The sequence below is a fragment of the Chryseobacterium sp. YR221 genome, from assembly GCF_900176315.1.
GTDB lineage: Bacteria > Bacteroidota > Bacteroidia > Flavobacteriales > Weeksellaceae > Chryseobacterium > Chryseobacterium rhizosphaerae.
In genome coordinates this window covers 403,700-461,370 of the sequence record NZ_FWXM01000001.1, presented here as the reverse complement: position 1 = coordinate 461,370, position 57,671 = coordinate 403,700, and the positions used below count along the sequence as shown (strand labels likewise).

The following is a 57,671-nucleotide window of genomic DNA, read 5'->3' as shown; positions in this document are numbered from 1 at the left end:
CATAATGCGACTATGGTACTTTTTCAGTTGGAAGCTTAACATTTTACTTACAGACAGGTTTAACATCGTTTAGTAAGGTAACTAAGGTTTTTCCGGGTTCCTCAATGGGGATCAGATGGGCAGAATTTTCAAACCATATCCCTTTTTTAAACGGAGCTTTTACATTTTGCAACCATTGGGCAGTAGGCTCAGAAGGGGTAGTATAATCATGCCTTCCCATAAACATAAAAACCGGAATAGGGAAGGTTTTAATATTCTTAAAGTCAGTATCCAGAAATTCAGGAAGCACCTTTGCCAGGGTAAATACACTGCCTTTACCAATAGCCTCAGCATCCTGATAAGAATATTCCGGGGATAATAACGGAGCCTGGAAGAAATACCTGGAATTATTCCTGAAAGCTGTAAGCCCGCCATAATACTGGGGCCATTTCCGTGCAATAATGATCCTTTTTCTGGTAATAGGAGTGGTTCCCGGATAGGGTGCTATAGATGCCAATTCTTTCAAAGCCTCTTCATTTTTTAACCGGGTAGCTTCCTTTACGGCAAAATCAACACTCAAACGTTCATTGTCTTTAGTATTGATGACCTGTCCGATTCCTACATAAGCATAAAACAGATCTGGTCTTTTCAACGCCGCCCTCATAGAAATAATCGTTCCCCAGCTGTGACCAATCAGCAATACTTTCTTCTTTTTATACTTTGCTTTGATTAATTCAGCCAGTTCAATAGCATCATCTACATATTGACTGATATGAATGGTGTTTTTTAATGATAGGGTATCATTGGCATGATAAGTTTTGCCGGAAGCCCGCTGATCGTAATTGACAACAGTGAAATACTCCTCAATAGGTCTTTGAAACATCCACATGACTGGTGAAAGAGGTGAAGCCGGACCACCGTGTACAAAGAGTATCACCGGATTATCTTTATGCTGACCACGTACAAAAACCCATTGCTGAACACCCCCGATATTTACTTTATATCTTTCCTGAATTCCATTGGGACTGACAATTGAATCCAGGTCCTTTATAATTTCCCTGGCTTCAGCATACTCATCTCCGGGTTTGCTGTTTTGTCCGAATATCGTAAGAGAAAACAATAATATGATGACGAATATTATCTTATTTTTCATAAGTCGCTGATTTTGTAAGCCAAATTAAAAAAGATAATTTTAATAATCAAATAAAATGCATCCATAGGTCGATCTTATGATCATGCCAATCTCTGTACTCAGATGCTTATTAAAATCTGAATAAATTTCTTCAAAATAACGCTTAAGTAGCATTAAATTTAAAAGACCTACCTTTACAATAACCAAACAAAATTATTAATATGTCATTTGTAACCCCAGAAGGAGCAAGGAAAGCTCAGTTGTCTGTAACAGAAAGAGAGCCCGTTGCCCATGCCGTACTCTCAGGTGCAGAGAATATCTCAAAGTATAATACCGGAGTATGCCACGATGTTGTAGCATATGCTTTGTATATGCGAGGCGCCCGGATAAGCCCCACTCAGCTGGCTGAATCAGCTGGCCAAAAATGGCTCACTGTATTCAGATATCCGGACGGAGAAAAGTGGGATGGCTATGCCCCCATTCCGGCAGGAAAAGCAATTGGTTTCTACAGACTTATCGACAAAACCTGGTTTCATTCAGCCATCACTACAGGAAACGGTAACGAAATCCGATCTGTAAACGGATTTTCATTAGGATCAGCATGGTCTGTTCCCGTAGATATGGACTGGGTTTTCTTAGGTAAAAGAAATTCAGACGGAACCTTTAACTATGACGGCACCAAAATAGAAGTGTACATTTCACCTTTATAGCCGTCATGATAAGACAGAAATAATTCTACTAATAAATTATTTCTGTCTTATTTTATCACAAGCTATTTCTTTTTCTTCCGAAACAACAGGAGTTCACCCATTGATTCCTTTATTTTCTCCAAATACCCTTTCCCTGTTAAGGCTATCGTAAGCAAAAACAAAACCTCCCCCGTAATAAGCAGGATCAGGATGGTGGATGCTTTATTGGGAAAATCCACAAAGAAAAGGACCGGAACTCCCGCTAAACACAATGTTCCCAATCCTAAAAAGATAAATACCAGTTTATTTTTAAAGCTTAGTTTTTCCTTCGCCATCGTATGTGAATCTGATTACAAAAAAACTGATTTTATGTACATCATATTTCTATTTTGTGATCCAAACGTATATTCAGACCTTTGAAATGTCGATTTTTAAATATGAGACCTATTGTTGAATTTCAGGATCATATCTTTTCTTAAAATTATTGGGACAAATGATATTCACATCATTCCGTATAAAGCGTTGAAAAAATAATTTTAATGTAACACATAATTAACCTTAGTCTTGAAATAAAATCACGGGCTTATCAAATACTTCCTATTTACAACATAATTTTAGTGTTAAAAAAATTATAAATTTCTCTGAAATCAGTCCGAATTCAGCCTTAAAAAAAGAATATTAAGATAAAATATCCCTCATATTTTCAATGATTTAAAGCTTTTTCATAATAAAAAACAAATCCCCATGCGGCTGTTTCAATAAAATGGCTATATTTACCACCAAGGAGTTCTTAACACCTTCTTTATCAACCGAAACTGGTTACACTTAGCTGTGTATTAAAAGGGAATCGTGTGCAAATCACGAACTGTCGCGCAACTGTAAGTAACATGAAGGTTTTTATCAATATATGTCCACTGTTTACCTGGGTAAATGGGAAGGATGATAAAAACTGTTACAAGTCAGGAGACCTGCCTATTTCGAATTGACGATGCTTTCGCGATCTGAAGCTTATAGTCAGGTATGATACGATATAGATAACTGTGCGCTGTTTTTTCGTAAGTTATTTTTTTGAGATAGTTGTAATGTGGCCGTGTGCCTTTTCATTATGTCTATAAGCTCATTCGTATTTCCCTTTCCATAGTTTTTATTTCCCATCAGGCATTGTGAAGTTTGGCAAGAGCTTTTTAAAAGGATTTTATCATTTAAAAAGTTGAAGAATGCAAACATATAATCGCTATGTAAGAATCAGTAACTGGCTTATAATGGAAAAGAGCAGTCCATTCCTTGGGATCAATAAGGTTTTGCTAAAAACTTTCAACACAGATTTAATTTCTGTTCATCGTTATCCGTTATCATCAGGTATTCCTATACATCAATAACTCCTATTGCTTTTATCAGCAACCCCATACACCAAAACAAATTTTTAACAAAACAATAGATATTAAATGATTAAGAATGAAAGTATGCAGTCTCCCGGGTTACGATTCCGCGAGGCTATGCAGAAAGAAAAACCTCTCCAGATTGTAGGAGCTATTAATGCCAACCATGCATTATTGGCACAGCAGGCAGGTTTTAATGCAATTTATCTTTCGGGAGGTGGTGTTGCCGCCGGTTCTTTAGGAATTCCCGATCTGGGAATTACTACCCTGGAAGATGTATTAACAGATGTTCAGCGCATCACCAATATCTGTGATCTCCCCCTTATGGTGGATATTGATACGGGATTTGGTCCGTCGGCTTTTAACGTAGCCAGAACAGTAAAATCTCTGATTAAAGCTGGAGCTGCAGCCTTACATATTGAAGATCAGGTAGGAGCCAAACGTTGTGGGCACCGTCCCGGAAAAGAAATTGTAAGTAAAGAAGAAATGACAGACAGGCTGAAAGCTGCCGCAGATGCCCGTACCGACGAAAATTTTGTTATCGGAGCACGAACGGATGCATTTGCTAATGAAGGATTAGAAAAAACACTGGAAAGAGCTATCGCCTATAAGGAGGCTGGTGCCGATTTCATTTTTGCAGAAGCAGTGCCGGACCTGAGCTACTATCAAAAATTTGTAGATGCTACAGGGATCCCTGTATTGGCCAATATTACAGAATTTGGAATGATCAGCATGTATACTGTTGAAGAATTGAAGACCGCGGGAGTAGGATTGATTCTTTATCCGCTTTCTGCTTTCCGCGCAGCTAATAAAGCCGCTCAAAATGTCTATGAACATATCCGTAAAGAGGGTACCCAGGCCAATGTGATAGATACCATGCAAACCAGAGAAGAACTCTACCAAAGTATTGGATACCATGATTATGAACAAAAATTAGATAACCTTTTTAAAAAGAATAATGATGTCAACAAATAATGAACCTACCTTCAAACCTAAAAAAAGTGTCGCGCTTTCGGGAGTAGCAGCCGGCAATACAGCACTTTGCAGTGTCGGAAAAAGTGGAAACGACCTGCACTACAGAGGATATGATATTTTGGACCTTGCAGAAAAAACGCAGTTTGAAGAAGTAGCTTACCTACTGATCTATGGGCATCTGCCTACCGAAGCACAGCTGAAAAATTATAAGGCAAAATTAAAATCATTAAGAGGGCTGCCACATTCTGTAAGAAATATTTTAAAAAGTATCCCTGCTGCAGCACATCCAATGGACGTTATGCGGTCAATGGTATCTGCTATCGGTAGTATTCAGCCGGAAAAAGATGATCATAATATGGCGGGAGCCAGAGATATAGCCGATAAATTACTGGCATCATTCAGCTCAGGCCTTTTGTATTGGTACCACTATACCCACAACGGAAAAGAAATTGATGTAGAGACAGATGATGATACTATCGGAGGTCATTTCCTTCATTTACTGCATGGAAAAAAACCTTCCGATTCCTGGACAAAAGCAATGCAGATCTCTCTGAATCTGTATGCAGAACATGAATTTAATGCTTCTACATTCACAAGCCGTGTTATTGCAGGTACAGGTTCCGATATTTATTCTGCCATTACAGGAGCTATTGGAGCATTAAGAGGACCTAAACACGGGGGTGCCAATGAAGTAGCTTTTGAAATTCAGAGCCGTTATCATTCTCCGGACGAAGCAGAAAGCGACATCAGGCAGCGTATTGCCAACAAAGAAGTGATCATTGGATTCGGACATCCGGTCTATACCATTTCAGACCCAAGAAATGTAGTGATCAAAAAAGTAGCTAAAGAACTTTCCGAAGAAGCGGGGGATATGTTACTTTTTAATATTGCTGAAAGACTGGAAACCATTATGTGGGAAGAAAAGAAAATGTTCCCTAATCTGGATTGGTTCTCTGCGGTATCTTACCACTTAATGGGAGTACCTACGCTGATGTTTACGCCATTATTCGTAATTTCAAGAGTTACAGGATGGAGTGCACATATCATGGAACAGAGACAGGATGGTAAAATCATCCGTCCAAGCGCCAATTATACAGGTCCTGAAAACAAAGCATTTGTATCCATCGATCAACGATAAAAGAATTAAACTATTTTCAACTAATTAAAATTTTCAACTAAAAAAAATGAGTTCACACATTTCAAATGAAAGGCCACAGCCGGATAAAGTACTGGCAGATATTGCAGATTATGTATTAAACTACGAAATAAAAAATGACCTTGCCTGGAAAACAGCCCATTACTGTCTTCTTGATACGATTGGGTGTGGTCTGGAAGCTTTGACCTATCCGGCCTGTACCAAACTTTTAGGACCTGTCGTAAAAGGGACTATCGTTCCGAATGGTGCTAAAGTTCCGGGAACACAGTTTCAACTTGACCCTATTCAGGCTGCATTTAATATTGGGACAATCATCCGTTGGCTGGATTTTAATGATACGTGGCTGGCTGCTGAGTGGGGACATCCATCAGATAACTTAGGCGGTATTTTAGCAACAGCCGATTGGTTATCCAGAACCAATATTGCAGAAGGAAAAGCTCCTCTTAAAATGAAGCAGGTATTGGAGGCCATGATCATGGCTCATGAAATACAAGGGGTAATGGCGTTGGAAAATTCTTTTAACAAAGTAGGTTTAGACCATGTTTTGCTGGTAAAACTGGCTTCTACAGCAGTAGTAGGAAAATTGATAGGGTTAACCCGCGACGAATTGATCAATGCCGTATCATTAGCTTTTGTAGATGGTCAGTCTTTAAGAACGTACCGCCATGCTCCTAATACAGGTTCCAGAAAATCATGGGCAGCAGGAGATGCTACATCAAGAGCCGTTCGTTTAGCATTAATAGCACAAACCGGAGAAATGGGATATCCTTCCGTTCTGACAGCAAAAACCTGGGGATTCTATGATGTATCTTTCAAAGGAAATGAATTCAAATTCCAGAGAGACTACACTTCCTATGTGATGGAAAATGTACTATTCAAAATTTCGTTCCCTGCCGAGTTTCATTCCCAAACAGCCGTTGAAGCTGCAATGACATTACATTACACCTTACAAGACCTTGGAAAAACAACAGATGACATTAAAAAAATTACCATCAGAACTCATGAAGCGGCCATCCGGATTATAGACAAAAAAGGTCCGCTGAACAATCCTGCAGACCGTGATCACTGTATTCAGTACATGGTAGCCGTTCCATTAATTTACGGAAGACTTACCGCTGCCGATTATGAAGACAGCATCGCTTTAGATCCGCGAATTGATATCCTCCGTGATAAAATTGAATGCGTAGAAGATGTACAGTTTACCACAGATTATCATAATCCTGAAAAACGTTCTATTGCCAATGCTTTGACTGTAGAATTGAATGACGGAACCGTTTTAAATGAAATAGAGGTAGAATATCCTATAGGTCACAAACGAAGAAGAGAGGAAGGAATTCCTGAATTAATTAAAAAGTATAAAATCAATTTGGCAAGAATATTCCCTGAAAAACAACAGCGGGTAGTATTAGAAAACTCGTTGGAGTATGATACCCTTGTCAATCTTAATGTCAATGAATTTGTTGATTTATTGGTCATATAATTTTAAATGAAGGGTTGAATCTCAATTATGTTTCAACCCTTCATTTTCACCTTCCACCTTAACAAAAACTATGTCACATACAGTACAAATATTAATCAATGGAAACTTTATAGAAAGTAAAGCTTCTGAACATTTACCTGTTGAAAATCCTGCCACACAGGAAATTCTTGCAGAAGTTCCCCTAACGCTATTGTCCGAAATAGATGAAGCGATTGAAGCTGCCCAACAGGCCTTCAAAACATGGAAAGAAGTAGCCACCCCGGAAAGGGCAAGGTTATTCTTAAAATACCAGCATCTTTTAAAAGAAAATCAGAAAGAAATCGCTGAAATCCTGTCCAGAGAGAATGGAAAAACACTTGCCGATGCTATGGGAGACGTATGGCGGGGTATTGAAGTTGTGGAACATGCCTGTAATATCCCAACGCTGATGATGGGTGAGACCGTAGAAAATGTAGCAAGAGGCGTAGATACCTATAGCTATATTCAACCACTCGGAGTCTGTGCGGGAATTACCCCTTTCAATTTCCCTGCAATGATTCCTTTATGGATGTTCCCTATGGCTATTGCCTGCGGTAATACCTTTATTTTAAAACCTTCCGAGCAGACCCCAATGACCTCCATGAAAATGGCAGAGCTGTTTTTGAAAGCAGGCTTTCCTAAAGGGGTACTGAATATTGTCCATGGTTCCAAAGACCAGGTAAACCATATTCTTAACCATCCTGAAATTAAAGCTATATCCTTCGTAGGCTCTGTCCCTGTAGCGGAACATGTTTACCGTACCGGAACAGATAACCTGAAAAGAGTACAGGCTTTTGGAGGAGCAAAAAACCATATGGTGGTAATGCCTGATGCCAATAAAGAGCAGGTGGTCAATAATTTAGTGGGAGCCTCATGTGGGGCTGCCGGCCAGCGTTGTATGGCAATCAGTGTTGCCGTTTTAGTAGGAGAAGCTCAACATTGGGTGGAGGATATTAAAAACGCTTTAAAAACCATTAAACCGGGAGTTTGGTCAGACGAGTCTGCCGCATTTGGCCCCTTAATCAACAGACAGTCTAAGGAAAAAGTGCTGCGACTGATCAAAAGTGGCTATGAACAGGGAGCTGAAGTCTTATTAGACGGAAGTGACTGTACAGTAGAAGGCTATGAAAACGGATATTTTGTAGGCCCTACTTTATTCAGTAATGTATCTGTGGATATGGACATTTATAAAGAAGAGATCTTTGGACCTGCCTTACTTTTGTTAAAAGCTGACACCTTGGACGAAGCCATCAGTATCATCAATGCCAATCCTTATGGGAACGGAACCTCAATATTTACCAATTCCGGAGCTGCAGCCCGAAAATTCCAACATGAAATTGAAGTAGGTCAGATCGGTATTAATCTTCCTATTCCTGTGCCGCTGCCATTTTTCTCTTTTACAGGATGGAGAAAATCTTTCTTCGGAGATCTGCATTCATACGGAAAACAGGGTATCCGTTTCTATACCGAAACAAAAACAGTTACAGCCCGCTGGTTTGAAGAAGATGTACCGGGAGGAAATCTCAATATGACCATCAGTCTAAAATAATAGAAAGCAAACGGTGGAAAATGTCTATATGTTCTCCACTTTCAACACTCAGCTTTCAACTTAAATTTAAATACAATGGAGTTTAACCTAAATGAAGATCAACTGGCTTTTCAGGATGCGGCAAGAAGATTCGCTGAAAAAGAATTTTTCCCCTACGCTTCAGAATGGGATGCCAAAAAGATATTCCCAAGAGAAGCAATTGCTAAGGCCGGAGAACTTGGATTTTGCGGCATTTATACAAGTGAAACAGCAGGAGGTCTGGGATTGTCAAGATTGGATGCAGCCATCATATTTGAAGAGCTCGCTTCAGCCTGTCCTTCAACTACAGCTTATATTACCATACACAATATGGTTTCCTGGATGATTGACAAATTTGCAAAAGATGATGTCCGGGAAGAATTATGTCCGGCTTTAGCTTCAGGTATATTACTGGGCTCGTATTGTCTTACTGAACCTGGGTCAGGTTCTGATGCTGCAGGATTGAAAACCACAGCTGTAAAAAAGGGCAATACCTATATCATCAATGGAACAAAGGCCTTTATTTCCGGAGCCGGAGAAAGCGATATCCTGATTGTAATGGCCCGTACAGGAGATCCCGGTTCAAAAGGAATCAGTGCTTTTATTGTACCTGCCAATACAAAAGGAATCAGCTTCGGAGAAAAAGAAAAAAAACTGGGCTGGAATACCCAGCCTACACGTTTTGTATTCCTGGATCATGTGGAAGTAGAAGAGAAGTATCTTTTGGGAGAACCTGGAGAAGGTTTTAAAATAGCCCTGAAAGGACTGGATGGGGGCAGGATAAACATTGGAAGCTGCTCAGTAGGAGCCGCACAGGGCGCTATCAATCAGGCTCAGCAGTATATGCATGAAAGGCAGCAGTTTGGAAAATCATTGGCTCAGTTTCAATCGCTTCAGTTTAAAATTGCCGATATGGTAACAGATCTTGTTGCTGCCCGCCAAATGGTTCATCTGGCTGCTTTTAAACTGGATTCCAAAGACCCGAATGCTACAACCTATTGTGCTATGGCCAAAAGATTAGCAACAGATATGTGTTTTAATATCTGTAATGAAGCTATTCAGGTCCTGGGAGGGTATGGCTGCACACAGGATTTCCCTGTAGAAAGACTGATGCGGGATGCCAGAATCCATCAGGTAGTGGAGGGAACCAATGAAATTATGAAACTGGTAATCTCCAGAAAGATTTTAGAAGTAGGAGCGACCCTACAAATCAGATAGTTATAACAGATAAAAACGGAAAGCTGAAACCGGATAATAATCTACATCTGTTTTAACATTTCAGCCCATAAAATTTTTAAAGTTCAATTTTCAATTCAATACAATGAGCTTAGTACTAACAGAAATAAAAAACAAAGTCGGGATCATCACTTTAAATTCCGAAAAAACACTGAATTCCCTGTCATTACCTATGATTGAAGAATTACAGAGCATTCTGACAGATTGGAAAACATCCGATCAGGTAGTCTGTCTTTTTCTTCAGGGTGCCGGTGAAAAAGCTTTATGTGCAGGGGGAGATGTACGGAAGCTCTATGATGCTATTATGGCACAAAGAGCTATTGACCCTACGGAAGTCCCTAAAGACTGCTACGATTTCTTTTCAAAAGAGTATCAGGTAGATTACGACATCCATACCTATCCAAAGCCTGTAATAGTCTGGGGAAGCGGTATTGTAATGGGTGGCGGTATCGGTCTGATGGTAGGAGCTTCCCATCGTATCGTCACCGAAAAAAGTAAACTGGCCATGCCTGAAATTACCATTGGCCTGTATCCGGATGTAGGAGGTACCTGGTTTTTGAATAAAATGCCTTCTGCCTTTGGAATATATTTAGGCTTAACCGGGGCAAGATTAGATGGTGCAGACTGCAAATATTTAGGACTGGCAGATTATTATATGGAATCCTCTTCAAAAGAAGATATTATAAACGCTCTGAAACAGGCAGACTGGACAAATAATCCTTATCAAACAGTTTCCGATATTTTAAATACGATCTCGAAAAATACAGATATTCCTGAATCCCAGGCTGCTTTACATCATGAATTTATCCAGAATTTTGAAGGAGTAGATGCTGTAGAGGAATTCAGTGATCTGATAAGGAATTATCCTGAAAAAGATGACTGGATCAATACAGGATTAAAAAGTTTTACCGCAGGATCTCCAAGTTCGGCACACATTATTTTCAGACAATTGAAACAAGGCAAGCACCTGAGTCTGGAAGAGGTCTTCCAATCTGAATTGAACCTTTCATGTCAATGTTGCATCCACCCGGATTTTGCAGAAGGAGTAAGGGCTTTATTGGTGGATAAAGATCAGTCTCCCCAGTGGCAGCCCGCCACTTTAAATGATATTACCACAGAATGGATAGACAGCTATTTTGCGGAATTAAAAGTGGAGGACTTTCAATCTTTATCCTGATTAGACATAAACATCTGCCTTATCTGCACAATCTGCGAAAGGTAAAAAACATATAGGTTTTGGCTAACGCCATACTATCTCACTTCTATTCAAATAATAATTGATTACACCTTTTCTAATCTCAAATCTCTAACATCTAATTCAAAAAAAATCATGTCAAATATAGCATTCATCGGTTTAGGAAATATGGGGGGCCCTATGGCTGCCAATCTTATCAGGAAAGGTCATACCGTTACAGGTTTTGATCTTTCGGAAACAGCATTAAAGGCATTGGAATCAGCTGGTGGTCAGACGGCCGGATCAGCTTTAGATGCTGCAAAATCCGCAGACGTAATTATCTCGATGTTACCTTCAGGAAAACATGTTGCAGAACTCTATTCTGAGGACTTCATCAGTACTCTGAAACCGAATACATTATTGATTGACAGCAGTACTATTGATGCTGTTACAGCCCGCTCAGTTGCGACATTGGCCATTTCAAAAGGGTGCAAAATGATAGATGCTCCCGTTTCCGGGGGTACCGGCGGGGCACAGGCAGGAACATTGACCTTTATTGTGGGTGGTAAGCAGGAAGATTATGAAAAAGCCCGACCGATCTTGAAATGTATGGGACAAAATATATTTCATGCCGGAGAATCCGGAGCCGGACAGGTCGCTAAAATCTGTAATAATATGCTGCTAGCCATTCATATGATTGGCACCTCAGAAGCGATCAACCTGGGAGTAAAACATGGTCTGGACCCCAAAATATTAAGTGAAATCATGCAGAAAAGTTCCGGTAAAAACTGGTCTTTAGAAGTATACAACCCATATCCCGGTGTGATGGAAAATGCTCCGGCTTCCAGAGCCTATTCAGGAGGCTTTGCCGTAGATCTGATGGCTAAAGATTTAGGCCTTGCCGCAGAAGCCGGATTGGAAACCAAAACCTCTACACCATTAGGGAATACCGCACTGAACTTATACAGAATCTGGAGTGAAACAGGACATGGGAAAACAGATTTCTCCAGTATTCTTCAATTTTTAAATGGAAAAGGGAATATTGAAAATTAAAACAGCCATTCACCCTCTATTTTCATTCCCAATATTTAACCTTTAAATTTCAACGTAAGACAATGAATTTTGAAACATTAATATATCACCAGGAAGGCCATATCGGAACACTAACGATCAACAGACCACAAGCTTTGAATGCTTTGAATGAAACAGTTTTAAAAGAACTTACTTCATTTACGGAACAAATACAATCAGACCGGAATATAAGAGTCTTAATCATTACCGGGTCCGGGGATAAAGCTTTTGTTGCAGGAGCTGATATCAAAGCCATGCAGGGGATGAGTCCCAAAGAAGCGGAAGACTTTTCAATGGTGGCACAGACGGCATTTAATGCTGTTGAAAACCTGCCGTTTGCAGTGATTGCAGCCGTAAATGGATTTGCCCTGGGCGGTGGTTGTGAACTGGCATTATCCTGCGATATTATTTTAGCAAGCGGAAAAGCGAAATTCGGGTTACCGGAAGTTACATTGGGCTTATTACCATGTTTTGGGGGTACCCAACGTCTTCCAAGAGCGATTGGTTTATATAAAGCCAGGGAAATGGTTTTCTCAGGAGACTTTTATTCCGCGGAAGCCTGCAAAGATTTCGGTTTTGTCAACCATGTTTTTGCACCCGAAGAATTACTGAATGAAGCTCTAAAGCTGGCCAAAACCATTGCATCAAGAGGACCTGTGGCTGTTGCAAAAGCAAAACAGTCTTTAAATACAGGATCTGAACTTCATATCTCTGAAGGATTAAAACAAGAAGCGGCTTTATTCGGAGCATTATTTACCACACAGGACCATAGCGAAGGCATAGGGGCATTTATAGAAAAAAGAACCCCTGATTTCCAGGGAAATTAATACGATCGAATATAGAAAAGTTCGACCGCCCTTTTTAATCTGGTCAGGATGAGGATGTCTGAAAATTTTTGTACATCCTCATCTTTTTGTATCAGATCGTTAATCCATGGGTATTTTTCACTTCTGCCATTACAAAGGTACTATGTGTACTTCCGATAGAATCTACAGATCCCAGTGTATTGAATACAAAATCCTGATAATGTTTCATATCCCGGACCTGAACTTTCAGCAGGAAATCAAAATCTCCCGAAATATTATAACATTCTGCCACTTCTTCTATATCCATAATTTCATTAACGAAATCATACCCTACAGAACGGTCATGAATTTTCAGTTTGATCTGGCAGAAAACGGTAAAACCCCGGTTAAGCTTATCAGGATCAAGAACTGCAGCATATTTTTTCACATAGCCTTCCTGTTCCAGACGTTTCACCCTTTCAAAAACAGGAGAAGGAGAAAGGTTAACTTCTTTGGCAAGCTCCTTAACGGTAAGTTTTGCATTTTTCTGAAGCAGTCTCAGCAGCTGTATATCTTTGGTATCGAGATGTTCCACAGGATATTATTCTTTTTAGTATTAATTTTCATCAAAGTTACAGAATTATATTCTTTTAAAATTTAACTATAAGGATATATTTGCTTTATTTTAAATCAATACTTGTTCATTTATTCTGTATGTGTAATTTTACACAAAATTAAAATCTTCTATCAATACAGATAGTCAGTATAATTAATAAAGAATAGTTCTTTACAATACTTCATCAAACAGGGGAGGTTTTACGTAAGGTAAATTAATAGGGAATCGTGTGCAAATCACGAGCTGTCGCGCAACTGTAAGTAACACACCAAAGGTTTCTGTCCTTGTGATCCACTGCCTGAAAGCGGGAAGGACGACAGAAACTGTTACAAGTCAGGAGACCTGCCTTTACTGAATTGACAATGCTTTCGCGGTCTGAAGCTTTGGGTCATACAGATGATATATTTTTTAGTACGTTTTTCTCAGAGTAAAACGGGATTATCAGATATGTCATTATTTTCCCAAAAATAGATACCGGCAAAAGCATTACGAAGCATTCAAAGAGCTTTTAAAAATAAGTTTAATTAAAAGTTTAAAAAATGCAAACGCACATTCTAGGCTATCCGCGAATTGGTAGCAAAAGAGAACTCAAAAAAGCCTGCGAGCAATATTGGTCAGGTAAAATTCTTTTGGAAGAACTTCTTACTACAGGAAGGAATATCTGCAATCACAATTGGAATATTCAGAAGGAAGCAGGGATAGACCTTATCCCATGTAATGATTTTTCCTATTATGATCAGGTACTGGATATGAGCTTAATTGTAGGAGCTATTCCGGTACGTTATCATGAAGTCGCCCTTAAAAAAAATAATTCAGAACTGGATCTGTACTTTGCGATGGCCAGAGGATACCAGAAAGACGGACTGGATATCACGGCCATGGAAATGACCAAATGGTTTGATACCAATTATCATTATATTGTTCCAGAATTTTATAAAAATCAGCAGTTTAAACTGACTTCCGACAAAATATTCAACGAGTTTGCGGGAGCTAAACAAGCTGGAATTAATGCCAAGCCGGTACTCATCGGGCTTGTTTCTTACCTTCTTTTAGGAAAAGAAAAGGAAGAAGGATTTGATAAACTGGATCTTGCAAAAAATCTTCTTCCGGTATACACCGAAATCATAACAAAACTTCAGGATCAGGGTGCCCAATGGATTCAGTTTGATGAACCGTTTTTAACCTTAGATATAACGGAGAAAGCCAAAGAAACCTATCAGTACGTTTATCAGGAACTTAGAAAGCAGTTTCCAAAACTGAAATTCATCATCGCAACCTATTTCGACGGATTGAAAGACAATGCATCTCTTGCTGTGTCACTTCCTGCAGACGTTCTGCATATAGACCTGGTGAGAAATCCTGAGCAGCTGGAAGATATTTTAAATGCTATTCCTGAAAACCTAAGCCTGTCATTAGGAGTGGTAGACGGAAGAAATATCTGGAAAAACAACTATGAAAAGTCTTTGACTTTCATTAAAAAAGCTACTGAAAAACTGGGTACAGAAAGAATTTTTGTGGCTCCGTCATGTTCATTACTTCATTCGCCTTGTGATCTGGATTTTGAAACGGCCCTTCAGCCTGAAATTAAAAACTGGCTGTCTTTTGCAAAACAAAAAGTGAAAGAAGTCGTAAGTCTTAAAGCTCTTGCTTCAGAAACTGAGGATGAAAGTATCCTTGCAGATTTTGAAGACAATAAAAAGGCTGTTGCCAGCAGAAAAACATCTTCTCTTATTCATAATGATAAAGTGAAACAAAGAGTGGCTGCCGTTACTGAAGAAGATGCTCAGCGAAAGAATTCATTTAGAATCCGTAAAGAAAAGCAGCAGGAATCATTACAGCTTCCGCTATTCCCAACCACCACCATAGGCTCATTCCCGCAAACTACTGAAGTAAGAAGCTGGAGGGCCCAGTTTAAGAAAGGAGATCTTAGTGCAGAACAATACGATGCTTTATTGAAAGAGGAAACTCAGAGAACCATCCGTTGGCAAGAAGAAATAGGAATTGATGTCCTTGTTCACGGAGAATTTGAACGTAATGACATGGTAGAATACTTCGGGGAAAAGCTTGAAGGATTTATTTTTACTAAAAATGGCTGGGTACAGAGCTATGGAAGCCGTTGTGTAAAACCACCCGTTATTTTCGGAGATATTTCCCGTCCTGATCCAATGACTGTATACTGGTCTCAATATGCGCAATCCCAAACCAGTAAATGGGTAAAAGGAATGCTGACCGGTCCTGTTACCATATTACAATGGTCTTTTGTACGGGATGATCAGCCCCGTGCCGAGACTTGTAAGCAGATTGCTTTGGCGATCCGTGATGAAGTAGTGGATCTTGAAAAAGCAGGAATCCGGATTATCCAGATTGATGAGCCTGCCATCAGAGAAGGTCTTCCATTGAGAAAAGCAGAATGGCAAAACTACCTGAAATGGGCTGTAGAAGCCTTCAGAATCTCAGCAAGTGGAGTAGAAGATGCTACCCAGATCCATACCCATATGTGCTATTCTGAATTTAATGATATTATTAAAAATATTGCCGATATGGATGCAGATGTCATTACGATAGAATGTTCGAGATCTCAAATGGAACTTTTAAATGCTTTTGCAGATTTTAAATATCCAAACGAAATAGGTCCCGGAGTTTATGACATCCACTCTCCAAGGGTTCCTTCTAAAGAAGAAATGATTGAGCTTTTAAGGAAAGCTCAAAATGTAATTCCAGCCAGCCAGTTATGGGTAAATCCTGACTGTGGCCTGAAAACAAGACATTGGGAAGAAACTGAAAAAGCTTTAATTGCAATGGTAGCTGCTGCTAAAGAAGCTTCAGCAGCCTATGCATAATCATCGCTTGTTCCAATATCATCATGAAAAAGCATCTCCAGGGATGCTTTTTCTTTGTTTAAGCATGCGCGCATCTCGGACAGATTCCGCTGATGATAAAGTTATACTCCTGAGCTATAAAATTCTCAGGTAAACTAATTTCAGGTATAGTATTTTCAATACAGGTAACAGAATGGCATTCTTTACAATTGAAATGAACGTGATTGTGAAAATGCTGTTCGTGAGTACATTTCCCACTACACTTAGCAAAATTCACAACTCCGTCAATATTGACGATCTTATGAATAGCGCCTTCATTTTCAAGTCTTTCCAAAACCCTGTAAATGGTAACTCTGTTACACAAATCCCCTAGTTTCTTCTGAATATCAGAGTGGGTAAGTGCCACCTCAGAATCGTTGATAAGGTTCAAAATCTCAGTTTTGGCATGGGTATTTCTAACTTGTTTCATATTTTTAATGCAACAAAGTTGCGTTATTTAAAATTTTGTATTTACTTTGCAACAAAGTTACAATAACAAAATTAAATCATCCTTTTTATGAAGTCAAAAATTCTTGATGCAGTAGGAATCTCCGCAGCCGTTTTATGTTTGATTCATTGCATAGTCTTTCCTTTACTGATGATCATCCCATTGGGAATATCACATAATCCTTATATTGATCTGGCTTTTCTGATCATTGGAGCCCTCGTAGTTTTCAGAATAATGAGACAAATAACCAACCGACGCCTCAAGTTTCTGTTTTGGGCTTCTATTCTGCTGATCTCCATTTCTGTACTGGCAGATTTTATATTTGAAATTCATATTCCCCTTATTTATGTTGGAGCAGCAGGCTTAATTACAGGTCATATCATCAATTTTAAAAATCATAAACATTAATACATGACAAAGAAACTTCCTGTAACTGTACTCAGTGGCTTTCTGGGAGCCGGGAAAACAACTTTACTGAACCATATTCTGCACAATAAACAGGGACTAAAAGTAGCCGTTATTGTAAACGATATGAGTGAAGTGAATATTGATGCACGCCTTATCGAGAATCAGAATACGCTTTCCAGAACGGAAGAAAAGCTTGTAGAAATGAGTAACGGATGCATTTGCTGTACACTCAGGGAAGATCTGATGATTGAAGTGGAGCGTTTAGCGCATGAAAAACGTTTTGATTACCTGCTGATTGAAAGTACAGGAATCAGTGAGCCTATCCCCGTAGCCCAGACATTTACCTATATTGATGAAGAAAGCGGCATAGACCTTTCCAGATTCAGCTATGTAGACACCATGGTGACCGTAGTGGACAGCTTCAATTTTATGAAAGACTTTTCAACGAATGAATTATTGATGGACAGAGACCTTACGGATATGGAAGGGGATCACAGAACCATTGTTAACCTTCTTACGGATCAGATTGAATTTGCGAATGTCATTATCTTAAATAAAACAGATCTTATCGATTCCGAAACTCTTGGATTTTTAAAAGCAGCTATAACAAAACTTAATCCTGAAGCCCATATCATTCATTCAGAATTCGGGAAGATTGACTCCCGGCTAATTTTAAATACCCAACTCTTTGATTTTGATACGGCACAGTCTTCAGCCGGCTGGCAAAAAGAGCTTCAGTCTGATCACCACAATCCTGAAACAGAGGAGTATGGTATCGGGTCATTGGTTTTCAGAGACCAAAAACCATTTCATCCCGAAAGATTATGGAACTACCTTAATGAAAGATATCCTGAAGGTATTTTAAGGGCTAAAGGGCTTTTCTGGCTGGCTTCCAGACCGGATGACGCATTAAACTTCTCCCAGGCTGGAGGTTCGTTCCGTTTGGAAAAAGCAGGGGTCTGGTGGTGCAGCATGCCCATGAATCAAAGATTAGACTATAATTCATTTGCAGAAAATCAGGAATTTATTGAAAGCAGATGGGATAAAAACTGGGGTGACAGAATCAATGAGCTCGTTTTTATAGGTCAGGATATAAACAAAGACCAAATGGCACAGGATCTCCAAGACTGTCTTATTAATGATAAAGAATTATTAAGCCAACAGCAGAATTTTCAGGATCCGTTTCCTGAGCATATTTAAAATTAACTTTTAATTAATGCAACAAAGTATCAATAATATCATAAATAGAATACCTTTCAGCATTATTTTTACAGCATATGGACAGACGTAAATTTCTAAAAGGATCAGCATTACTATCAGGTCTCTTTACAATATCTCCGCTTGAACTTTGGAGTTCCAAAAGAAGTACTGAGCAACTCCATTCCGGAAGTGCAAAGAACATCATATTTATGGTAAGCGACGGGATGAGTCTTGGAACACTTTCAATGGCCGACCTGTATTCCCGGAATATTTTGGGAAAGGGAAGTAATTGGCTTAATCTGTATCATGATCAAAAAGTTTCACGGGCGCTGATGGATACGGCTTCAGCCAGTTCTATTGTTACAGATTCAGCTGCTGCCAGCTCGGCTTTCGGAGGGGGAATCAGAGTGAAAAACGGGGTATTAAATATGGGAGCCAATGGCGAAAAGCATCTTCCTATATGGCAAAAATTTAAAAAAGCTGGAAAAAAAGCAGGCTGCGTCACCACGGTAACGATTACCCATGCTACACCCGCCGGATTCTGTGTAAATTCTGCCCAAAGAAATGCAGAACCTCAAATCGCTGAAATGTATGCCGAGCTGGAATTAGATGTTCTGATGGGCGGCGGCGATGAGTTTTTTAATCCTGAAAAAAGGGAAGATAAAAAAGACCTTTATGCTGTTTACAGAAAAAAAGGATACCAGGTCCTTAAGGAGCGCAATCACCTGAAAGACATTAAAAAAGGAGAAAAGATAATAGGAGTATTCAGTACAGGAGCGTTGCCTTACAGCATCGACAGAACCACTCTTCCTGATTTCAAAAATACACCTACACTGGCCGAAATGGCAAAAACAGCGATTGATCAGATGAAAGATCATCCGGGAGGTTTTGTACTTCAGGTAGAAGGAGGAAAAGTAGACTGGTCTGCTCATGCCAATGATGTAGCCGCATTAATTCATGATCAGCTTGCATTTGATGAAGCTGTCAAAACAGTAATGGATTTTGCAGAGAAAGACGGAAATACGCTGGTGATTATAACTACGGATCATGGAAATGCCAATCCCGGAACAATTTACGGAGCTGATGCTACCAAAAAATTCAACAGTATTTCAGACTACAAGTACACTAATGAATATATTCTGAATCAGATTCATAAAGATTTTTCTGTGAAAGATATTAAAGACTGGATTTACGAAGGCAACCAACTGGCACTGAATGATGATGAAGCCAAACATCTATTAAGTTTCTATAACGGTCTTGAAAAAGAAGAAGGGCTTTACAATTATAAAAAACTTCCGTTCAAACTCTATTCTGACATTCAGAAAAACCGTAATTCGGTAGGGTGGATCAGCATGGATCACTCCGGAGATTATGTAGAAGTGGCGGTTTACGGTCCGGGAAGTCAGCTTTTGAAGCCTTTCATTAAAAATACAGATCTGCATGACCTAATGCTTAAAGCTTCTCCTTTATAAACTTATTCATATTTTCATATCATATTAATTTTTTGGTGTAACAGGGCGAATCGTATTTCGCCCTGTTTTGGCTATTATACCTGAGAATAAATACAAAGAAAATCAGACCATCTAAATTACAGAGTACACAAGCGGCAAATCTTTTCTGCCTATCGGCCACGATCTACCCGCATACTCTTTATAATACGGCCCAATCTCTTTAAAGCTTCTTCCACTTTAGTATTCCATACATTATTACAGCTGATCCTGATATAGTGGATATAATCACCATTATTGGAAAATAAAGGCCCCGGAGCAATATTTACAAACTGATCAATGGCTTTTTGCTGAAGTTCAAAAGCATTGATATATTCTGGCAATTCTATCCAAAGCACCAGACCTCCTCCGGGACGGCTCATCCGTATATCAGATGGAAAATAATTTTCTACAGCCTGTATAGTCAATAACATAAGCCTGTGCAGTTCGGGTCTCAATTTTCGCAGGTGTCTGTCATAAGCTCCCGTTTTTAAGAGCTGTAGCAAAGAGAGCTGTACAATACTTGCCGTAGCTACATTGGTAACAGCTTTTAACTTTACAACCTGATCAGTAAACCTTCCTGCAGCACACCAGCCGATTCTGTAACCCGGCGCTGCTGATTTAGAAAAAGAAGAACAAAGCATTACCCAGCCCTCTTTATCATAGCTTTTTATATTTGTCGGACGCTGGGCCTGAAAATGAAGATCACCATAAATATCATCATCTATGACCGGTATCTTCATCCTTTCAGCAAAAGCAGCTATAGCCTGCTTTTTTTCATTGCTTAGCATAACACCGTTCGGATTATTAAAGTTTGAAATCAATAAACAGGCTGAAATCTTTTGACTCTTGCAAATCTCTTCCAATTCCTCAATATTGATTCCAGCTAAAGGACTGCCTGATAATTCAATTATTTTTAATCCGAGGCTCTCTATGGTTTGTAATATACCATGGTAGATGGGTGACTGAACAATGACAGTATCACCCATTTTCGATACAGCACGCAGACATAGACTCACCGCTTCCAGCGCACCATTGGTTATGATGACATCATCTGCGGCCAGCTTTCCCTGCCAAAGAAAAGACCTTTTGGCAATTTCTGTCCTTAGGTGAATATTTCCGGCAGCCGATTCATACTGCAAATGTTGTCCGGTTAAATCTCTGGAAGCTTGTTGCAAACTCCTCCGCAGAGCATTAAAAGGCAGAAGGTCAGGACTTAAAACAGCATTAAAAAATGATACATAAGACTTATTTTCAAGGTCAGGAAATGAAGCTTCCTGCAGGACTTTTCCAATAGCAACCTCCTGAGCAAATGTTTTATTTTCTACATACTGAGGAAGATGTATGGAAGAAACAGAGGTACGGAGTACCATAAAACCCGATCTTTCTTTTCCTACAATCAATCCCTTGTCTTCCAGAACCATAAAAGCTTTGAGGATGGTACCTACACTTACTTTTAATTGCTCCCGGATGCTACGCAATGATGGAAGCTTGGATCCCACAGGATAGGTACCGTTATTAATAGAAATCTCAAATTGATCTGCAAGAGCTATGTATTGAAAATCTTTCATCTGTTACATTAATATATTCATTTTTTGTATCTGTTACAACATGGTAAAGATATATACTTTTGTTGAGAACAAAAAAAGAAGAATATGAAAAAATTAGGATTAGTAGGAGGGATAAGTTGGGCTTCTACCTTAGACTATTACCGCTTATTGAACGAAGGGATCAATCAGGAGCTGGGCGGATTGAATTTTGCAGAGTGTATCATTTATTCAGTAAACTTTAATTATTTTCAACAGTTTAACGCCGATTACGATTGGAATGCAACCTTCGACCTGCTTTTTGATGCTGCTCAAAACTTAAAAAAATCCGGAGCAGAAGCCATTGTTCTTTGTGCCAATACAGCTCATATCGTTGCTGATAGAATGGAAGAACTCATAGGGCTGCCACTCATCCATATTACAACTGCTACAGCCAATGCTGTTAACCGGAAAGGATTAAAAAAAGTCGGTTTATTGGGAACCAGTTATACGATGGAGCTGGATTTCTATAAAGATAAATTGATTGAAGGCGGCCTGGAACCTTTAATTCCGGAAAGCAGTGAAGACAGGGATTATATAGAAGATATTTTGAGAAACGAGTTGAGCCGGGGGATTATTAATCCTGAAACCAAAAAGAAATACCTTACCATCATTCAGGGTCTGATTGACCGAGGTGCTGAAGGTATTATTTTAGGATGTACAGAAATCCCTTTATTAATCAAACAGGAAGATGTTTCAGTTCCTGTATTTGATACCATTAAAATCCATGTTGATGCTGCTGTAGAATTTGCAGTTTCAAAACAGAAAATAGAATAATCAATGGATAAGAACCGGGTACTCATCTCCGGTTCTTATTATTTAATCCTGGAATAATTCCGTTTTCCTATGATCAGTATTTCTACTTACATCACTTTGAGTAGAAATACTCTTGTCCTGCTTTATGGTAAGAGGTAATTTTATGGTATCAAAATCAACAAACAACCTAAAACTTGATATCATGAACCATGTAAAATACAGGATAGGAAAATGGCTTCCTTCCGACAGAGCGTTTTTAAATAACTGGATAGAAAAAAAAATCCAACAGGTTAAAAACAGCAATACCCCATTAAGCCCGGCCGTAGCAGACCTGAGAGATGCTATCTACAGTGATCCCGTTTTATATATGAGCTTCACCAGCATGTACGATGAGATCCCGCAAGGCTATAATGAACCTGTAAAAAACTTTGAAACCATGCTACTGATCATTAATCAGGTTTTGAAGGAAGCTCCTTGTTACAGCACAATAGAAGATACAATAGGATTAGTGGGATTTCCAATCAACGCCATATTGGATTGGGCAATGGGTACTCAGGCAGGATATTTAACCTTTCTGCATCCTGTAGTGAATGAAAAGCTCAGTGTAATATTAGCAGAATGGAAGACCTTCCTGGAATCCCCGGATTCAAAATATGTTTTGGTAGACGGCCCCGTTATTCAGCCACAACCCGATTATACGCAGCCTATAGGATGGCTTTCTCCGGATTCTTTAGAAGCTATTGCAGCCATGGATCCTTTAAGAGGAAAGGGCAAAGATCCTGAAAATGCGTTGGATAACTTCATATACAACTACCAATGTGATCCTTCACAGCCTCATTTTGGATATAAAAGCTGGGATGATTTTTTCACCCGGGAATTTAATCCGGGAATCAGAGAGGTAAGCCCTGAAGACCAGGATCATTCCGTAATTGTGAACGCCTGCGAATCAGCTCCCTACAACTGTGTGACCAATGCAAAAATGAAAGATAAATTCTGGATGAAAGGGCAGCCTTATTCTTTACTGGATATCATGAATAACCATTCACTGGCTCAGCAATTTGGAGACAACAGCACCGTGTATCAGGCCTTTTTATGCGCTAAAACTTATCATAGATGGAACAGCCCGGTAGACGGTAAAATAGTAGCCATTGAAAATGTTCCGGGTACCTATTATGCAGAAGCTCCGATAGAAGGGTATGATCCGTCAGGACCTAATGACTCGCAGGGTTATATTACAGAACTGGCAGCCCGCGCTCTAATTTTCATCCAGTCGGATAATGAAAAAATAGGACTGATGTGTTTTGTGGCTATTGGCATGGCGGAAGTTTCCAGCTGCGAGATTACAGTGAAGGAAGGTGATCATGTGAAAAAAGGAGATCCCATAGGTACCTTCCATTTTGGAGGTTCTACCCATTGTCTGATATTCAGACCGGGAGTGAATATCAAATTTGATTTTCATGGACAGACTCCGTGTTTAAATACCTATAATATTCCTTTAAAAGCTAGAATCGGAGTCGTTACAGACTAATAAATACTATAAATCATAGTAACGGTAAGTGTGTTAAACAAAAAATGAGGTAATAAAATGCCTCATTTTTTTATTTTTATTGCAGGATGGTTATATTCCACCCATTACATACATGTTTTCCATAGTAGGAACCGGGCTTCCACCTTCTTTTTCAAGGGTGATGGCAAAGGCCTGTGCTTTTGAAATAGTCGCCAGTGCAATCTGGCTGTCTTTATCTTCAGTATACATTCCTGCGCTTACCGGCTTCCCATCTTCAAGAGCCCAAAGCTGATACTGCATACCTTCCGGAGTTTTGGGAAGACTTTCAGCATTCAGATATACTTTTTTTGTTTTTTTGTCCCAGAAAACCATGGCTTTGGCATCCTGATGTTTTTCAACTCCTTTTAACATCACCATTTGCATATCCGGATTGGAAAACATATTCAATTTCCGATCCATCTTTTTCATAGCGACATCCTGGGATTGCTTTTCTGCTGCCAGTTTTGTCATTTCCTGTTTTACTTCAGATTGGCTGTTCATCCAAAACAGATTTCCGGCCACACTTAACAGGAATAAAACAGATGCTGCCACAGCATAAGGTTTCCAGTTTGTTTTTCCCTGGATCTGTTCCCGGGTTTTCATTTCCCCGTCATCTTTTGCTTCCGGGATATCTGTAGAAAGAGACGGTCTTATTTCTTCAACAGAAGACTGCTCCTGTTGAATTCTGTTCCAGATTTTAGATTTCAGATCACTTGGAGGTGTTACAGCCTGAGCCGTAGCAAGATGTTCCAAAGTTTTTTGGGCTTCTTCAAAAGCCGCTTTTACTTCAGCATTATTCTTCATCACACACTCCAAAATCCCAGCTTCCTCGGGAGAAGCATGGCCTAGAATATAAGATTCTATAATTCCGGATGATATGTATTCTTTTGTGTTCAATTTATTGATAATCTTTTAGCAAATCTTTTAATTTCATCAATGCATTCCGCATTTTCGTTTTTACCGTTCCCAGGGGTATCTTCAGTTTTTCGGATATTTCGTGTTGGGTATATCCCTGATAATAAGCAAGATTAATAAGTTCCTGCTTGTCTACTTCCAGACCTTCCAGCACATTGTTAAATCCAATATAATCGGATGAATTGTTGGTCGTTGAAAGTTCTGTAGTATTATATACGAAATCCGGAAGTGGTTGGTTTTTAAGCTCATTCTGAAACCCTTTAGATTTTAAATAATCTATTGCAGTATTTCGGGCAATATTGATCATCCATGTATAAAATCTTCCTTTAGAGTCATCATATTGGTGGATAGAATTCCATATTTTAACAAAAACATCCTGAATAACTTCTTCAGTATATTCTTTAGACTGAACAATACGAAGAATAATTCCGTACAGCGCACCCGAATAGTGGTCATACAGATAATGAAAACCGGTTTCGTTTTTTTCTTTTAATAAAACGATAAGCTCCTCTTCAGAATAGGTTGTCTTAATAATTGTTATTTTTCCTTCCAAATGTAGCAAAATAAAATGCATTCCAAATGAAATCATTAAAATCTTTTACTTTATATATAATTTTAATGATTTTATTTAAGAAAACTATTTAAACTTTTTTACTAAACCACAAATCGAAGATTCAACGTAGTCAGACATAAAAGTTTTTATTTTTTAGACACTTTAGTACACTTTAGAAAGTTTAAAGGAATACTACACAATTACGTTCACATAAGATGAAAATCTTTGATTTTCAACAAAACTTCAGTGTACTTTATATGCACAAAGCTGGAAACTTTAATAACTTAAGTGTTTAAAGACTTTTGTGACTTTTGTGGTTACAAGAAAGTTTAATCCACTAGGGTTGGATTCCTACGGAATGACAAACAGAACACTATCATACATCACTCTATATAAATCTCAACATTGCAAATATTTAGAACACTTTAGAAAGTTTAAAGGAATACCATACAATTACGTTCACTTAAGATGAAAATCAAAGATTTTCTTAAAACTTTAGTGTACTTTATATGCGCAAAGCTGGAAACTTTAATAACTTAAGTGTTTAAAGACTTTTGTGACTTTTGTGGTTAAAAGAAAGTTTTAATCCACTAGGGTTGGATTCCTACGGAATGACAAGCAGAACACTAGCATACATCACTCTATATAAATCTCAACATTGCAAATATTTAAAACACTTTAGAGCACTTTAGAAAGTTTAAAGGAATACCGCACAATTAAGTTCACATAAGATGAAAATCAAAGATTTTCTTAAAACTTCAGTGTACTTTATATGCGCAAAGCTGGAAACTTTAATAACTTAAGTGTTTAAAGACTTTTGTGACTTTTGTGGTTACAAGAAAGTTTAATCCTCCAGGGTTGGATTCCTACGGAATGACAAACAGAACACTAGCATACATCACTCTATATAAATCTCAACATTGCAAATATTTAAAACACTGTAGAACACTACCTGTGTATTCCATGATCACCCCTGTTCTTACTGAAACCTATAGAAAATTTACTTTGATTTTATTCTTTATTAAAAATAAACAACTGACAATCAGTTATTTGTAAATTATTTCATTTTTTATCAATCTAAAACAAAACCAACCTCGTAAATGACACTAAGAACACAATCAAGTATAACTCAATAAAAATCAACCACAATGAACACACAATCAAAAATCGCAGTTTTAGCAATGATCACCTTATCATTCGCTTTTAGCGGGAAGGTAACTGCACAAACGATGAAAGAAAAAACAGTAATGGTAGGAGGGGCTGCCATGTACCCATCTAAGAATATTATTGAAAATGCTGTCAACTCTAAAGACCATAAAACCCTTGTCGTTGCAGTAAAAGCTGCGGGATTGGTAGAAACATTACAGGGAGCGGGTCCTTTTACCGTGTTGGCACCTACAGACGCTGCTTTTGCAAAGCTTCCGAAAGGAACTGTGGAAAATCTTGTAAAACCGGAAAACAAAGCCATGCTTACCAGTATACTGACTTACCATGTTTTGCCGGGAAAATATAATGCTAAGGAAATATGGGCAGCTGTAAAAGCCGGAAACGGGAAAAGTATGATGAAAACAGTACAGGGCGAAGAACTTACATTCTGGACAAAAGGTAAAGATCTTTATATAAAAGATGCCAAAGGAAACAGTGCCAAAGTGACTATTGCGGACGTAAACCAATCTAATGGAGTTATTCATGTCATAGATACAGTTTTAATGCCATAAGGATTAACAAAACAGCATATTGAGGTATGCTGTTTTTTCTTCTATTATCTCAACAAACACTTAAACAATTAATATTATGAAAAAAACGATTCATGTTTCTAATCAGGGAGCAAGTCTTGATACAAGCAGAAGAAACTTTTTGAAACTGGGAGGTATAGGATTGGCTATGGCCGGTCTCACTCTGGTAGGTTGTGATGATAATGATGATTTTCAGATCATAAATGATGGAAACATATTTGATCTGGGAACAGGAGATGTAGGGATATTAAATTATGCTTATGCCCTAGAACAGCTGGAAGCAGATTTTTATACTAAAGTGGTTAATAATTTTTACACGGGAATTTCCAGTACTGAAAAGGAAATTTTCACGGATCTTTATCACCACGAAGTCATTCACAGGGATTTCTTCAAAGCAGCCATCAGCAGTGCTACTCAGAACGTTCTTCCAAAGCTGGAATTTCAGTATCCCAATGTAAACTTTAATAACCGGAGTTCTGTGCTTGCTACGGCAAAAGCATTAGAAGATACCGGAGTCGCGGCATACAATGGAGCCGGGAAGTATATTACCAATGCGGCTTACCTTGTAATTGCCGGGAAAATAGTTTCCGTAGAAGCCAGACATGCCTCTGCGATCAGAAATCTGATCAATCCGGGATCTGCAGATTTCTCAGGAGACGATGTAGTGGATGCCAACGGTCTGGATCTTGCCAAAGAGCCCAAGGATATTGTAATGGCTGCAGGAGGGTTTATAAAAACACCTTTCACGTGGAAAGAAAGAGGTATTAATTAATCATTCATCTTCAAATCTTGTATTATGAACATTCTTAAATTATTAGATAAGCTTTCTCATGATAAATTTTTTACGGCGGAAGCTTCAAGACTGGAAACACTTACGAATATGTCATTATTCGGAAAAAAAGCAGCAACTGCCGCAATTCCTTTTGGATTAGGTGCCATGATGGTCACGCCGGTAAAAGCAGAAACGGCAACAAAAGAATTTAGAGGTACAGCTTTAAAAAGTACATTAACCGATGCTTTACAATTGGCTTTGGTATTAGAATATCTTGAAAATGAGTATTATGCTTTAGGGCTGTCTGCAGCAGGGCTGATTCCCAATTCGGACAGGCCGGTTTTTATGCAGATTTCAAAACATGAATCGGCCCACGTTAGCTTTCTGAAAAGCACCCTTACTTCTTTAGGGACAACTCCGGGAGCGAAACCTACTTTTGATTTTACAGCTAATGGAAGTTTTTCTCCTTTTACAGATTATAATCAGTTTCTTATCCTGGCACAGGCTTTTGAAGATACGGGAGTAAGAGCCTATAAAGGACAGGCAGGAAATGTCATGTCCAATAAAGTTGTACTTCAGGCCGCCTTACAGATTCATTCCGTGGAAGCAAGACATGCATCACAGGTAAGAAGAATGAGGGCTAATAAAGGCTGGATTGAACTGGCTAATGGTGGAAATATGCCTTCAGCCACAGATCCTGTATACGCCGGAGAGGACAATGTAAACCAGTCCGGATACAATACGGGAACCTTATTTGGAGCGGCGGCAGGTTCCGCCGCCTATGACGAAGTGATGAGTGGCAGTGATGCCCAAACTATTGCCTCCTTATTTATAGTGTAATTGTGATTGGATGGCAGTGGAGGAGGTGTCCTTTTCCGGCATATCCGGAAAAGGACCTTTATCAAAAAAAAGTGTATTCATCGCCAGACCTTAAAAAAACAGATGATCAATAATTAATTTTTATCCATCCTTTTACGGCAAGTACCATATATAATGTATGGTACTTTTGTGTTATCAGCTTCTATTTTTAACCTATATCATGGAATAATTATTGCCTTATTCATGATCTGGTGTATTCTAATATTTTTCTATTATGAAAATAGCAACCTATAATGTCAACGGAATCAATGCCCGGTTACCTTTACTCTTGCAATGGCTGAAAGAAGCCTCCCCGGATATAGTATGCCTTCAGGAGCTTAAAGCTCCACAGGAACGATTTCCTTTAAAAGAAATTAATGCTGCCGGTTATCAGGCCATATGGAACGGACAGAAAAGCTGGAACGGGGTAGCCATACTGGCAAAAAACAGGGAGATCACAGAAGTACAGCGGTCTCTGCCAGGTGATCCTGAAGATCTTCAGAGCAGATATATAGAAGCCATTATTGATCAAATGGTTATATGCTGCTTATATCTTCCCAACGGCAACCCTTATCCTGGAGCAAAATTTGATTACAAGCTCTCATGGATCAAACGCTTACAAAGGAGAACAAACCAGCTTATTAAAATGGAGCTTCCTGCGATCCTTATCGGAGATTTCAATATTATTCCCGAACCCATAGATGTCTACAAACCTGAACGCTGGGAAAATGATGCACTGTACAGAATTGAAGTAAGAAAAGCATATAAAGAACTGCAAAAGAAAGGATGGATGGATTCTATCCGTACCCTTTATCCTGAAGAAAAGATCTATACATTCTGGGATTATCTATACAAAGCTTACGATCGTAATGCAGGAATACGGCTTGATCATATTTTATTAAGTCCTTACCTGAGTCCCCAACTGCAATCAGGTGGAGTAGACCGTCATGTCAGGGGCTGGGAAAAGAGCAGTGATCATGCACCGGTATGGATTATATTGGACAGGTCCTCGAAGCCGTGATGACCGCTATAAAGGTTTTAGTAAATAAAAAATACAGCCAGTCTTCTTTGAAAACCGGTTGTATGGTATATGTATGCTATAGAAATCAGAGATCTATAGCGATTCTATTATGATAATTTACGGCGACGACCGGAAACCTTACGGTCAAGATCTTTGATATCCTGTCTCAATTCCCGAAACATCTCTTTAAAATTATAGCTTTCATAATCACCGGGTTCAAAGTCTTCCGGAAAAATTCCTGAAGCATACTGCCATATTTCCACCACCTCATCAAAGGGGATTTCGTAAGGCTCATAGAATGAATTATCCGCACTTACACTGATGGTATTTTCATTCTTTTCTTTAAAACGTTTATAGGTAATTCCGTCATTTAAAGTGACAAAAACATAGGTTTTCCCTTGTTTCAGGTCATTTATTCCTTCTACATATTTCCCTACAATATAAGAACCGTTTCTAAACGGAGGCATAGAGTCTCCATCTGCAGGAAATGCTCTGTATTTTCCATTCGTTAAAAAGGGAAGGGCAATCCTTTGAAGGCTTTCAATATATTCTACATCGCTATATCCCTCCAGATATCCCATTGATGCTTTTTGAGGAATGATTTCAATAGTATCATTTCCATGATGATCTACAGCTACCGGAAGTACAATTCTGTTGTCCGGAAGTTTCAGCATTTCATCCATAGGATATTTCTGGATATCTACAGAGACCAGAAGATCAATACTCACATGGAAATATTTGGATATTTTTACCAGAAGCTCAATCGGAGGCTCAGATATTCCATTCTCATATTTAGAATATCTTACTCTGGAGATCGTTAATTCGTCAGCTACATTTTGTTGGGAAAGTTTTCTCTTAGCTCTTAAGAATCGTATATTATTTGAAAAAATTGACATTGATAAAATAAAAGTATATCAGCAAAAATACAAAATTGATTTCGTTATCAGTGATCAGCAACGCTTGTTTTCCTGTACAAAGTGGAAAAAAATCACCTTTTCTGGTATATTATACCGGATGCTGAAGAAAAAAAGTGAATTTCAGGACCCCCGTTTTTACTATTTATACAGAGACAGACTGTTTTTTTCAGTTTTGAAGAATATTCATTAAAAAACAATATTTACTCTTAAATTATTAACTCTAAATTTTTGAATTTGAAATATGTTTTTTAACATTTAGTAAATCAATCAGATATAACAATAAATGATATTCTCATTATTTTCCTTTTATATTAATGAAATATTAAATTATAAAAACATATTATTAATTTTTTAAGAAAAATTTGGGAACTTATTATTATTCTTCTTATATTCGTAATGTAATAATCATATAAAATTATAGTTATGAAAAACTTAAAAAAATTAGACAGAAACGAATTAAAAACAATTTCTGGTAACGGATTACTTGATCCAATCGGTGGATTACTAGGAGGATTAGGTGGTGTAGTTGGAGGTGTTGTAGGAGGTGTAGGCACTATCGTTGGTGGTGTTGTTACAGGTGTAGGTTCTACAGTTGGTGGAGTATTAGGAGGTGTTGGTACCCTTGTAGGTAACACATTATGCCAAACACAATGCGTAATCAATGGTGTCATTCACATCAGATTACTTGAATGTGGATCTACTTGCTAAGAAAAAACAAGTAATAAAAACTATACCGCTCTTTTTGGAGCGGTTTTTTTGTGGCAGTACAGCATTCAAATCCTTTTTTGCAGATCTATCTCTCACGCTATATTTTATTACCATACAACATGTTATGGGTTGCCAAACTTTATAATTAGGAATACATTGCTTTTTCTTTAATGCAACAAAGTTGCTTTAATAAAATTAATTATCTAGCTTTGCCGGATTATTAAAGCATACGCATATGAAAAAAGCCGTTATTTTTTTGATGGGAGGGACACTTATTTCTTATCCTTCTGTGTTGAAAGCTCAGAACCTGAGGGCTAAAAAGACCGTTCAGGATATAGAGTCAATACAGATACAGGGAAAGATGAATAAGGAGGTGGTAAGCATTTCACGGAAAACACTGGATGTCATCCAATCCAATACCTTAGGAGAAACGCTAAGTAAAATTCCGGGTATTCAAAACTCCGGATATGGCCCCAATTCCGGAGCCCCTGTTATCCGAAGTCTGAGTGGAAATAGAGTAAGAATTCTGGAAAACGGAACTGCAGTCAATGATCTTTCGGGAATAAGTCCGGATTTTAATATGGATATTCAAATGGATAATGTCCAAAATATCAGCATTTATAAAAATTCAGCAGCTGTTCTGTACGGTGGAAAAGCTATTGGGGGAGCTGTTGATATTGAAACCAATTATATCGTCCGTCAGCTTCCATCCAAAAAAATTAATCTTCAGGCACTCCTGGAAGGTGGAAGTAACAGTGGGCAGAAACAGTCATTTTCTGCAAAAGGAACTATTACTAAAAACTGGATATGGATAATGGGAGGATCCAACCAAAAACAGGAAATTGTCCGGATCCCGGGAAAATCTAAAGACAGCAGATGTTATGATCCAAATCTGGTTGGGTTTAACAGCATTTTGCAATCCCTCTGCCAGCTGGACGTAAATTCAAGAAATGTTCTTAACATTAGTATGTTTCCTTATATCAGCCAGTTTGCCAAGGATCATATGGTAGAATATGAACTTTCACAGGATGATCTTTACACATTCAGTCCCACTTACTATAATCCGTCGGATGGCCAATATTACCCCAATCCCAAAAACGATCAGTACGTTCCGGGACAGGATCCAACAAAAGACCGTTACAGAAGCGAAGTAAACAGCATTAAGGATTATGTCCCGACAAAAGACGGCGTCATTCCAAACAGTCATTCAGAAAGCAATTCATTTTACGTAGGGACCAGCTATATTGGCAAATCCTTTTATCTGGGAGGTGCTTATCAAAACGCTTATTCCTATTTTGGAGTTCCCGGCTATACATTGTCCAAAATTCCCAAACACTCTCACGGAAAACCTCAGAAGACATTGGAATATGTCCCCATCAATATAAAAAGCTTATCTCATAAAGCTATGCTGGAAACGGCTTATCAATTCAATCATTCTCCCATTGCCGGGATAAAATTTAATTATATGGGAGTGTTTTCCAGCAATTCGGAACTTCTGGAGCGCCACAAAGCCAATCAATTTCATGTACAACAACATAATGGCCGCTTGGAAATAGCACAACAGAAGCTGAAATTTTTAACTGGAACTACCGGAGTTGAAGTACAATACAGGGAAATGGAAGGCAGCGGAAGTCAAAGATATCTTCCTGACAACATAAGCCGTGAAATTGGCATATTCACGATGCAGCACCTCAATTTCGATTTTCTTGAATTTGATTTGGGATATCGGAATGATCATGTACAGCGCAGAGCCGATGCTGATAAAAAATACATCAGAAGCCGTGGACTCTCCGGAGGAAATCTTATGGGAAGAGATTTTACCCTGAATCAGTTTCATACAGCGGCCCAATGGAATATCTTTAAAAAAGCCTATCTGAAAGTACAGTATAATCATTCTGAAAGAGCCCCGGAAGTCAATGAACTGTATGCAGGAAACAATCATTTTGCTATTCTCACAGAAGAAAGCGGAGATGATAAATTGGATAAAGAAATTGCAAAAACATGGGAAATTGGTGGTGGACTCAATTTGAAAAATATTCGCTTATCTGCCAATTGGTACCATACTTTCTATAAAAATTATATTTACCTTGCTCATACGGGGATTTCACGGGAGGTTTTCCTGGTAAAGGAATGGCGTTCTGATGATACCGAGATCAATGGAATAGAAGCTGAAGCAGCCTACAAAATGGATCTTCATACATTGGGAAAATGGGAAGTAGGTTCCTATTATGATCTGGTGAGAAACATCAGTACAGCCGACAGTTCTATAAGAAAATGGAGCGATGGAGATTATATGCCCAATATGCCGACAAGCCGTTTTGGGTTCAACCTTAGCGGAACGGTACAAAAACTGAACTTCAATATAGCATTGGACCATTATATGAAGCAAAAATATCTTGGGAAAAATATAAATCCGGAACTCCCGATGCCGGCATTTTCACTTCTTAACGCACGTGTTTCTTATGAAGATACCCATTTAAAAATGGGAAGTATAGAATATTATATAGCTGGAAGCAATTTATTAAATACAGAAGCAAGGCTTCAAAACTCTCAGCTGAAATTCCTTAGCCCACTCGCAGGAATTAATATTTCTGTAGGAGTGAAAATCAAAATATCATAACCATTAGATCCGGCTGTTACCTGTTTGAAACAATTTTGGCAAGGCAGGTAACAACGGATTTTATTTCACTAGCCGGAAAGTCATATTAATCCTTGGTTTCATAGGCCGCGTAGATTTGGCAATGCGATGTTCCCAGTTCATCTGGAGATCTCCTTTCATAATTAACAGGGAACCATGCTGAAGAGGCAGGCTGTATTTATTGGAATGGTCATCAAACTTTCTGAAGTCAAAACTTCTTACCTGCCCCAGGCTTATGGAAGCAATAACCGGACGGTTTCCCAATTCACTTTCCTTATCCCTATGCCAGGTTACAGAATCATTTTTATCCCGGTATAAATTCAACAACACTGAATTAAACCGATATCCTGTGCTTTTCTCGATGCGCTCTTTCAATTCCAGAAGCTCAGGCAGCCAGGGGTTAACATTAAACTGATGGCCATCCAACTGATATTTTTTGTCATCATCACCATACCAGGCTGTCAAACGGGGCGTCAGGACCATTTTATCATACATTTTCTGAGTTCTCTGTTTCCAGGGTGCAGTATGCATTAAAAGCTCCTCAAGTTCTGAAGCCTCATTTTCAGCTAAAAAATGTTCCGTATACTCCAATAGTTCACTTGGAAACCTGTAAAATTCTTCAGAATTAAATAAGCTAAGCTGCGACATTTTTAAATATATTTTCCATTATTATTTTCCGGAAATTTTATTTTCCAATTCCTTGATATCTTTTTTCAACTCCATAAACATTTCTTTCATATCCAGATCTTCTGTCTCATCCGATTCAAAATCTTCAGGAAAAATACCTGAAGCATATTGCCATATCTCCAAAACTTCCTCAATCAAAATATCATAAGGTCTATAAAATGAATTATCTGAGCTTACCCAGATTCTGTTTTTTCTTTTACCCATAAAACGTTTATAGATGATTCCTTCATTTAGAGTTACAAAAACATAGGTTTTTCCAGGTTTCAGATGATCTATCCCTTCCACATATTTTCCTACAATATAAGAACCCCTTCTAAAGGGTGGCATGGAATTTCCTTCCGCCGGAAAGGCCCTGTATTTCCCATGCGTCAGAAAAGGAAGGGCAATTCTTTGAAGATTTCCAATATACTGTATATCCCTGTAGCCTTCAAGATAATTCTGAGCCTCTTTTTGAGATATAATCTCTATGGTATCATTTCCCAGATGATCTACCAATACAGGCAGAATAATTCTGTTATCCGGAAGGTTCAATGTCTCTTCCATCGGGTACTTCCTGATGTCTACAGATACCAGAAGATCAATGCTCACATGAAAAGACTGAGAAACTTTCAGCAGCATCTCAATAGAAGGTTCCGATCTTCCATCTTCATATGAAACATACCGGGAGCGGGTAATGCTTAAAAGTTCAGCAAGCTCTTGTTGAGTTTTTTCTCTCTTACCTCTCAAAAACCTTATGTTATCTGAAAAAATCGACATTGTTACAAATTATATCAACAAAAATACGAATTTTGTTCAAAAACGTAACTAATTTTGTAACATGGAACGGACGATTGTACATATGGACCTGGACACATTTTTTGTGTCCTGTGAGCGCCTCAACCATTCTGAATTTAATGGAATTCCTCTGATCATCGGAGGAGGAGACCGTGGTGTGGTAGCTTCCTGCTCCTATGAAGCCCGCCGTTTCGGGGTACGTTCTGCCATGCCCATCAGGCTGGCTTTAAAATTATGCCCGGATGCCAGGGTGGTTCGGGGAGATCATGAAATGTATTCTCAAATGTCCCATATGGTTACAGAAATTATTCAGGAAAAAGCTCCGCTGATGGAAAAAGCAAGTATTGATGAGTTTTACCTTGACCTATCCGGAATGGACAAATTTTTCGGATGTTACAAATGGACAGAAGAGATTGCAGCCTCCGTCCTCAAAGAAACAGGACTTCCCATAAGCTTTGCCCTCTCTGCCAATAAGACCGTATCCAAGATTGGAACCGGCGAAGCCAAACCGGGGAAAATAGAAATCAAACCACAGGAAATCAAACCGTTTCTTGATCCTTTATCCATAAAAAAAATACCAATGGTAGGGGACAAAACCTTTCAATTACTTTCCAGGATGGGAATTCGTACCATCCATACTTTATCAGAAATGCCTGTTCTTATTCTTCAGCAAATGATAGGAGAAAATGGTCGTGAGCTTTGGAAAAAAGCTAATGGAATTGATGAAAATCCTGTTATTGCTTACTCTGAAAGAAAATCAATCTCCACAGAAAGAACCTTTAGCTCAGATACAATGGATATCCCGGAATTAAAAAGGCTGTTATCCGGAATGTCGGAACAGCTCACCTATCAGCTTAGAAAAGAGAAATGGCTTACTTCTACGGTAGCAGTAAAGATCCGTTACGCCAATTTTGATACGGAAACAAAACAATGCAGGGTAGCCTATACTTCTGCGGATCATACCTTATCAAGAGTTGCACTGGATCTCTTCAGTAAGGCGTACACCCGAAGAATGAGACTTCGTTTAATAGGACTTCGTTTTACAGGGCTTGTCCATGGGAATCATCAGATGAATTTATTTGAAGATACGGAAGAACAGATGAGCCTTTATCAAACCATGGATAATATCAAGAACCGGTTTGGGGCGGATGCTGTAGGCAGGGCCTCGGGTTTTGATTTAGGAAAATAAAAGTAAAAACCTGTACAAATATGTTTCTTAACTGCCATTCATACCACAGTCTCCGTTATGGAACTTTATCTGTAAAAGAATTGGTTTCCAAAGCTCATGCCTTGGGAATCAAACAGCTTGTTCTTACGGATATCAATACGGTAACGGGTATCTATGAATTTAAGAAGACCTGCGAAGAATGCGGAATCAAACCTATTGTCGGAATTGAAATCAGAAAAGAAGGACAACTTCTTTATATTGCTATTGCCAAAGAGTTCAGCGGAATAGGAGAGATGAATGCAATGATCACGGAGTACCATTGTAACGGAAAAGACATATTGGCATCCGCTCCCGAATTCAATCAGGTTTTTGTTATTTATCCTTTGGAAAAAATGCCCGAAACTCTGAAAGAAAATGAATTTATAGGAATCCGGGAAGAGGAGCTTACCCTTCTTATCCGCCCTGAATACCGAAGGATGATTTCCAAAATGGTTGTTTTTCAGCCTGTAACATTCAGTACCCGGAAAGAATACAATCTGCACCGGATTTTAAGAGCTATAGATAAGAATACCTTACTTACAAAACTGTCTGAGAACGATATCTGCAAAAAATCGGAATATCTAAAACCGGAAAAAAAGATACTCGAGGATTTTCAGGAATACCCGGAAATGATCAAGAACACAGAGCATATATTGAACAGCTGTCATTTTGAATTTACTTTTGGGACAGTCAGAAATAAACAACATTATACAAGATCCAGAGATGGAGATCTGAAGTTTCTCAGCAGACTTGCTTACTTAGGGTTAAAAAAACGGTATGGTCCCGATCATGAAGAAGCCAGGCAAAGGGTAGAAAAAGAGCTGAAGGTAATCCATGAACTTTATTTCAGTGCTTATTTTCTGATCACCTGGGACATTATAAGGTACAGCAACAAAATAGGATTAATGCATGTAGGGCGGGGAAGCGGTGCCAACAGCATTGTCAGCTACTGTCTGGGGATCACTGATATATGCCCCCTGGAACTGGATCTCTATTTTGAACGTTTTCTCAATCTTAACCGTAAGAGTCCCCCTGATTTTGATATCGACTGGAGCTGGCAGGATAGGGATACCATTCTTCAGTATATCTTCGACAAATATGGCAAGGAACATGTGGCATTCTGTGGAACCAATGTAGAGTTTAAGTACCGTTCTATATTTCGTGAGATTGGAAAAGCTTTTGGATTGCCTAAAGATGAGCTGGACGAACTGGCTACAAAATCTGTAGAAACCCATGAAGTGAATTCCGTGGTGACACTGGTTCATACCTATGGTAAACTCTTGGAGAAATTTCCCAATCAGAGGAGCATGCATTCCTGCGGGATTTTAATTTCTGAAGAACCCATCACTTATTATACCGCATTGGAAATGCCTCCAAAGGGATTTCCTATAGTTCAGTTTGATATGTATACCGCAGAAGAAATCGGGCTGGAAAAATTTGATATTCTTTCCCAAAGAGGCCTGGGAACAATCAATGACACGGTAAAACTGATTAAAGAGGTAAGGGGAGTAGAGGTTGATATAAGAGATACAGCCCTTTCCAAGGATGAATCTGCGGCTAACAGGCATTTGGCAGAAGGCAATACTATAGGCTGTTTTTATATTGAATCTCCGGCAATGCGCGGATTGTTACGAAGATTACAATGCGATAATTACAGAACATTGGTGGCTGCATCCTCCATCATAAGACCGGGAGTAGCACAAAGTGGAATGATGCGCGAATATATTTTCAGACACAATCATCCTGATCAATTCACCTATTTTCACGAAATTTTTAAAGAACATCTGGGAGAGACCTATGGCATTATGGTCTATCAGGAGGATGTGATCAAAATTGCACAGTATTACGGAGGACTTTCCTTAGCAGACGGGGATATTCTCCGGCGGGCTATGAGCGGTAAAGGCCGTGCATTATCCCAGCTTCAGAAAGTAAAGGATAATTTTTTGAAATCCTGTCGCAAAAAAGGGCATCCTGAAACACTTTCCGCAGAAGTATACAGACAGATTGAATCGTTTGCCGGTTATTCTTTCTGTAAGGCCCACTCGGCATCCTATGCTATAGAAAGTTATCAGAGTCTCTATCTCAAAGTGTATTATCCGCTTGAATTTATGGTTTCTGTCATCAATAATCAGGGTGGGTTTTACCGCACTGAAGTTTATATTCATGAAGCTAAAATGTCCGGGGCTACAATTCAAACTCCATGTGTCAACACCAGTGAATATCAAACCTCATTAAAGGGGAAAGATATCTATCTGGGATTAATGCTTTTGCAGGGACTGGAGAGCAGAATTGCCCATGAAATTGTGGAAGAGCGAAGAAATAACGGAGAATATAAGTCGTTGGAAGACTTTATCCGCCGCATTGCTGTGGGTATTGAGGCGGTTCAGACCTTAATTTTCATTGGCGCTTTCCGCTTTACCCAACAACCTAAAAATGAACTGCTTGTAGAAGCAAGAATGATATTGACCCATTTTAAACCGGAAAACAGAGGATTATTATTAATTGATGAACCCGTTCAGGAATATAAACTTCCACAGCTGAAACGTGAACATTTTGAAGATGCTTTTGATGAAATTGAAATCCTGGGATTTCCCGTGTCATGCAGTCCCTTTGATTTGCTTACAACCAGCTACAGAGGGTCTGTTTTCGTAAAAAACCTGTTATCATTCCATAAGAAACAGGTAAAAATGATGGCGTATCTGATTTCCAGAAAGCATGTGCCTACTAAAAAAGGAACCATGTATTTCGGAACCTGGATTGATGTGAATGGCCATTATTTTGATACGGCACATTTTCCCGACAGTCTTCAAAAGTATCCATTTCAGGGAGGTGGCTGTTATCTGTTACTGGGAATTGTGGAAGTTGATTTTCATTTTCCAACCGTCACAGTTACTAAAATGGCAAAAATGCCGTTCATTCCAGATCCGCGGTATGCCTATGACAAAGAAAAGCAATATGATGTACACCGGCAGATCAGAGAGGATATAAGCATGACATTCCGGAAGCCTTATCCACAAACCCATGAAATAGGATTACCCAGACACAAAATGCCCAATTCATAAAGATCTATAATGGTTCTGTTTCTCCTGTAGTGATAACGGAGATCAAAACAATCTTACAAAACCCTGTTTTATAAACAGATACAGAACAGGCCATAAAGTTTTTCATAAAAATTTGTAGGGATTTAGGTAATTTCCTAAATTTGCAGTTATGGAATTGTTAGATGTCATTAAATCCTTATCAAACGAAACACGTTTAAATATTCTTACGTGGTTAAAAGATCCTTTTGCCCATTTTCCGGAAGAGGAGCTGGAGGAATACACTCCGGAATTAGGAGTATGTGTATCGGATATCGCCAAAAAGGCAGGAATGTCTATGCCTACGGTTTCTGATTATTTGAAAACAATGTCTGCTACCCATATTCTAATTGCCACAAGAAAAGGGCAGTGGACCTACTATAAAAGAAACGAAAAGACACTTCAGGACCTGGCAACGCATATAAAAGAAAAACTTTAAAAAAATTTATTCAATAATTTAGGCATTTACCTAATTAACTAAATATAATATGAAAGCAGCAATTATAAAAGAGTTCGGCTCTGCAGAAAATTTTAAAATAGTAGAAATACCTAGGCCCATACCTGGATTCAGGGAAGTTTTGGTGAAGGTCTTTGCAACTTCTGTAAACCCTCTGGATTACCAGGTGCGCCGCGGAGATTACAAAAATGAGCTGGAATTACCTGTCATCACCGGCCATGATGTCTCCGGTGAGATTGTAGAACTCGGACCGGGAGTGGAAAATTTTAAAATCGGGGATGAAGTTTACTATACTCCAGAGATTTTTAAGGGACAGGGGAGCTATGCACAATATCACTGTGCCCACGAGTCAATCATAGGTCTGAAGCCCCAAAATATCAGCCATCTGGAAGCCGCGACACTTCCTTTAGCAGCAGGCACAGCCTGGGAGATGCTGGTTACCAGGGCACAGCTCAAAATTAACCAGACCATTCTGATCCACGGCGGTGCCGGTGGCGTAGGGATCCCCACCATTCAAATTGCCAAGGCTATGGGAGCCACCGTGTTTACTACAGCAAGAAAAATTCATCATACATTTCTTACCGAATTAGGTGCAGATCACGTTATTGACTATGAACATGAGGACTATATCAGTACGATCCACCAATTAACAGATCATAAAGGAGTGGATGTCATCATTGATACCATAGGGGGCAGTACACTTTCCGATAGCGGTCAGATTCTCAGTCAGATGGGGCAGGTTGTTACATTGGTAGATATTGAAAAACCTCAAAACCTTATTGATGCCTGGGGAAAAAATGCTACCTATCATTTTGTATTTACCCGCCAGAATAGAAATAAACTGGATGAGATCACTCAATTGGTAGAAAATAAAAAACTAAAGCCAGTTGTCAACAAAGTTTTTCCATTATCGGAGATCGGTAAAGCTCATCGCTTACTGGAAACCAAAGCTGGTGATAAAAACTTCTATGGCAAAATCGCAATAGAGATTGATAAGTAATAAAGAAAGAGCAATGTACATATAGTATACTCTACACTGTATATACATTGCTTTTTAAATGATTACTTGTATGTATTATGAAAAGGCAAAACATATTTTATTGTTCATTTGTATATGAATTCAAAATTTATTCAAAATTGAATCTATAAATTAGCAAAATGAAAATCCTAATCATTGAAGACGAAGCAGAACTCGCAAAAAGCATTTCCGATTATCTTTCCGGGGAGAGCTATCTCTGTGAATTTGCATCAACATTTAGTGACGCAATGGATAAAATAGAAACATTTCAATATGACTGTATATTATTGGATATTATGCTTCCGGATGGAAACGGGCTTACGATTTTAGAAGAACTAAAAAGACAAAATAAGCAAGATGGTGTAATTATTATTTCTGCGAAAAATGCTTTGGATGATAAAATAAGAGGGTTGCAATTAGGCGCTGATGACTATCTTACCAAACCTTTTCATCTTTCCGAATTGATGGCTAGAATTTATTCTATTATTCGTAGAAAACAATTTAATAATTCCAATGTTATCAAACAGAATGAGCTTCAGATAGATCTTTTAGCTAAAACTGTAAGTATCAATAGCCAACCAATTATTCTTACAAAAAAAGAATTTGACCTGTTGATTTATTTTATTGGTAATAAAAATAAAGTTATTTCTAAAAGTACCTTAGCAGAACATCTTTCCGGTGATTTGGCAGATATGCTCGACAATCATGATTTTGTCTATGCCCATGTAAAGAATCTCAAAAAAAAATTATATGATGCCGGATGTGATCATTATCTGAAAACAGTATATGGAACAGGATATAAATGGGAGAACATGTAAATAAAATCTATGAAACCTTTATTAAGCAAGACCACCAAACCTTTTATCATTTATGTCCTAATCATACTGGTTATCAGCATTCCTGTCTATTATTTTGTAGTGGACACCATTTGGAAGGGCGAATTGGATGAGCACAATACAACGATAGCAGAAAAAACAGCTTATGAATTTAATAATCTGAAACTTTCGGACGAAGAATTAGATAAAAGTATTACCCTTTGGAATAAAATCCAGCCGGGAACAGATATTGAAAAAATACCTTTTAACAATCTCAAAAAAGACAGATTTTTCACTATAGAAAAACAGAAAACATTTGTATCAAAACCTGAAATAGAACGGTACAGATGTCTGAAAAAGGTTGTTTATATTAATAATCATCCTTTTCTGTTTACCGTTGAAACCAATATTGAAGAATCTCAGGAAACTGTTGCGGCCATTGCTTTGGTAACCGTTTTTTTCTTTGTTCTTATCGTTATTGGTTTATTATTTTTAAACAAAAAGCTTTCAACGTCAATATGGAAACCCTTTCGGGACACTTTGGACAAGCTTAAAACGTTTAATCTCAACAGCCAGACTAAAATTGAATTTGATAAGACCAACATCACAGAATTTGAAGAACTTAACCAATCTTTGAATAAATTAATAGAACAGAATATTTCAGTTTTTAAAACCCAGAAAGAATTCACAGAAAATGCATCCCATGAGCTGCAGACTCCTTTGGCAATTTTGAAAAACAAACTGGATATTTTATTACAAAGTGAGGATCTTACAGAAAAACAATATCAAATTACTGAAGAAATGAACAGGGCTTTGACAAGAAGTTCCAGAATTAATAAAAACCTTTTATTATTAGCTAAAATAGAGAATAGTCAGTTTGATAATTCGGAAACCATCCAATTTAAAGATTTATTGAATCAAAGTATGGATGTATTACAAGAACACTTTGAACAAAAAAATATTTCCATTAATAAAGAGATCTCTTCAGATATAAAAATAAGAGGAAATAGTGGTTTGATTGAAGTTTTAGTTAACAATTTGTTGATCAATGCCATTCGTCATACTTCACCCAATGGTTCAATTTCTGTAAAATTAACAGATATGGTTTTTGAAGTTAGCAATTCAGGAACAGAGAAACTGAATACAGACTTACTATTTAAAAGATTTTCAAAACTTTCAGCAGATAACCACGGGAGTGGCCTAGGGTTGGCGATTATTAGTGAAATCTGTAAATTCCATCACTGGCAAATCAATTACAAATTTGAAAATAATTCGCATGTTTTTTCTGTAAAACTGTCGTGAAATCATTGATCAAAATTTAAATCAGCTCGCACAGAACTGTTATTTTTTAAAAGTAATTATTTAAGAGTTTACAAAAACTTAATATGAAATAATGTCTAGCAGGGGGGGCTCTTCAAAATTAATTCAAAATTGAAATTCATTTTTGTCCCTTAATATATAGCCTTGTGAAACAATTATCATTTTTTTTACCTTTAGTGTTTACAACATTAGCAAATGCCCAAACTTCAAACTCAGAAATAATAAACGAAAAAACAGCTGACTCTTTAAAAAGCAGCTCCATTAAAACAATTAAGGAAGTTACCATTGTAGGTAAAAAAGCAGTTGTTGAAAATAAAATCGATAAAATTGTTTATAATGTAGCCAACGACTTGACATCTCAAAGCGGAGCTGCAATTGATGTTTTAAGAAAAGTTCCGCAGGTAACTGTAGATGCCGATGGAAATGTTGAGCTACAGGGAAATCCCAATGTCAGATTTCTGATCAACGGAAAACCTTCAAGTATATTTGGAAACAGCCTTGCTGATGCACTCGCTTCTATTCCTGCAAGCCAGATTAAAAGTATTGAAGCGGTAACCAGTCCCGGCGCAAAATATGATGCACAAGGTACAGGCGGAATTATCAATATTGTTCTGAACGAAAGTAAAATAAAAGGAATCAATGGTATTGTGAATGCCTCTGCAGGAACACGCTTTGAAACAGGTTCTGTAAATTTGAGTTTCAGAAATAATAATTTCAGCCTCAATGCTTTTTTCAGTGGAAATGCACAGCTAACATCCAGAACACCGTCATTACAGAACAGAACTTCCCACGACAGCGCATTACAAACTCAAACCCGATTATTACAAGACGGTTACAGTGATTTTCAGAGACATGGCTATCGTACAGGATTGGGATTTGATTGGTCAATTAATAAAAACAACACATTGAGCGGGTCAGTTTCTTACAATGATTTTGCCAACAAAAGCATAGGTTTCATCAATCAGGAACAGTATATAACTGATTTTTCCAATTCCACCGAACAATCCATCATTGGTTACAGAAATTCTGACAACCGCTCTTCAGTGAATTCTATAGATGGAAATTTAAGCTACAGAAAAACATTTCAAAAAGAAGGACAGGAATTAACGGCAGATTACGTTGTAAGCTATGGTTCTCCAAAAAGTAATTATTTCCAAACTCAAAGTTGGTCAGGAGCATCATCTCCTTATAATGGCATTTTGGGAAGTAATCCGGGAACAGATTACAGCCATAATATATCAATAGATTATATACAGCCTATAAATGATCATATTACCCTAGAAATGGGAGCAAAAACTATCTTCCAGCATATTACGAATGCAACAAATGTCAGTATTTTAGATCCTTTATCAGGTCAATATGAAGTTGATCCTCTCCAGTCTTATCATTTGAAATATGATATGGGAGTTTATGCAGCATATCTTTCTTCATCTTTAAAATTATTTGATTGGCTGGATGTAAGAGCCGGGGCACGTTACGAATATACAACTGTGAAGATAGATTTTCAAAATACCAATATTCCATCTTACAGTTTGTTTGTGCCATCCTTCATTTTATCTCACAAATTTGAGAGTGGGGAAGTACTAAAACTAGCGTATACAAGAAGGGTTGAAAGACCTGAATATTCTGAGCTCAATCCATTTTTAAACTTCAGTGATCCTCATAATATCACTACCGGAAATCCTACATTAAAGCCTGAAATAGGGGATAATATGGAATTGGGCTATAGCAGGAATTTTACAAATGGAGCCAATATTTCATTCACAATTACAGAAAGGATCAATAGTCAGGACTTAAAACAAATCACCACTTTTTACCCAATATATACCGTAAATGGAACAGATTATACGAACGTATCTGTAACCTCAAGAGAAAATATCGGAAAAGAATATAATTCCGGGGGCATTTTATCCGGTTCTCTTCCTCTTTTTAATAACAAATTAAATCTACGAGGCAATATGATGCTTTTCCATCGGTATATTGTCAGTAATATATATGTTGGCAATTTGGATATGGGATTGCGTTACCGCTTAAATCTGAATATGAACTATCAGCTGCCCAAAGATTTTATTGTAGAAATATTTGGGAATTATAATTCTGCTGCTAAAAATATTCAGGGGAAAAACCCTCAATCAATCACATACAGTATTGCAGCCAGAAAACAATTCTGGAACAAAAAAGCAAGTATAGGAATTACAGCAACCAACCCTTTCAACACCTATATAAAACAAGTCACTACTGTTGACACCAATGATTACAGCTCATATTCTGTGCGTCAGTTACCACTGCGGTCTTTTGGGATAAGTTTCAGTTATAAGTTTGGAAAAACGAATTTTAAAAAAGACAAAGATATCAGCAATGATTATCTGAATGAAGCTTCCCAAGGGAATTAGGTTGTTGTGAGCTAAGGTAATTCAGAATTTCTACAAAATCACCTCTCATATTTACTTTATAATTAATAGAATATGGATACTTTTCGTACATATCTCATCCGTGGTATATTATTTTCAGTGCTGTTTTTCAGTTATTTTAAGATAAATGCACAGTCAAAAAACACTTTGTCATACTTTCTTGAAACCGCAAAAATAAACAGTCCTGTTTTAAATGACTATAACAACCAGGTGATTTCTAATCGAATAGACAGCTTAAAATTAAAAGCCACATATGGTTTTATTGTCTCAGGAGAAGGAACTGCCGGATATTCTCCCAATAGTAAAGGATGGGGCTATGACAGCGCATTAACTAACGGGCAATCTCTTTTCGCAGGTGTAAGGATAGCCAAAGAATTTATCAGCCGGAACAATTTAAACACAAGACTTTCAGGCTTTAGTGCAAGTATCGCACAGGTGTTGGCTCAGCGAAACATCAGTCTTCAAACCCTTAATAAACAAATTACAGATCAATATATTACCACGTACGCAAGTCAGCAGCAGTATAGCCTGAGTCAAGAAATTATTCATCTGCTTGATCAGGAAGATATTATTTTGAAAAAGCTGACTAAGGCTGCTGCTTTCAAGCAAACGGATTATCTGACATTCAAAGTAACCCTTCAGCAAAACGAGCTAACTTTAGAACAACAAAAAGCTGATTGGCAAAATAATTATTCCCTTTTAAAATATTTGTCCGGAATTGTAGATGATACCTTCGAACCGGTTGAAATTCCCTACTTTCAGGAAAGCCTTACTCCCGTTTCTTTCGACGACAGTATGTATCAAAAAGCATTTAAAGCAGATAGTCTAAAGCTTGCCAATGATGCTGAAATTATCCAGTATAATTATAAACCAAAAGTAACAGCATTTTCAGATGGTGGTTATCAGTCTTCATTTGCCCTTACTCCCTATAAAAATTTTGGAATGAGTCTGGGTATTGGCGTCACAATTCCAATTTATGATGGCCATCAGAAAAAGATGCTCCTGCAACAAAATCAATTATCACTGCAAACCCGGCAGAAATATCTTGAACAAACCCACAGGCAATATCAGCAGCAGATTCTCCAGGTTAATAATCAGATTGAGCAGTATGATAAAATAATCCATACAGCCAATGAACAAATCACCTATGCCAAAACTTTGGTAGAAGCCAACGCTAAACAGCTTCCGACCGGAGATGTAAGAATGGTAGATTTTATTTTATCAATCAATAATTTACTGAGCCTTAAAGGAAATATCATTCAGTATAACACCATATTATTCAATCTGAAAAATCAATTGCAATATTTAATCATTCAATAATTATGAAAAAGATAATCACCCTCATTATACTATCTGTTATTGTTTTCAGCTGTACTAAAACCAGTGAAGCCACAGCTAAACCGGATGCACCCCCAAAAACACTTGTCACGGTGGCTTTTCCATCTGATACGGTTCAGCTTAATAATATAATTACACTGAATGCTACATCAACTTATTTATTAAAATCCGATGTAAAAGCTAACAGTACAGGCTATATTACAAAAATGACCATCAAATTGGCTGACCATGTCGGAAAAGGTTCTGTACTTTTCGGATTACAGACCAAGGAAGCCAGAGCACTTGGCAATACCATCAATCAATTAGATAAATCTTTTCGTTTCAACGGAGCAACAACGGTAACAAGTCCTGCCACAGGTTTTGTGGCAATGCTAAATCATCAAATCGGAGATTATGTTCAGGACGGAGAAGTTTTGGCAACAATTACCGATGCAAGTAGTTTTGGCTTTGTGGTAGATGTACCATATGAATACCTTCAAACCATAAAAAATAAAGGCTCTTTACCTATTACTTTACCCGATAATACAATTTTGCAGGGGAAAATAGCAAAAGTGATGCCTGCTGTGGATGCCGTTTCGCAAACTGTAAAAGTACTTTTACAGGTATCAAATAATAATATTCCGGAAAATCTGATTGGTACAATTAGCTTTTCTAAAACGTCTGCTTATGGACTTTCTGTTCCTAAAATGGCCGTTGTAAGTGATGAAATACAATCTTCTTTTTGGGTAATGAAGTTAATCAATGATACAACAGCCATAAAAACAGCTATCAAAAAGGGAATTGAAACGGATCAATATATTCAGATAAAATCAGGGGATTTAACCACAAAAGACCGGGTGATCATTTCCGGGAATTTTGGGTTAAATGATACTGCCACGGTCAAAATACAAAAACCTTAACGTGATGAAAAAATCTTTTTTTGTAACCTATAAAAGTCCTTTGCTTGTATTCATTTTCTTGATACTTGCCAGTGGAATTTATTCTTATACGAAAATTCAGTCGGCTTTATTTCCACAGATTACTTTTCCAAAAATAAAGATCATTGCCGATGCAGGACAACAGCCCGTAGATCAAATGACAGTAGGTGTAACTAAAGTTTTGGAAAATGCAGTGAAAAGAGTTCCTGATTTACAGGTTTTAAAAAGCACAACCAGCCGGGGCAGCTGTGAGATTTCTGCATTTATGTCGTGGAATGTCAATGTCGACCTTGCCAAACAGCAGATAGAGAGTAGTGTTAATGAAGTCAGAAACCAGTTACCTGCCGATATTACTATTTCTGTGGAAAAAATGAATCCTTCGATCCTTCCAGTGATGGGATATTCTTTAAATTCTGGTTCAAAAGATCCTATTGAGCTGAAACAGCTGGCTCTGTATACCATCAAGCCCTTTCTTTCACAAGTTCCCGGAGTAAGCGAAATACGAATAATTGGTGGTCAGGATAAAGAACTCCGGGTACTCATGAACCAGCCTGTGATGGCCAGATTAGGGATTACACCAGCTTCTGTAGAACAGGCAATTAACAATACCAATTTTATTAAATCCAATGGTTATTCCTCAGATTTCCGCTATCTCTATTTAACGCTTACCGATGCACAGATTCGTAACGAGAGCCAGCTTAAGAATCTTGTAGTAAGCAATAATGGCAGCCGAATCGTTTTTCTGGGTGATATTGCTCAAATCACTGTTCATAATGCAAAACAATATATTAAAGTCAATGCCAACGGGCAGGAAAGCATTCTGATTGCAGTGATACAACAGCCCAATGCCAATGTGGTGGAAGTGACCAAAGCAATGGAAACCAAAATTAATGATCTGCAAAAAACACTGCCAAAAGATGTAATTATTAAACCTTATTATGCTCAGGCAGATTTTGTGAATGACTCTATAAAAAGTGTCACAGACGCACTCTGGATCGGTTTGGTTTTAGCCATTATTGTCGCTATTATTTTCCTTCGTTCATGGAAAGCAAGTGCCGTTATTTTAATTACCATCCCTATTACATTAGGTCTTACAATGCTTGTTTTATATACGATGGGGCAGACATTTAATATCATGACGTTGGGAGCGATTGCTGCTGCGATAGGATTGATCATTGATGATGCTATTGTTGTTGTAGAACAAATTCACCGTACACATGAAGAACATCCTGAAGAATCTTCTAACACTCTGGTTCAAAAAGCAATTAATTACCTCCTGAAAGCAATGATAGGATCATCCCTCAGTACCATTGTAATCTTTCTTCCTTTTATGCTGATGAGCGGTGTTGCGGGAGCTTATTTCAAAGTAATGACAGATACAATGATCATTACATTGATCTGTTCCTTTTTTTCAACCTGGATTTTACTACCCATTGTTTATCTATTATTGTCAACAGGCAAAACACAATCAAAAGGCCTTCAGCATCATGATGTAAAAGAACGGAAATGGGTGGGGTTCTTTATTAAAAGACCTTTATATACCTATCTATTCATAGGGGGACTTATTATTTTAACGGCTATAATTCTTCCCAATATCAGTACGGGATTTCTTCCTGACATGGATGAAGGCAGTATTGTTCTGGATTATAATTCTCCACCAGGAACATCACTGGAAGAAACAGACAGAGAGCTGAAACAGGTTGAAAAAATTATTACTTCCACTCCGGAGGTTGAAGCATACAGCAGAAGAACAGGCACCCAAATGGGGTTTTTCATTACAGAACCGAACAGAGGAGATTATTTAATTCAGCTAAAAAAAGACAGGAATAAAACAACCAATGAAGTTACAGACGATATCCGTTCAAAGATTGATGCTTCAGGTTTACCATTAACCGTAGATTTTGGACAGGTTATCACAGACATGCTTGGTGATCTGATGAGTAGCGTTCAGCCTATTGAAATTAAAGTTTTCGGAACGAATCAGAAAGTCATTGAAAATTATTCAAAAAAAATCGCAGATATTGTAAGCAAGGTCAATGGTACAGCGGATGTGTTTGATGGAATTGTTATTGCAGGACCATCGATGGTGGTAACCCCGAAACTGCCTGTTTTAGCGCAATATAACATTTCTCTACCTGATTTCCAGAATCAGCTGCAGGCTAATTTGGATGGAAATGTAGCAGGGAATATTTTTGATAATGTTCAGTATACTCCAATACGATTGCTGTATAACGGAAAAACGAACCAATCTTTAAACGACATCAATAATAGCATGATCGCTTTACCAAATGGTACTTTAAAACCTCTGAGTGAATTTGCAACCGTAAATATAGTAACCGGTTCTGCAGAGGTCAACAGGGAAGATCTACAGACTTTAGGTATCGTAACGGCAAGATTAGATAATGGAAATCTGGGGGGAACTATTCAGGAAATTCAGAATCAGATCAGCCAGAAAATAAAACTGCCAAGTGGATATTCTGTGGTTTATGGGGGAGCTTATGCAGAACAGCAGCAGTCTTTTAAAGAATTACTGATTATTTTGGTGGTTTCCAGCTTACTGGTATTTTCTGTCATGCTATTTTTATTCAGAAATGTTATTGTTGCCCTTATTATTTTATTTATTTCAGTATTAGGGCTTTCAGGAGGTATTTTATTATTGTATTTAACAAATACACCATTGAATGTCGGAAGTTATACAGGGTTGATCATGATGGTAGGGATCATCGGCGAGAATGCCATCTTCACTTACCTCCAGTTCCATGAAAGCTTAGCAACAAAAACTAAAGAGCAGGCTGTTATTTATGCCATCAGTACAAGACTGCGTCCGAAATTAATGACTGCTTTAGGAGCTATCATTGCCCTCATGCCTTTAGCATTGGGAATCGGAACAGGAGCTCAGATGCATCAGCCTTTAGCGATTGCCGTTATTGGAGGTTTCATTATTGCTTTGCCGCTTCTGCTTATCGTTTTGCCAACATTACTCAATAAAATCAATCTAAAACAAGAAGAAATAACCAATTAATAAATCATCAACAATGAAAATAAAATCTTTTATCATTACCAGTGTATTTTTATGCCTCTCCTTCAATATATCAGCTCAACAAACATCTTCCGGAAATACAATTAAAACTTTCAAGATAGGAGGGAATAGCGATGGTTGGGATTACTTAACCGTACATCCTACAAACAGTTTGCTATATGTAAGCCACGGTAGCAAAGTCAATATTTTAAACAAAATAACCGGAGAGAGTATGGGCGAAATTGATGATACAACGGGGGTTCATGGTATCGCATTTATCCCAAATTCTCAAAATGGATACATTACTTGCGGAAAATTAAACTCTGTCAAAGTATTTGATACTAAGACCAATCAGGTTACTTCTGAAATTTCTGTAGGTAAAAATCCTGATGCTCTGTTTTACGAACCTTTTTCTAAAAAACTGATTGTTTGTAATGGGGGAAGTAATACCCTGAGTATCATTGATCCGGCAAATAATACGGTTATAAAAACTATTGAGGTCAGCGGAAACCCTGAAACAGCTGTAAGCAATGGTAAAGGAAAAATATTTGTCAATATCGAAGACAAAAATGAAATTGTTGTTATCAATGTCAAAAACTTTACCGTAACCAATCATTGGACACTGGATAAAGAAGAAGGACCTTCAGGACTTGCCATTGATACCAAAACAAACAGGCTCTTCAGTACCTGTGATAAAATGTTAGTGATTTTAGATTCAGAAAAGGGAAGTTTAATAAAAAAGATGCCGATAGGGGATCATTGTGATGGTGTTGTTTTCGATGATAGCACCCATACCATTTATACTTCAAATGGAGAAGGCCATATTTCTGTCATTCAGGAAAAGGGAGCTCATACATTTATTGAGCTTAAAAATATTATTACTAAAAAAGGAGCACGAACAATCGCATTGGATAAGATATCCCACAATCTTTATTTGCCTACAGCCGATTTTGATGAAAAAGAAAAAGACAGCAGGGGAAGACCTAAAATAAAAGAAGGAACATTTCAGGTTCTGGTCGTAAAAACAATGAATTAAAATATTTTTCAAAGAATTTAATTCAAAATTTCATTGTAAAAAGCTAAAAATTCAAAATTTCTTCTAAATCATTGTTCAATATTGTAGAATAAATTAAGATAAAAAAATGAAAAAAATAATATTCCTATTAACACTAACTACAGCTGTAGCCTTGGTTAATGCACAAAAAGTTCAACAAAAAGATGTTCCGGGACCTGTTCAAAAAGGGTTTCAAAAAAAATTTCCTACTGTCAAAAATATAAAATGGGAGAAAGAAAATGGAAATTATGAAGCGGGATTCATAGCAAACGGAGTAGAGACCTCTGTAATAGTAGATTCCTCAGGAAATATTGTTGAAACTGAAACTGAAATAAGCAGAAATGCTCTTCCCACATCCATTAAAGAGTATATAGCTAAAAACTATCCTAATCAGAAAATAAAAGAGGCTGCTAAAATAACAGATGTAAAAGGTATTGTTACCTATGAAGCTGAAGTTGCTCATAAAGATTTAATCTTTGACAGCAAAGGAAAATTCTTAAAAGAAATACAAGACTAGGACAAGTAATGATTATTACAGAACCAGGGTTGTAAGATTAAACTTTATAGTTAAAAATTTTAATTAAAAAGCACGACAAGGTGAGTATGAATAATTTAATAGAAGCTGTAAGTAATTATGTCATATTATTTCTTACGGAGAATCTCTCTGATCAGCTTTCTTTTCACAATATAAGCCATACTTACGAAGTAGTAGGGGCTTCACGGGAAATTGGCACACAGACTAACCTATCTCAGGAAGAAATGCTTATAGTACAGGTTGCAGCCTGGTTTCATGATTGCGGATATATCAATACCTATATAGGCCATGAAGAAGAAAGTAAAAAAATAGCAAAGGGATTTCTGGAAAATTTTGACTGCCAAAAAAATTTCATTGATAAAGTCTTAAGCTGTATAGAATCAACGAAATATCCACAAAATCCATCTTCTTTAATTGAAAAAGTACTGTGTGATGCAGATTTATATCATTTCACACGAACAGATTATTCAAGATATGAAAATGCTATAAGGCAAGAGTTTGAGCAATACCTGGGACTGATCTATACCGATGAAGAATGGCTGATAAAAAACTGTAATTTTCTCACCAGTCATAGCTATTACACAGATTATGGTCAAAAAATCCTGATGAAATTTAAAGAAGTCAATATTCAATTAATGAATTGCTCCCAATAAATATTTAATATAAACCCACCTTTAATCAGATGCCAAAATATCTTCAAAAAATAGCAGTCAGTCTTATTATCTTTATTTCAGCCGGCAACAGGATTGCAGGACAAAATAATAATGATACGATTCAGGTTCAGGAATCAAAACAAGACAGTTCCACTGTTTCTTCAATTGAAAAAAGCCATTTGAACTACAAAAGTTTGATTTTACCTACCGTATTCATTGGTTATGGAGTAGCAAGCTTAACGATCAAAGATCTTAAACAATTAAACTTTTCTACCAGAGACGAAATTAATGAACATAAGCCAGACCATGTTAAACTTGACAATTACACCCAATTTGCACCGGCAGTGTTGGTTTATGGATTAAATGCTCTTGGAGTTAAGGGCAAGCATAACTTCAAAGACAGAAGTATAATTTATGGGACTTCAATGTTGATCACTTCTGCAATTACACTTCCTTTAAAACATATTGTAAAAGAAGAAAGGCCGGATCAATCCAATAATTTGTCATTTCCTTCAGGGCATACCGCTATAGCATTTGCTTCTGCACAGTTTATGTATAGAGAATACAAAGACACCAACTTTTTGTTAGGAATCTCAGGCTATTCATTTGCAGTATTCACAGGTGTTTATCGAATGTTAAATGATAAACATTGGGTAGGGGATGTAGTGGCAGGTGCTGGATTCGGGATTCTTTCCACAGAATTAGCTTATTGGTTATATCCTAAAATAAATAATTTATTGGGCGGGAAGAACAAAAATACAGCGACAATGGTAATGCCTTTTTATCAGGATAAAAGCATAGGAATAGGATGGGTTAAAACTTTTTAATTTTACTATAAAAAATAAAGATATGTGGTTCTATTATGCTTTACTATCAGCCTTGTTTGCTGCATTTACAGCAGTATTTGCTAAAATAGGAGTATCCAACATCAATTCTAATCTTGCCACCGGAATAAGAACCATTGTTATCCTTGTGCTGGTTTGGAGTATTATATATTTCAAAGGCGAAGCAAAAGATATGGGTTCTTTATCGAAAATGAATATTGTATTTCTGATTTTATCAGGTGTGGCAACGGGATTATCCTGGTTGTTTTATTTTAAAGCCCTGCAAATAGGAAAAGTGTCACAAGTTGCAGCTGTTGACAAATTAAGTGTAGCCATAGCTATAGTTTTATCCGTATTGTTTTTTAAAGAAACCCTGACTTTAAAAACTATAATCGGAGCTTTACTTATTATTAGCGGAACGATTTTATTTGCATTGAAATAGAGACCAAAAGATAGATAATGTGATACAAATTAGATCAGGATGGTAAGCGTTTTTTTTTATAATAATCTAGAAAAACGATTTAATAGGTGTAAGTTCAAAAAATGTTAACGAAATTGCATGTATTTTATAACCAACTGCGAACTAAGAATTAATGACAGAGAAATTTCCGACAATAAATAGTACACTTTCACCCAATAGACTTGGTCAACTTATTCAACAAAAATATGAACTAACCGACAAAACGGAATGCAGCATATTTCGCCTTGCCATGAATCATTTATACATTGTTCATGATGACGAAAATAAATACGTTTTCAGAGTTTACACCCATAATTGGAGGACTAAATTAGAAATTGAAGAAGAATTAAGACTTTTAATTCTTCTAAAAGAAGCGGGTAGACAGGTTGCTTTTCCCATAGCTGATAAATCGAACAAATTCATTCAAGAAATTGAAGCTCCGGAAGGGACAAGATTTGGCGTTTTATTTTCGTATGCTAAAGGCATAAAGACTGCAAAATTTTCACCACAAACAAGCTTTCTAATTGGACAAGCATTAGCAAAAGTTCATCAATCGACAGAAAATATCGAACTGATGAGAATGTCTTACAATGCTCAAAACTTACTCAGAAACCCTGTTTTAAGAACAAAAGAATTCTATAGTAAAAATACTAGCGAAATTGAATTTTTAGAAACCCTTTCTGTTTTTTTAACACTAAAAATGGAAAATATAGGCCAACAGAAAATGAGATACGGAGCCGTTCATCTTGATGTTTGGTTTGACAATTTGCACATTGACGATGAAAAAGAAATAACATTTTTTGACTTTGATTTCTGTGGCAACGGTTATTTATGCTTTGATATTTCTTATTTCCTATTTCAGTTATTTACAACCCATTTGAACGAAGAGGAATATCAAACAAAAGCAGAAAGCTTCATAAAAGGGTATGAGACAGTAACTCAAATTAGTAATGAAGAAAAAAAGTTTTTACCCTTCGCATGTTTAGCAATTATGACCTATTATATAAGTGTTCAGTGCGACAGATTTGAATATTGGACCAATATTTTCCTGAATGAAGATCATTTAAAAAGAATGGTTGGAAATCTCAAACGATGGATTGCTTACCACAGAATTGAGATTAATATAAACTGATTGTTGAAATCAAAACGCTATGGGGACTGAAGTATAGGATAAATCGATTTGGAATGGAACTTTGGATTCTGATGTAAATCTAAAAATGGCATTACCTTTTGAAAAGCTGAAATATATTCAATTTAACATAATATAAATTATAGGACAAATAATTATCCAAAGGATAGAGCACTACCAGCCTCAGAATCCATTATTCACCTAATTTTCCTTGCAAATATTCTTTAACGACTTCCCGGAACTCTTCTTTGGGCATAAACTTGTCCAGAAACTCTTCCAGACTTCCTTCGTTTTCAATTTCATCAAAATAAACTTCATGGTCTGTTCCGTATACCGTTGGGTTCGACTGATCAGGATCTGTTGTACACACAAAATAATGATCCGGGTATCCATACGAATAAAATATACAGACAAAATCCATTTCTTTGCCTTCTACAGTTTTTTTTAATTCATTTTCTTCTACAAGCCCTTCTAATTCCTCATAATCTTCCGAGCCTGATTTAAACGGCGTGAACATCCAATCTTTGAAAAAATATTGGCCGTATGTACGATCATGTAAGGAAAAATAATGTTCAGTTAAGTCGTTGTAAAATTTTTCATTATTTTCTTTATACAGCGCTGCATGATTTCTGTAAAACTCGTCGATACCGTAAACATCCCAATCTTTATCATACAGATAATTGTTGAATCTAATGCTCTGCCAGTTTTCTGTAAAGGTTTTATCAGGATTCACAGCATCTGTAACTCCACCTAAAGCATTGATTTTATGTATAATACTATCATTCATTGTGTGATTTATTTATATTTCTTAAACTGCACTCCAATTATATTATGTTAAATTGATCAATTTTTGTTTTTCCGGTTCAACATACCTACTTACTATCATCTCAAAAATATCATTATCATCTGAAATAACCAAGGGAAACTCTGTGGCTAATGCTGTTTCTGTGGTAATGTATAAGGACTGGGAACGCCAAATGATGTTTCTGACCAATCTATTTCATCCATAGTATTATCGTTATAAAATTCCCTAGATCTTAGGATCAACATCCAATCATGTTGTTTATCAAAAACAATCCTGTAATGATCATTATCTAGATGCACATTTTTATTTTCCACAATTACAGGGACTTCCGTGATTTCTAAATTTTCTTCTACTGGTTTCCTATAATCAAATATAGTCGTGCTTTTTATTGATTTATCAGTAAGTTCGTAAAATGTATTTCTAAATGAGAGGTCTTCCCCTATCTCAATCTTAGTAATGATTTTAGGCTTGCCCTCTTTTGCGAAACCATAATAATAACAAGAGCAGTGTAAACTATCATAGAAATAAAATTCACCCTCTAATTTCCCTTCCTTAAAATTTAACGTATAATTTGGAAATTTCAACTTATCATTAATGCTGACTAACCTCCCATTATGATACATAAATTCTGTTTTACTCCATTTATTGGTACTGGAATCCAAAAATGTGTAAACCTGCATGCCATTATAACTCCCATTATCACTGTAATTATAAACTTTTTGCATTGCACTGCCGTTCATAAAAGCTTGTGCTGCATATACTAATCTGTTGTTATGATAATACCTGATGAGACCTACGCTTGCATCCCTTCTATATTCAATATTGATCCCATGCAATTGTCCCATAGCATTATATTGAATAATATTTGTTGCGCTTTTAACAGTTTTTGCTGCCTTAACTAAATTAGACTTGTTAAAATACGGCAAATCAACATTATATAGCTTTACCTGTGCTTTACTATTTGCAATTGATGCAATAATACCTCCTAATAAAAGCATTTCTTTCATGGTTTTTGAATTTTGTTTTTACAAAAGTATTTTTTGAGTTAATCATCTCATTACGGTTTCCCACAAATAGGACAGATATAAAAAACTTGCCACATGACAACCTCTATCCTATTGAAAGGTGCTACCTTTATCCTAACCAAAAAATAAAATAGTATGAAACCAAAAATGATCTGGGCAAACCTTGCTGTGGCGGACCTTGAACGAACACAAAAATTTTATACAGAACTGGGATTTAAGCCCAATAATCCACACAGTTCTAATGAATTGGTAAGTTTTTTTGTTGGAGAAAATGAATTTATTATTCACTTCTTTCTAAAAAACATTATTGAAAGCAATCTAAAGCATGTAAAATTTGGAGACTCTCACCATTCCAATGAAATTATATTTACTATTTCCGCTGAAACCATAGATCAGGCCGACCAGTGGGCGGAAGAAGTTAAAAATGCAGGCGGAACCATTGTCTCAGAACCTGAAAGTTTTGGAAACAACTATTATGGTTT

51 protein-coding genes and 2 riboswitches (2 of these 53 running past the window's edge) are annotated in these 57,671 nt (G+C 37.5%); of the genes, 39 read left to right on the top strand and 12 right to left on the bottom strand.

Going from position 1 to position 57,671, the window contains the following annotated elements:
* Positions 1 to 39: the final stretch of a GNAT family N-acetyltransferase gene (locus B8967_RS02135; RefSeq protein WP_084084188.1), read on the top strand. It extends 465 nt beyond the left edge of the window; the window shows 39 of its 504 coding nt (coding positions 466–504); its start codon lies off the left edge, out of view; the stop codon is at positions 37 to 39.
* Positions 40 to 43: 4 nt separating this feature from the next.
* On the opposite strand, the gene B8967_RS02130 is transcribed toward B8967_RS02135, so the two are convergent.
* Complete coding sequence (locus tag B8967_RS02130; RefSeq protein WP_084084187.1) at positions 44 to 1,132, bottom strand: alpha/beta hydrolase; 1,089 nt, start codon at positions 1,130 to 1,132, stop codon at positions 44 to 46.
* A 200-nt stretch (positions 1,133 to 1,332) separates the two neighbouring features.
* Here B8967_RS02130 and B8967_RS02125 point away from each other — a divergent pair, with 200 nt between their 5' ends.
* The gene (locus B8967_RS02125; RefSeq protein ID WP_047493676.1) at positions 1,333 to 1,821 is read left to right on the top strand and encodes a hypothetical protein; all 489 of its coding nucleotides are present in this window, start codon (positions 1,333 to 1,335) and stop codon (positions 1,819 to 1,821) included.
* Positions 1,822 to 1,883: 62 nt separating this feature from the next.
* Here B8967_RS02125 and B8967_RS02120 read toward each other — a convergent pair whose 3' ends face one another.
* The gene (locus B8967_RS02120) at positions 1,884 to 2,135 is read right to left on the bottom strand and encodes a transporter suffix domain-containing protein (RefSeq protein WP_047493679.1); all 252 of its coding nucleotides are present in this window, start codon (positions 2,133 to 2,135) and stop codon (positions 1,884 to 1,886) included.
* Positions 2,136 to 2,599: 464 nt separating this feature from the next.
* Positions 2,600 to 2,791: riboswitch (cobalamin riboswitch) on the top strand.
* 454 nt (positions 2,792 to 3,245) lie between these two features.
* Here B8967_RS02120 and prpB point away from each other — a divergent pair.
* The 8 genes from prpB to B8967_RS02080 all read left to right on the top strand — a co-directional run bounded on the left by prpB (position 3,246) and on the right by B8967_RS02080 (position 12,683).
* Entirely contained in the window at positions 3,246 to 4,154 is a 909-nt protein-coding gene (gene prpB, locus B8967_RS02115) for a methylisocitrate lyase (protein WP_084084186.1), read from the top strand.
* The gene (prpC, locus tag B8967_RS02110; RefSeq protein ID WP_047493685.1) at positions 4,141 to 5,292 is read left to right on the top strand and encodes a bifunctional 2-methylcitrate synthase/citrate synthase; all 1,152 of its coding nucleotides are present in this window, start codon (positions 4,141 to 4,143) and stop codon (positions 5,290 to 5,292) included. Before prpB ends, prpC begins: the two co-directional genes overlap by 14 nt.
* 46 nt (positions 5,293 to 5,338) lie before the next feature.
* Positions 5,339 to 6,790, top strand: a complete 1,452-nt coding sequence (locus B8967_RS02105) for a bifunctional 2-methylcitrate dehydratase/aconitate hydratase (RefSeq protein WP_084084184.1) — start codon at positions 5,339 to 5,341, stop codon at positions 6,788 to 6,790.
* A gap of 70 nt (positions 6,791 to 6,860) precedes the next feature.
* The gene (locus B8967_RS02100) at positions 6,861 to 8,357 is read left to right on the top strand and encodes a CoA-acylating methylmalonate-semialdehyde dehydrogenase (RefSeq protein WP_084084183.1); all 1,497 of its coding nucleotides are present in this window, start codon (positions 6,861 to 6,863) and stop codon (positions 8,355 to 8,357) included.
* Positions 8,358 to 8,432: 75 nt separating this feature from the next.
* Positions 8,433 to 9,593, top strand: a complete 1,161-nt coding sequence (locus B8967_RS02095; protein WP_084084182.1) for an acyl-CoA dehydrogenase family protein — start codon at positions 8,433 to 8,435, stop codon at positions 9,591 to 9,593.
* A 103-nt stretch (positions 9,594 to 9,696) separates the two neighbouring features.
* Entirely contained in the window at positions 9,697 to 10,788 is a 1,092-nt protein-coding gene (locus B8967_RS02090) for an enoyl-CoA hydratase/isomerase family protein (protein ID WP_084084181.1), read from the top strand.
* A gap of 153 nt (positions 10,789 to 10,941) precedes the next feature.
* A complete protein-coding gene (gene mmsB / locus B8967_RS02085) occupies positions 10,942 to 11,838 on the top strand; it encodes a 3-hydroxyisobutyrate dehydrogenase (protein ID WP_084084180.1) in 897 nt (298 codons plus the stop codon).
* A 62-nt stretch (positions 11,839 to 11,900) separates the two neighbouring features.
* Positions 11,901 to 12,683 carry an enoyl-CoA hydratase/isomerase family protein gene (locus B8967_RS02080; protein ID WP_084084179.1) on the top strand — a complete coding sequence of 261 codons (783 nt, stop codon included), beginning with the start codon at positions 11,901 to 11,903 and terminating at the stop codon, positions 12,681 to 12,683.
* 91 nt (positions 12,684 to 12,774) lie between these two features.
* Here the strand turns inward: B8967_RS02080 and B8967_RS02075 are convergent, their stop codons facing one another.
* A complete protein-coding gene (locus tag B8967_RS02075; protein WP_047493705.1) occupies positions 12,775 to 13,236 on the bottom strand; it encodes an Lrp/AsnC family transcriptional regulator in 462 nt (153 codons plus the stop codon).
* A gap of 199 nt (positions 13,237 to 13,435) precedes the next feature.
* Positions 13,436 to 13,622: riboswitch (cobalamin riboswitch) on the top strand.
* 174 nt (positions 13,623 to 13,796) lie between these two features.
* Between B8967_RS02075 and metE the strand changes: the two genes are divergently transcribed.
* Positions 13,797 to 16,097 carry a 5-methyltetrahydropteroyltriglutamate--homocysteine S-methyltransferase gene (metE, locus tag B8967_RS02070; protein WP_084084178.1) on the top strand — a complete coding sequence of 767 codons (2,301 nt, stop codon included), beginning with the start codon at positions 13,797 to 13,799 and terminating at the stop codon, positions 16,095 to 16,097.
* Positions 16,098 to 16,155: 58 nt separating this feature from the next.
* Here the strand turns inward: metE and B8967_RS02065 are convergent, their stop codons facing one another.
* Positions 16,156 to 16,545, bottom strand: a complete 390-nt coding sequence (locus tag B8967_RS02065) for a Fur family transcriptional regulator (RefSeq protein WP_084084177.1) — start codon at positions 16,543 to 16,545, stop codon at positions 16,156 to 16,158.
* Positions 16,546 to 16,632: 87 nt separating this feature from the next.
* Here B8967_RS02065 and B8967_RS02060 point away from each other — a divergent pair, with 87 nt between their 5' ends.
* The 3 genes from B8967_RS02060 (at position 16,633) to B8967_RS02050 (ending at position 19,643) form a co-directional block, all read left to right on the top strand.
* Positions 16,633 to 16,971, top strand: a complete 339-nt coding sequence (locus tag B8967_RS02060; RefSeq protein ID WP_084084176.1) for a MerC domain-containing protein — start codon at positions 16,633 to 16,635, stop codon at positions 16,969 to 16,971.
* A 3-nt stretch (positions 16,972 to 16,974) separates the two neighbouring features.
* Positions 16,975 to 18,171: a GTP-binding protein gene (locus B8967_RS02055; protein ID WP_084084175.1), complete on the top strand. Its 1,197-nt coding sequence runs from the start codon at positions 16,975 to 16,977 to the stop codon at positions 18,169 to 18,171.
* Between the two features lie 77 nt (positions 18,172 to 18,248).
* A complete protein-coding gene (locus tag B8967_RS02050; protein ID WP_084084174.1) occupies positions 18,249 to 19,643 on the top strand; it encodes an alkaline phosphatase in 1,395 nt (464 codons plus the stop codon).
* A gap of 149 nt (positions 19,644 to 19,792) precedes the next feature.
* Here B8967_RS02050 and B8967_RS02045 read toward each other — a convergent pair whose 3' ends face one another.
* On the bottom strand, positions 19,793 to 21,229 hold the full coding sequence (locus tag B8967_RS02045; protein WP_084084173.1) for an aminotransferase-like domain-containing protein: 1,437 nt from the start codon (positions 21,227 to 21,229) through the stop codon (positions 19,793 to 19,795).
* 84 nt (positions 21,230 to 21,313) lie between these two features.
* On the opposite strand from B8967_RS02045, the gene B8967_RS02040 reads away from it, so the two are divergent.
* Both B8967_RS02040 and B8967_RS02035 read left to right on the top strand, forming a co-directional pair.
* Positions 21,314 to 22,021, top strand: a complete 708-nt coding sequence (locus B8967_RS02040) for an aspartate/glutamate racemase family protein (RefSeq protein ID WP_084084172.1) — start codon at positions 21,314 to 21,316, stop codon at positions 22,019 to 22,021.
* Positions 22,022 to 22,202: 181 nt separating this feature from the next.
* Positions 22,203 to 23,528 carry a phosphatidylserine decarboxylase family protein gene (locus tag B8967_RS02035; RefSeq protein WP_084084909.1) on the top strand — a complete coding sequence of 442 codons (1,326 nt, stop codon included), beginning with the start codon at positions 22,203 to 22,205 and terminating at the stop codon, positions 23,526 to 23,528.
* 90 nt (positions 23,529 to 23,618) lie between these two features.
* On the opposite strand, the gene B8967_RS02030 is transcribed toward B8967_RS02035, so the two are convergent.
* Positions 23,619 to 24,443 carry an anti-sigma factor gene (locus B8967_RS02030; RefSeq protein WP_084084171.1) on the bottom strand — a complete coding sequence of 275 codons (825 nt, stop codon included), beginning with the start codon at positions 24,441 to 24,443 and terminating at the stop codon, positions 23,619 to 23,621.
* 1 nt (position 24,444) lies between these two features.
* Positions 24,445 to 25,050: an RNA polymerase sigma factor gene (locus tag B8967_RS02025; RefSeq protein ID WP_228405986.1), complete on the bottom strand. Its 606-nt coding sequence runs from the start codon at positions 25,048 to 25,050 to the stop codon at positions 24,445 to 24,447.
* Positions 25,051 to 26,162: 1,112 nt separating this feature from the next.
* On the opposite strand from B8967_RS02025, the gene B8967_RS02020 reads away from it, so the two are divergent.
* The 4 genes from B8967_RS02020 (at position 26,163) to xth (ending at position 29,401) form a co-directional block, all read left to right on the top strand.
* Positions 26,163 to 26,732: a fasciclin domain-containing protein gene (locus B8967_RS02020; RefSeq protein ID WP_084084170.1), complete on the top strand. Its 570-nt coding sequence runs from the start codon at positions 26,163 to 26,165 to the stop codon at positions 26,730 to 26,732.
* 76 nt (positions 26,733 to 26,808) lie between these two features.
* Complete coding sequence (locus tag B8967_RS02015; RefSeq protein WP_084084169.1) at positions 26,809 to 27,522, top strand: ferritin-like domain-containing protein; 714 nt, start codon at positions 26,809 to 26,811, stop codon at positions 27,520 to 27,522.
* A gap of 24 nt (positions 27,523 to 27,546) precedes the next feature.
* The gene (locus B8967_RS02010) at positions 27,547 to 28,362 is read left to right on the top strand and encodes a ferritin-like domain-containing protein (protein WP_084084168.1); all 816 of its coding nucleotides are present in this window, start codon (positions 27,547 to 27,549) and stop codon (positions 28,360 to 28,362) included.
* A gap of 253 nt (positions 28,363 to 28,615) precedes the next feature.
* A complete protein-coding gene (gene xth, locus B8967_RS02005) occupies positions 28,616 to 29,401 on the top strand; it encodes an exodeoxyribonuclease III (RefSeq protein WP_084084167.1) in 786 nt (261 codons plus the stop codon).
* A gap of 107 nt (positions 29,402 to 29,508) precedes the next feature.
* Here xth and B8967_RS02000 read toward each other — a convergent pair whose 3' ends face one another.
* On the bottom strand, positions 29,509 to 30,297 hold the full coding sequence (locus tag B8967_RS02000) for an XRE family transcriptional regulator (protein WP_047493726.1): 789 nt from the start codon (positions 30,295 to 30,297) through the stop codon (positions 29,509 to 29,511).
* 444 nt (positions 30,298 to 30,741) lie between these two features.
* On the opposite strand from B8967_RS02000, the gene B8967_RS22375 reads away from it, so the two are divergent.
* Together B8967_RS22375 and B8967_RS01990 are read left to right on the top strand one after the other, a co-directional pair.
* Positions 30,742 to 31,026: a bacteriocin-like protein gene (locus B8967_RS22375; RefSeq protein WP_179140018.1), complete on the top strand. Its 285-nt coding sequence runs from the start codon at positions 30,742 to 30,744 to the stop codon at positions 31,024 to 31,026.
* A 235-nt stretch (positions 31,027 to 31,261) separates the two neighbouring features.
* Entirely contained in the window at positions 31,262 to 33,646 is a 2,385-nt protein-coding gene (locus tag B8967_RS01990) for a TonB-dependent receptor (RefSeq protein ID WP_084084164.1), read from the top strand.
* 60 nt (positions 33,647 to 33,706) lie between these two features.
* Here B8967_RS01990 and B8967_RS01985 read toward each other — a convergent pair whose 3' ends face one another.
* Positions 33,707 to 34,312: an alpha-ketoglutarate-dependent dioxygenase AlkB family protein gene (locus B8967_RS01985; RefSeq protein ID WP_084084162.1), complete on the bottom strand. Its 606-nt coding sequence runs from the start codon at positions 34,310 to 34,312 to the stop codon at positions 33,707 to 33,709.
* A gap of 21 nt (positions 34,313 to 34,333) precedes the next feature.
* A complete protein-coding gene (locus B8967_RS01980) occupies positions 34,334 to 35,107 on the bottom strand; it encodes a LexA family transcriptional regulator (RefSeq protein WP_084084161.1) in 774 nt (257 codons plus the stop codon).
* Positions 35,108 to 35,168: 61 nt separating this feature from the next.
* Here B8967_RS01980 and dinB point away from each other — a divergent pair, with 61 nt between their 5' ends.
* From dinB to B8967_RS01900, 16 genes are all read left to right on the top strand, one after another.
* A complete protein-coding gene (gene dinB, locus B8967_RS01975; RefSeq protein WP_084084159.1) occupies positions 35,169 to 36,314 on the top strand; it encodes a DNA polymerase IV in 1,146 nt (381 codons plus the stop codon).
* 20 nt (positions 36,315 to 36,334) lie between these two features.
* Complete coding sequence (locus B8967_RS01970; RefSeq protein WP_084084157.1) at positions 36,335 to 39,394, top strand: DNA polymerase III subunit alpha; 3,060 nt, start codon at positions 36,335 to 36,337, stop codon at positions 39,392 to 39,394.
* 148 nt (positions 39,395 to 39,542) lie between these two features.
* Positions 39,543 to 39,848, top strand: a complete 306-nt coding sequence (locus tag B8967_RS01965; RefSeq protein ID WP_084084155.1) for an ArsR/SmtB family transcription factor — start codon at positions 39,543 to 39,545, stop codon at positions 39,846 to 39,848.
* A gap of 49 nt (positions 39,849 to 39,897) precedes the next feature.
* The gene (locus B8967_RS01960; protein ID WP_084084154.1) at positions 39,898 to 40,866 is read left to right on the top strand and encodes a zinc-dependent alcohol dehydrogenase family protein; all 969 of its coding nucleotides are present in this window, start codon (positions 39,898 to 39,900) and stop codon (positions 40,864 to 40,866) included.
* Between the two features lie 158 nt (positions 40,867 to 41,024).
* Positions 41,025 to 41,702, top strand: a complete 678-nt coding sequence (locus tag B8967_RS01955) for a response regulator transcription factor (RefSeq protein ID WP_084084152.1) — start codon at positions 41,025 to 41,027, stop codon at positions 41,700 to 41,702.
* A gap of 9 nt (positions 41,703 to 41,711) precedes the next feature.
* Positions 41,712 to 43,001, top strand: coding sequence for a sensor histidine kinase (locus tag B8967_RS01950; protein WP_084084150.1), 1,290 nt, complete (start codon positions 41,712 to 41,714; stop codon positions 42,999 to 43,001).
* 164 nt (positions 43,002 to 43,165) lie between these two features.
* Complete coding sequence (locus B8967_RS01945) at positions 43,166 to 45,412, top strand: outer membrane beta-barrel family protein (RefSeq protein WP_084084149.1); 2,247 nt, start codon at positions 43,166 to 43,168, stop codon at positions 45,410 to 45,412.
* 72 nt (positions 45,413 to 45,484) lie between these two features.
* Positions 45,485 to 46,750, top strand: coding sequence for a TolC family protein (locus tag B8967_RS01940; protein WP_084084147.1), 1,266 nt, complete (start codon positions 45,485 to 45,487; stop codon positions 46,748 to 46,750).
* Between the two features lie 2 nt (positions 46,751 to 46,752).
* Positions 46,753 to 47,667 (top strand): efflux RND transporter periplasmic adaptor subunit, encoded by a 915-nt coding sequence (locus B8967_RS01935; protein ID WP_084084146.1) that lies wholly within the window; start codon positions 46,753 to 46,755, stop codon positions 47,665 to 47,667.
* A 4-nt stretch (positions 47,668 to 47,671) separates the two neighbouring features.
* Entirely contained in the window at positions 47,672 to 50,707 is a 3,036-nt protein-coding gene (locus B8967_RS01930) for an efflux RND transporter permease subunit (RefSeq protein ID WP_084084905.1), read from the top strand.
* 13 nt (positions 50,708 to 50,720) lie between these two features.
* Entirely contained in the window at positions 50,721 to 51,740 is a 1,020-nt protein-coding gene (locus B8967_RS01925; protein ID WP_084084144.1) for a YncE family protein, read from the top strand.
* Between the two features lie 106 nt (positions 51,741 to 51,846).
* Entirely contained in the window at positions 51,847 to 52,275 is a 429-nt protein-coding gene (locus B8967_RS01920; RefSeq protein ID WP_084084142.1) for a PepSY-like domain-containing protein, read from the top strand.
* An 86-nt stretch (positions 52,276 to 52,361) separates the two neighbouring features.
* The gene (locus tag B8967_RS01915; protein ID WP_084084140.1) at positions 52,362 to 52,946 is read left to right on the top strand and encodes an HD domain-containing protein; all 585 of its coding nucleotides are present in this window, start codon (positions 52,362 to 52,364) and stop codon (positions 52,944 to 52,946) included.
* Positions 52,947 to 52,975: 29 nt separating this feature from the next.
* The gene (locus tag B8967_RS01910) at positions 52,976 to 53,773 is read left to right on the top strand and encodes a phosphatase PAP2 family protein (protein ID WP_084084138.1); all 798 of its coding nucleotides are present in this window, start codon (positions 52,976 to 52,978) and stop codon (positions 53,771 to 53,773) included.
* A gap of 22 nt (positions 53,774 to 53,795) precedes the next feature.
* Positions 53,796 to 54,212, top strand: a complete 417-nt coding sequence (locus B8967_RS01905; RefSeq protein ID WP_084084136.1) for an EamA family transporter — start codon at positions 53,796 to 53,798, stop codon at positions 54,210 to 54,212.
* Between the two features lie 151 nt (positions 54,213 to 54,363).
* On the top strand, positions 54,364 to 55,362 hold the full coding sequence (locus B8967_RS01900; RefSeq protein ID WP_084084135.1) for a phosphotransferase: 999 nt from the start codon (positions 54,364 to 54,366) through the stop codon (positions 55,360 to 55,362).
* A gap of 190 nt (positions 55,363 to 55,552) precedes the next feature.
* Here the strand turns inward: B8967_RS01900 and B8967_RS01895 are convergent, their stop codons facing one another.
* Positions 55,553 to 56,146 carry a hypothetical protein gene (locus B8967_RS01895; protein ID WP_084084134.1) on the bottom strand — a complete coding sequence of 198 codons (594 nt, stop codon included), beginning with the start codon at positions 56,144 to 56,146 and terminating at the stop codon, positions 55,553 to 55,555.
* Between the two features lie 146 nt (positions 56,147 to 56,292).
* Complete coding sequence (locus tag B8967_RS01890) at positions 56,293 to 57,171, bottom strand: hypothetical protein (RefSeq protein ID WP_084084133.1); 879 nt, start codon at positions 57,169 to 57,171, stop codon at positions 56,293 to 56,295.
* Positions 57,172 to 57,324: 153 nt separating this feature from the next.
* Here B8967_RS01890 and B8967_RS01885 point away from each other — a divergent pair, with 153 nt between their 5' ends.
* Positions 57,325 to 57,671: the 5' portion of a VOC family protein gene (locus B8967_RS01885; protein ID WP_084084132.1), read on the top strand. 49 nt of this gene lie beyond the right edge of the window; only the first 347 of its 396 coding nucleotides appear in the window; it begins with the start codon at positions 57,325 to 57,327; its stop codon lies off the right edge, out of view.

Excerpts from the sequence above, each read along its gene's own strand:
- B8967_RS02130 (WP_084084187.1), bottom strand. The coding sequence starts at position 1,132 with ATGAAAAATAAGATAATATTCGTCATCATATTATTGTTTTCTCTTACG.
- B8967_RS02125 (WP_047493676.1), top strand. The coding sequence starts at position 1,333 with ATGTCATTTGTAACCCCAGAAGGAGCAAGGAAAGCTCAGTTGTCTGTA.
- B8967_RS02120 (WP_047493679.1), bottom strand. The coding sequence starts at position 2,135 with ATGGCGAAGGAAAAACTAAGCTTTAAAAATAAACTGGTATTTATCTTT.
- prpB (WP_084084186.1), top strand. The coding sequence starts at position 3,246 with ATGATTAAGAATGAAAGTATGCAGTCTCCCGGGTTACGATTCCGCGAG.
- prpC (WP_047493685.1), top strand. The coding sequence starts at position 4,141 with ATGTCAACAAATAATGAACCTACCTTCAAACCTAAAAAAAGTGTCGCG.
- B8967_RS02105 (WP_084084184.1), top strand. The coding sequence starts at position 5,339 with ATGAGTTCACACATTTCAAATGAAAGGCCACAGCCGGATAAAGTACTG.
- B8967_RS02100 (WP_084084183.1), top strand. The coding sequence starts at position 6,861 with ATGTCACATACAGTACAAATATTAATCAATGGAAACTTTATAGAAAGT.
- B8967_RS02095 (WP_084084182.1), top strand. The coding sequence starts at position 8,433 with ATGGAGTTTAACCTAAATGAAGATCAACTGGCTTTTCAGGATGCGGCA.
- B8967_RS02090 (WP_084084181.1), top strand. The coding sequence starts at position 9,697 with ATGAGCTTAGTACTAACAGAAATAAAAAACAAAGTCGGGATCATCACT.
- mmsB (WP_084084180.1), top strand. The coding sequence starts at position 10,942 with ATGTCAAATATAGCATTCATCGGTTTAGGAAATATGGGGGGCCCTATG.
- B8967_RS02080 (WP_084084179.1), top strand. The coding sequence starts at position 11,901 with ATGAATTTTGAAACATTAATATATCACCAGGAAGGCCATATCGGAACA.
- metE (WP_084084178.1), top strand. The coding sequence starts at position 13,797 with ATGCAAACGCACATTCTAGGCTATCCGCGAATTGGTAGCAAAAGAGAA.
- B8967_RS02065 (WP_084084177.1), bottom strand. The coding sequence starts at position 16,545 with ATGAAACAAGTTAGAAATACCCATGCCAAAACTGAGATTTTGAACCTT.
- B8967_RS02060 (WP_084084176.1), top strand. The coding sequence starts at position 16,633 with ATGAAGTCAAAAATTCTTGATGCAGTAGGAATCTCCGCAGCCGTTTTA.
- B8967_RS02055 (WP_084084175.1), top strand. The coding sequence starts at position 16,975 with ATGACAAAGAAACTTCCTGTAACTGTACTCAGTGGCTTTCTGGGAGCC.
- B8967_RS02050 (WP_084084174.1), top strand. The coding sequence starts at position 18,249 with ATGGACAGACGTAAATTTCTAAAAGGATCAGCATTACTATCAGGTCTC.
- B8967_RS02045 (WP_084084173.1), bottom strand. The coding sequence starts at position 21,229 with ATGAAAGATTTTCAATACATAGCTCTTGCAGATCAATTTGAGATTTCT.
- B8967_RS02040 (WP_084084172.1), top strand. The coding sequence starts at position 21,314 with ATGAAAAAATTAGGATTAGTAGGAGGGATAAGTTGGGCTTCTACCTTA.
- B8967_RS02035 (WP_084084909.1), top strand. The coding sequence starts at position 22,203 with ATGAACCATGTAAAATACAGGATAGGAAAATGGCTTCCTTCCGACAGA.
- B8967_RS02025 (WP_228405986.1), bottom strand. The coding sequence starts at position 25,050 with ATGATTTCATTTGGAATGCATTTTATTTTGCTACATTTGGAAGGAAAA.
- B8967_RS02020 (WP_084084170.1), top strand. The coding sequence starts at position 26,163 with ATGAACACACAATCAAAAATCGCAGTTTTAGCAATGATCACCTTATCA.
- B8967_RS02015 (WP_084084169.1), top strand. The coding sequence starts at position 26,809 with ATGAAAAAAACGATTCATGTTTCTAATCAGGGAGCAAGTCTTGATACA.
- B8967_RS02010 (WP_084084168.1), top strand. The coding sequence starts at position 27,547 with ATGAACATTCTTAAATTATTAGATAAGCTTTCTCATGATAAATTTTTT.
- xth (WP_084084167.1), top strand. The coding sequence starts at position 28,616 with ATGAAAATAGCAACCTATAATGTCAACGGAATCAATGCCCGGTTACCT.
- B8967_RS02000 (WP_047493726.1), bottom strand. The coding sequence starts at position 30,297 with ATGTCAATTTTTTCAAATAATATACGATTCTTAAGAGCTAAGAGAAAA.
- B8967_RS22375 (WP_179140018.1), top strand. The coding sequence starts at position 30,742 with ATGAAAAACTTAAAAAAATTAGACAGAAACGAATTAAAAACAATTTCT.
- B8967_RS01990 (WP_084084164.1), top strand. The coding sequence starts at position 31,262 with ATGAAAAAAGCCGTTATTTTTTTGATGGGAGGGACACTTATTTCTTAT.
- B8967_RS01985 (WP_084084162.1), bottom strand. The coding sequence starts at position 34,312 with ATGTCGCAGCTTAGCTTATTTAATTCTGAAGAATTTTACAGGTTTCCA.
- B8967_RS01980 (WP_084084161.1), bottom strand. The coding sequence starts at position 35,107 with ATGTCGATTTTTTCAGATAACATAAGGTTTTTGAGAGGTAAGAGAGAA.
- dinB (WP_084084159.1), top strand. The coding sequence starts at position 35,169 with ATGGAACGGACGATTGTACATATGGACCTGGACACATTTTTTGTGTCC.
- B8967_RS01970 (WP_084084157.1), top strand. The coding sequence starts at position 36,335 with ATGTTTCTTAACTGCCATTCATACCACAGTCTCCGTTATGGAACTTTA.
- B8967_RS01965 (WP_084084155.1), top strand. The coding sequence starts at position 39,543 with ATGGAATTGTTAGATGTCATTAAATCCTTATCAAACGAAACACGTTTA.
- B8967_RS01960 (WP_084084154.1), top strand. The coding sequence starts at position 39,898 with ATGAAAGCAGCAATTATAAAAGAGTTCGGCTCTGCAGAAAATTTTAAA.
- B8967_RS01955 (WP_084084152.1), top strand. The coding sequence starts at position 41,025 with ATGAAAATCCTAATCATTGAAGACGAAGCAGAACTCGCAAAAAGCATT.
- B8967_RS01950 (WP_084084150.1), top strand. The coding sequence starts at position 41,712 with ATGAAACCTTTATTAAGCAAGACCACCAAACCTTTTATCATTTATGTC.
- B8967_RS01940 (WP_084084147.1), top strand. The coding sequence starts at position 45,485 with ATGGATACTTTTCGTACATATCTCATCCGTGGTATATTATTTTCAGTG.
- B8967_RS01935 (WP_084084146.1), top strand. The coding sequence starts at position 46,753 with ATGAAAAAGATAATCACCCTCATTATACTATCTGTTATTGTTTTCAGC.
- B8967_RS01930 (WP_084084905.1), top strand. The coding sequence starts at position 47,672 with ATGAAAAAATCTTTTTTTGTAACCTATAAAAGTCCTTTGCTTGTATTC.
- B8967_RS01925 (WP_084084144.1), top strand. The coding sequence starts at position 50,721 with ATGAAAATAAAATCTTTTATCATTACCAGTGTATTTTTATGCCTCTCC.
- B8967_RS01920 (WP_084084142.1), top strand. The coding sequence starts at position 51,847 with ATGAAAAAAATAATATTCCTATTAACACTAACTACAGCTGTAGCCTTG.
- B8967_RS01915 (WP_084084140.1), top strand. The coding sequence starts at position 52,362 with ATGAATAATTTAATAGAAGCTGTAAGTAATTATGTCATATTATTTCTT.
- B8967_RS01910 (WP_084084138.1), top strand. The coding sequence starts at position 52,976 with ATGCCAAAATATCTTCAAAAAATAGCAGTCAGTCTTATTATCTTTATT.
- B8967_RS01905 (WP_084084136.1), top strand. The coding sequence starts at position 53,796 with ATGTGGTTCTATTATGCTTTACTATCAGCCTTGTTTGCTGCATTTACA.
- B8967_RS01900 (WP_084084135.1), top strand. The coding sequence starts at position 54,364 with ATGACAGAGAAATTTCCGACAATAAATAGTACACTTTCACCCAATAGA.
- B8967_RS01895 (WP_084084134.1), bottom strand. The coding sequence starts at position 56,146 with ATGAATGATAGTATTATACATAAAATCAATGCTTTAGGTGGAGTTACA.
- B8967_RS01890 (WP_084084133.1), bottom strand. The coding sequence starts at position 57,171 with ATGAAAGAAATGCTTTTATTAGGAGGTATTATTGCATCAATTGCAAAT.